This is a genomic window from Sphingomonas degradans (assembly GCF_053502645.1).
In genome coordinates this window covers 56,808-111,756 of sequence record NZ_CP177172.1, presented here as the reverse complement: position 1 = coordinate 111,756, position 54,949 = coordinate 56,808, and the positions used below count along the sequence as shown (strand labels likewise).

General features: G+C 67.6%; 58 protein-coding genes (2 of these 58 only partly in view). 23 read left to right on the top strand and 35 right to left on the bottom strand.

What is annotated here, in order from left to right; genetic code table 11:
• A protein-coding gene (locus ACG3SL_RS00550; protein WP_448663201.1) for an ABC-F family ATP-binding cassette domain-containing protein crosses the window boundary here: on the bottom strand, positions 1-268 show its beginning. It extends 1,517 nt beyond the left edge of the window; only the first 268 of its 1,785 coding nucleotides appear in the window; its start codon is at positions 266-268; its stop codon lies beyond the left edge, outside the window.
• A gap of 126 nt (positions 269-394) precedes the next feature.
• Between ACG3SL_RS00550 and ACG3SL_RS00545 the strand changes: the two genes are divergently transcribed.
• The 3 genes from ACG3SL_RS00545 to ACG3SL_RS00535 all read left to right on the top strand — a co-directional run bounded on the left by ACG3SL_RS00545 (position 395) and on the right by ACG3SL_RS00535 (position 2,978).
• The gene (locus tag ACG3SL_RS00545; RefSeq protein ID WP_448663200.1) at positions 395-763 is read left to right on the top strand and encodes a hypothetical protein; all 369 of its coding nucleotides are present in this window, start codon (positions 395-397) and stop codon (positions 761-763) included.
• Between the two features lie 36 nt (positions 764-799).
• Positions 800-1,471, top strand: coding sequence for a response regulator transcription factor (locus tag ACG3SL_RS00540; protein WP_448663199.1), 672 nt, complete (start codon positions 800-802; stop codon positions 1,469-1,471).
• Between the two features lie 160 nt (positions 1,472-1,631).
• Entirely contained in the window at positions 1,632-2,978 is a 1,347-nt protein-coding gene (locus ACG3SL_RS00535; RefSeq protein WP_448665203.1) for a sensor histidine kinase, read from the top strand.
• A gap of 102 nt (positions 2,979-3,080) precedes the next feature.
• On the opposite strand, the gene ACG3SL_RS00530 is transcribed toward ACG3SL_RS00535, so the two are convergent.
• The 5 genes from ACG3SL_RS00530 to ACG3SL_RS00510 form a co-directional block, all read right to left on the bottom strand.
• On the bottom strand, positions 3,081-3,842 hold the full coding sequence (locus tag ACG3SL_RS00530) for an exonuclease domain-containing protein (RefSeq protein ID WP_448663198.1): 762 nt from the start codon (positions 3,840-3,842) through the stop codon (positions 3,081-3,083).
• Between the two features lie 209 nt (positions 3,843-4,051).
• Entirely contained in the window at positions 4,052-4,489 is a 438-nt protein-coding gene (locus ACG3SL_RS00525) for a hypothetical protein (protein ID WP_448663197.1), read from the bottom strand.
• 167 nt (positions 4,490-4,656) lie between these two features.
• Entirely contained in the window at positions 4,657-6,045 is a 1,389-nt protein-coding gene (gene pgmG, locus ACG3SL_RS00520; RefSeq protein ID WP_448663196.1) for a phosphoglucomutase/phosphomannomutase PgmG, read from the bottom strand.
• 64 nt (positions 6,046-6,109) lie between these two features.
• Positions 6,110-6,385 carry a J domain-containing protein gene (locus tag ACG3SL_RS00515; RefSeq protein ID WP_448663195.1) on the bottom strand — a complete coding sequence of 92 codons (276 nt, stop codon included), beginning with the start codon at positions 6,383-6,385 and terminating at the stop codon, positions 6,110-6,112.
• Positions 6,385-7,179, bottom strand: a complete 795-nt coding sequence (locus ACG3SL_RS00510; protein WP_448663194.1) for a division plane positioning ATPase MipZ — start codon at positions 7,177-7,179, stop codon at positions 6,385-6,387. The genes ACG3SL_RS00515 and ACG3SL_RS00510 overlap by 1 nt, the downstream gene beginning before the upstream one ends.
• Positions 7,180-7,258: 79 nt before the next feature.
• Between ACG3SL_RS00510 and panC the strand changes: the two genes are divergently transcribed.
• Together panC and ACG3SL_RS00500 are read left to right on the top strand one after the other, a co-directional pair.
• Positions 7,259-8,107 carry a pantoate--beta-alanine ligase gene (gene panC / locus ACG3SL_RS00505; protein ID WP_448663193.1) on the top strand — a complete coding sequence of 283 codons (849 nt, stop codon included), beginning with the start codon at positions 7,259-7,261 and terminating at the stop codon, positions 8,105-8,107.
• A 72-nt stretch (positions 8,108-8,179) separates the two neighbouring features.
• On the top strand, positions 8,180-8,476 hold the full coding sequence (locus ACG3SL_RS00500) for a hypothetical protein (protein WP_448663192.1): 297 nt from the start codon (positions 8,180-8,182) through the stop codon (positions 8,474-8,476).
• A 192-nt stretch (positions 8,477-8,668) separates the two neighbouring features.
• Here the strand turns inward: ACG3SL_RS00500 and topA are convergent, their stop codons facing one another.
• The 4 genes from topA to ACG3SL_RS00480 form a co-directional block, all read right to left on the bottom strand.
• Complete coding sequence (topA, locus tag ACG3SL_RS00495) at positions 8,669-11,248, bottom strand: type I DNA topoisomerase (RefSeq protein ID WP_448663191.1); 2,580 nt, start codon at positions 11,246-11,248, stop codon at positions 8,669-8,671.
• A 102-nt stretch (positions 11,249-11,350) separates the two neighbouring features.
• Positions 11,351-12,250 carry a glutathione-dependent disulfide-bond oxidoreductase gene (gene yghU, locus ACG3SL_RS00490; protein ID WP_448663190.1) on the bottom strand — a complete coding sequence of 300 codons (900 nt, stop codon included), beginning with the start codon at positions 12,248-12,250 and terminating at the stop codon, positions 11,351-11,353.
• Positions 12,251-12,425: 175 nt separating this feature from the next.
• Complete coding sequence (locus ACG3SL_RS00485) at positions 12,426-13,082, bottom strand: hypothetical protein (protein ID WP_448663189.1); 657 nt, start codon at positions 13,080-13,082, stop codon at positions 12,426-12,428.
• A gap of 16 nt (positions 13,083-13,098) precedes the next feature.
• Entirely contained in the window at positions 13,099-13,290 is a 192-nt protein-coding gene (locus ACG3SL_RS00480; RefSeq protein WP_448663188.1) for a hypothetical protein, read from the bottom strand.
• Between the two features lie 78 nt (positions 13,291-13,368).
• Between ACG3SL_RS00480 and ACG3SL_RS00475 the strand changes: the two genes are divergently transcribed.
• Positions 13,369-13,995, top strand: a complete 627-nt coding sequence (locus tag ACG3SL_RS00475; RefSeq protein WP_448663187.1) for a TMEM175 family protein — start codon at positions 13,369-13,371, stop codon at positions 13,993-13,995.
• On the opposite strand, the gene dprA is transcribed toward ACG3SL_RS00475, so the two are convergent.
• Both dprA and plsY read right to left on the bottom strand, forming a co-directional pair.
• Positions 13,982-15,061 (bottom strand): DNA-processing protein DprA, encoded by a 1,080-nt coding sequence (dprA, locus tag ACG3SL_RS00470; RefSeq protein WP_448663186.1) that lies wholly within the window; start codon positions 15,059-15,061, stop codon positions 13,982-13,984. The two genes, ACG3SL_RS00475 and dprA, sit on opposite strands and share 14 nt — an antisense overlap.
• Positions 15,054-15,638 (bottom strand): glycerol-3-phosphate 1-O-acyltransferase PlsY, encoded by a 585-nt coding sequence (gene plsY, locus ACG3SL_RS00465; protein ID WP_448665202.1) that lies wholly within the window; start codon positions 15,636-15,638, stop codon positions 15,054-15,056. Before plsY ends, dprA begins: the two co-directional genes overlap by 8 nt.
• Positions 15,639-15,731: 93 nt before the next feature.
• Here plsY and murI point away from each other — a divergent pair, with 93 nt between their 5' ends.
• Positions 15,732-16,532 (top strand): glutamate racemase, encoded by an 801-nt coding sequence (gene murI, locus ACG3SL_RS00460; protein ID WP_448665201.1) that lies wholly within the window; start codon positions 15,732-15,734, stop codon positions 16,530-16,532.
• On the opposite strand, the gene ACG3SL_RS00455 is transcribed toward murI, so the two are convergent.
• The gene (locus ACG3SL_RS00455; protein WP_448663185.1) at positions 16,529-16,696 is read right to left on the bottom strand and encodes a hypothetical protein; all 168 of its coding nucleotides are present in this window, start codon (positions 16,694-16,696) and stop codon (positions 16,529-16,531) included. The genes murI and ACG3SL_RS00455 overlap by 4 nt on opposite strands.
• Positions 16,697-17,016: 320 nt before the next feature.
• Between ACG3SL_RS00455 and hemA the strand changes: the two genes are divergently transcribed.
• Complete coding sequence (gene hemA / locus ACG3SL_RS00450) at positions 17,017-18,267, top strand: 5-aminolevulinate synthase (protein ID WP_448663184.1); 1,251 nt, start codon at positions 17,017-17,019, stop codon at positions 18,265-18,267.
• Between the two features lie 12 nt (positions 18,268-18,279).
• Here hemA and ACG3SL_RS00445 read toward each other — a convergent pair whose 3' ends face one another.
• From ACG3SL_RS00445 to ACG3SL_RS00430, 4 genes are all read right to left on the bottom strand, one after another.
• Positions 18,280-18,840 carry a Uma2 family endonuclease gene (locus ACG3SL_RS00445; protein WP_448663183.1) on the bottom strand — a complete coding sequence of 187 codons (561 nt, stop codon included), beginning with the start codon at positions 18,838-18,840 and terminating at the stop codon, positions 18,280-18,282.
• A 39-nt stretch (positions 18,841-18,879) separates the two neighbouring features.
• Complete coding sequence (locus ACG3SL_RS00440) at positions 18,880-19,545, bottom strand: class I SAM-dependent methyltransferase (RefSeq protein ID WP_448663182.1); 666 nt, start codon at positions 19,543-19,545, stop codon at positions 18,880-18,882.
• The gene (locus tag ACG3SL_RS00435) at positions 19,542-20,786 is read right to left on the bottom strand and encodes a DUF3419 family protein (RefSeq protein WP_448663181.1); all 1,245 of its coding nucleotides are present in this window, start codon (positions 20,784-20,786) and stop codon (positions 19,542-19,544) included. Before ACG3SL_RS00435 ends, ACG3SL_RS00440 begins: the two co-directional genes overlap by 4 nt.
• A gap of 150 nt (positions 20,787-20,936) precedes the next feature.
• Positions 20,937-21,206 (bottom strand): hypothetical protein, encoded by a 270-nt coding sequence (locus ACG3SL_RS00430; protein WP_448663180.1) that lies wholly within the window; start codon positions 21,204-21,206, stop codon positions 20,937-20,939.
• A 66-nt stretch (positions 21,207-21,272) separates the two neighbouring features.
• Between ACG3SL_RS00430 and rpiB the strand changes: the two genes are divergently transcribed.
• From rpiB to ACG3SL_RS00405, 5 genes are all read left to right on the top strand, one after another.
• Positions 21,273-21,725: a ribose 5-phosphate isomerase B gene (rpiB, locus tag ACG3SL_RS00425; protein ID WP_448663179.1), complete on the top strand. Its 453-nt coding sequence runs from the start codon at positions 21,273-21,275 to the stop codon at positions 21,723-21,725.
• Positions 21,722-23,032, top strand: coding sequence for a serine hydroxymethyltransferase (gene glyA, locus ACG3SL_RS00420; protein ID WP_448663178.1), 1,311 nt, complete (start codon positions 21,722-21,724; stop codon positions 23,030-23,032). Before rpiB ends, glyA begins: the two co-directional genes overlap by 4 nt.
• Before the next feature lie 35 nt (positions 23,033-23,067).
• Entirely contained in the window at positions 23,068-23,529 is a 462-nt protein-coding gene (gene nrdR / locus ACG3SL_RS00415; RefSeq protein WP_448663177.1) for a transcriptional regulator NrdR, read from the top strand.
• Entirely contained in the window at positions 23,526-24,245 is a 720-nt protein-coding gene (locus ACG3SL_RS00410) for an RNA methyltransferase (protein WP_448663176.1), read from the top strand. The genes nrdR and ACG3SL_RS00410 overlap by 4 nt, the downstream gene beginning before the upstream one ends.
• 84 nt (positions 24,246-24,329) lie before the next feature.
• On the top strand, positions 24,330-24,578 hold the full coding sequence (locus ACG3SL_RS00405; protein WP_448663175.1) for a hypothetical protein: 249 nt from the start codon (positions 24,330-24,332) through the stop codon (positions 24,576-24,578).
• Between the two features lie 6 nt (positions 24,579-24,584).
• Here the strand turns inward: ACG3SL_RS00405 and ACG3SL_RS00400 are convergent, their stop codons facing one another.
• A complete protein-coding gene (locus tag ACG3SL_RS00400) occupies positions 24,585-24,887 on the bottom strand; it encodes a chorismate mutase (protein ID WP_448663174.1) in 303 nt (100 codons plus the stop codon).
• 192 nt (positions 24,888-25,079) lie between these two features.
• On the opposite strand from ACG3SL_RS00400, the gene rpsD reads away from it, so the two are divergent.
• Positions 25,080-25,694, top strand: a complete 615-nt coding sequence (gene rpsD, locus ACG3SL_RS00395; RefSeq protein WP_448663173.1) for a 30S ribosomal protein S4 — start codon at positions 25,080-25,082, stop codon at positions 25,692-25,694.
• Positions 25,695-25,753: 59 nt separating this feature from the next.
• Here the strand turns inward: rpsD and ACG3SL_RS00390 are convergent, their stop codons facing one another.
• On the bottom strand, positions 25,754-27,712 hold the full coding sequence (locus ACG3SL_RS00390) for an alpha/beta hydrolase family protein (protein WP_448663172.1): 1,959 nt from the start codon (positions 27,710-27,712) through the stop codon (positions 25,754-25,756).
• Between the two features lie 160 nt (positions 27,713-27,872).
• Here ACG3SL_RS00390 and ACG3SL_RS00385 point away from each other — a divergent pair, with 160 nt between their 5' ends.
• A complete protein-coding gene (locus ACG3SL_RS00385) occupies positions 27,873-29,510 on the top strand; it encodes a M28 family metallopeptidase (RefSeq protein ID WP_448663171.1) in 1,638 nt (545 codons plus the stop codon).
• Positions 29,511-29,520: 10 nt separating this feature from the next.
• Positions 29,521-30,495, top strand: a complete 975-nt coding sequence (locus tag ACG3SL_RS00380) for an agmatine deiminase family protein (protein ID WP_448663170.1) — start codon at positions 29,521-29,523, stop codon at positions 30,493-30,495.
• 98 nt (positions 30,496-30,593) lie between these two features.
• Here the strand turns inward: ACG3SL_RS00380 and ACG3SL_RS00375 are convergent, their stop codons facing one another.
• From ACG3SL_RS00375 to ACG3SL_RS00355, 5 genes are all read right to left on the bottom strand, one after another.
• Positions 30,594-32,183: an ATP-binding protein gene (locus ACG3SL_RS00375; protein ID WP_448663169.1), complete on the bottom strand. Its 1,590-nt coding sequence runs from the start codon at positions 32,181-32,183 to the stop codon at positions 30,594-30,596.
• Positions 32,180-32,899 carry a response regulator transcription factor gene (locus ACG3SL_RS00370; RefSeq protein WP_448663168.1) on the bottom strand — a complete coding sequence of 240 codons (720 nt, stop codon included), beginning with the start codon at positions 32,897-32,899 and terminating at the stop codon, positions 32,180-32,182. The genes ACG3SL_RS00375 and ACG3SL_RS00370 overlap by 4 nt, the downstream gene beginning before the upstream one ends.
• A complete protein-coding gene (locus ACG3SL_RS00365; protein WP_448663167.1) occupies positions 32,896-34,440 on the bottom strand; it encodes a DUF4153 domain-containing protein in 1,545 nt (514 codons plus the stop codon). Before ACG3SL_RS00365 ends, ACG3SL_RS00370 begins: the two co-directional genes overlap by 4 nt.
• 120 nt (positions 34,441-34,560) lie before the next feature.
• On the bottom strand, positions 34,561-35,832 hold the full coding sequence (locus tag ACG3SL_RS00360) for a sigma-54-dependent transcriptional regulator (protein WP_448663166.1): 1,272 nt from the start codon (positions 35,830-35,832) through the stop codon (positions 34,561-34,563).
• A complete protein-coding gene (locus ACG3SL_RS00355) occupies positions 35,829-37,511 on the bottom strand; it encodes a sensor histidine kinase (protein ID WP_448663165.1) in 1,683 nt (560 codons plus the stop codon). The genes ACG3SL_RS00360 and ACG3SL_RS00355 overlap by 4 nt, the downstream gene beginning before the upstream one ends.
• Before the next feature lie 223 nt (positions 37,512-37,734).
• Between ACG3SL_RS00355 and ACG3SL_RS00350 the strand changes: the two genes are divergently transcribed.
• From ACG3SL_RS00350 to ACG3SL_RS00330, 5 genes are all read left to right on the top strand, one after another.
• Complete coding sequence (locus ACG3SL_RS00350; RefSeq protein ID WP_448663164.1) at positions 37,735-39,087, top strand: dicarboxylate/amino acid:cation symporter; 1,353 nt, start codon at positions 37,735-37,737, stop codon at positions 39,085-39,087.
• A 12-nt stretch (positions 39,088-39,099) separates the two neighbouring features.
• Complete coding sequence (locus ACG3SL_RS00345; RefSeq protein ID WP_448663163.1) at positions 39,100-40,545, top strand: alginate export family protein; 1,446 nt, start codon at positions 39,100-39,102, stop codon at positions 40,543-40,545.
• Entirely contained in the window at positions 40,542-40,757 is a 216-nt protein-coding gene (locus tag ACG3SL_RS00340) for a hypothetical protein (RefSeq protein WP_448663162.1), read from the top strand. The genes ACG3SL_RS00345 and ACG3SL_RS00340 overlap by 4 nt, the downstream gene beginning before the upstream one ends.
• Positions 40,758-40,869: 112 nt before the next feature.
• The gene (locus ACG3SL_RS00335) at positions 40,870-43,800 is read left to right on the top strand and encodes a TonB-dependent receptor domain-containing protein (RefSeq protein ID WP_448663161.1); all 2,931 of its coding nucleotides are present in this window, start codon (positions 40,870-40,872) and stop codon (positions 43,798-43,800) included.
• 121 nt (positions 43,801-43,921) lie between these two features.
• On the top strand, positions 43,922-45,019 hold the full coding sequence (locus ACG3SL_RS00330; protein WP_448663160.1) for a membrane dipeptidase: 1,098 nt from the start codon (positions 43,922-43,924) through the stop codon (positions 45,017-45,019).
• Here ACG3SL_RS00330 and ACG3SL_RS00325 read toward each other — a convergent pair.
• The 5 genes from ACG3SL_RS00325 to ACG3SL_RS00305 are packed head-to-tail and all read right to left on the bottom strand — an operon-like array spanning position 45,016 to position 48,331.
• A complete protein-coding gene (locus tag ACG3SL_RS00325) occupies positions 45,016-45,468 on the bottom strand; it encodes a c-type cytochrome (protein ID WP_448663159.1) in 453 nt (150 codons plus the stop codon). The genes ACG3SL_RS00330 and ACG3SL_RS00325 overlap by 4 nt on opposite strands.
• Position 45,469: 1 nt before the next feature.
• The gene (locus ACG3SL_RS00320) at positions 45,470-46,006 is read right to left on the bottom strand and encodes a methylamine dehydrogenase light chain (protein WP_448663158.1); all 537 of its coding nucleotides are present in this window, start codon (positions 46,004-46,006) and stop codon (positions 45,470-45,472) included.
• The gene (locus tag ACG3SL_RS00315; protein ID WP_448663157.1) at positions 46,003-46,608 is read right to left on the bottom strand and encodes a methylamine utilization protein MauD; all 606 of its coding nucleotides are present in this window, start codon (positions 46,606-46,608) and stop codon (positions 46,003-46,005) included. The genes ACG3SL_RS00320 and ACG3SL_RS00315 overlap by 4 nt, the downstream gene beginning before the upstream one ends.
• Complete coding sequence (locus ACG3SL_RS00310; protein WP_448663156.1) at positions 46,605-47,165, bottom strand: MauE/DoxX family redox-associated membrane protein; 561 nt, start codon at positions 47,163-47,165, stop codon at positions 46,605-46,607. The genes ACG3SL_RS00315 and ACG3SL_RS00310 overlap by 4 nt, the downstream gene beginning before the upstream one ends.
• Positions 47,162-48,331, bottom strand: a complete 1,170-nt coding sequence (locus ACG3SL_RS00305; protein WP_448663155.1) for an amine dehydrogenase large subunit — start codon at positions 48,329-48,331, stop codon at positions 47,162-47,164. Before ACG3SL_RS00305 ends, ACG3SL_RS00310 begins: the two co-directional genes overlap by 4 nt.
• Before the next feature lie 86 nt (positions 48,332-48,417).
• On the opposite strand from ACG3SL_RS00305, the gene pncB reads away from it, so the two are divergent.
• Together pncB and dinB are read left to right on the top strand one after the other, a co-directional pair.
• The gene (pncB, locus tag ACG3SL_RS00300; RefSeq protein ID WP_448665200.1) at positions 48,418-49,722 is read left to right on the top strand and encodes a nicotinate phosphoribosyltransferase; all 1,305 of its coding nucleotides are present in this window, start codon (positions 48,418-48,420) and stop codon (positions 49,720-49,722) included.
• Between the two features lie 44 nt (positions 49,723-49,766).
• Complete coding sequence (gene dinB, locus ACG3SL_RS00295) at positions 49,767-50,846, top strand: DNA polymerase IV (RefSeq protein ID WP_448663154.1); 1,080 nt, start codon at positions 49,767-49,769, stop codon at positions 50,844-50,846.
• Between the two features lies 1 nt (position 50,847).
• On the opposite strand, the gene ACG3SL_RS00290 is transcribed toward dinB, so the two are convergent.
• The 6 genes from ACG3SL_RS00290 to ACG3SL_RS00265 all read right to left on the bottom strand — a co-directional run.
• A complete protein-coding gene (locus ACG3SL_RS00290; protein ID WP_448663153.1) occupies positions 50,848-51,315 on the bottom strand; it encodes a GreA/GreB family elongation factor in 468 nt (155 codons plus the stop codon).
• The gene (mgrA, locus tag ACG3SL_RS00285) at positions 51,312-52,373 is read right to left on the bottom strand and encodes an L-glyceraldehyde 3-phosphate reductase (protein WP_448663152.1); all 1,062 of its coding nucleotides are present in this window, start codon (positions 52,371-52,373) and stop codon (positions 51,312-51,314) included. The genes ACG3SL_RS00290 and mgrA overlap by 4 nt, the downstream gene beginning before the upstream one ends.
• 116 nt (positions 52,374-52,489) lie before the next feature.
• On the bottom strand, positions 52,490-52,849 hold the full coding sequence (locus tag ACG3SL_RS00280) for a HesB/IscA family protein (protein ID WP_448663151.1): 360 nt from the start codon (positions 52,847-52,849) through the stop codon (positions 52,490-52,492).
• A gap of 138 nt (positions 52,850-52,987) precedes the next feature.
• Positions 52,988-53,455, bottom strand: a complete 468-nt coding sequence (locus ACG3SL_RS00275; RefSeq protein WP_448663150.1) for an SUF system Fe-S cluster assembly protein — start codon at positions 53,453-53,455, stop codon at positions 52,988-52,990.
• Positions 53,452-54,630 (bottom strand): cysteine desulfurase, encoded by a 1,179-nt coding sequence (locus ACG3SL_RS00270; protein ID WP_448665199.1) that lies wholly within the window; start codon positions 54,628-54,630, stop codon positions 53,452-53,454. Before ACG3SL_RS00270 ends, ACG3SL_RS00275 begins: the two co-directional genes overlap by 4 nt.
• Before the next feature lie 167 nt (positions 54,631-54,797).
• Positions 54,798-54,949, bottom strand: the final stretch of a protein-coding gene (locus ACG3SL_RS00265; protein WP_448663149.1) for a SufD family Fe-S cluster assembly protein. Its footprint extends 931 nt past the window's final position; only the last 152 of its 1,083 coding nucleotides appear in the window; its start codon lies beyond the right edge, outside the window — the gene reads right to left on this strand; the stop codon is at positions 54,798-54,800.

Genomic DNA, 54,949 nt, shown 5'->3' with positions numbered 1-54,949 from the left:
GCGCGAAATCGAGCAGCGTCGCAAAGCCCGTCACCTGCGGGTCCTGTTCCAGCAGCACGACATGCGTACCCGGCTGGATCGTCCGCCGCCCCTCGTCCGAATCGATCTGTCCGGCCAGCAGGCGGAGCAGCGTGGACTTGCCCGCGCCGTTGCGCCCGATCAGCGCCAGCCGGTCGCGCTCGCCGATAAACAGGCTCAGCCCGCGAAACAGCCAGCCGGAGCCCTGGACCAGGCCCAGATTTTCATACGCAAGAATTGGTGCTGCCATAGTGGAGCCGCCTAGGGTCCGCAGCCGCCGGGGGCAAGCGCGGGCACACCGATATTTGCGCGCGATGGACCCCGGCTGTTGCTCGCAGGTTACGCTGTCCTGACAAGCGTGTTCAGGGGCTATTCAATGCCGACCCCCTATGCAATGCGGATGACGATGGTGGCTCGACGGGTAATGTGCGCGTGGCTGGCGGCGATTTCGCCCGCCGGCGCCGCTGTGGCGCACCCGGTCGCCCCCTCTTTCGACGCGCGCATCGAACTCGTCCAGAACTATGGCCAGGACACGGCGCGCGAGCGTCGGATGAAGGGCGAGCTGCTGCCGGTCCGCGAAATCGAGCGCCGCGTCATCCCCCGTATGCCGGGGGCGCAATATCTGGGATTTGATTATGATCCCGCAACGGACATTTACACGCTCAAATTCCTGCGCAATGGATCGGTGATCTGGGTCGATGTCGATGGCCATACCGGCCAGATACTTCGCCGCACGGGAAGTTGAGCGCAGCCTCATGATGCGCGGAACGGGAACCACAACATGCGTCTATTGATCGTCGAGGATGAGCCCAATCTGGGCCAGCAGCTGCGCAATGCACTGGAAGGTGCCGGCTATGCCGTGGACCTCGCCACCGATGGCGAGGAAGGGCATTTCCTTGGCTCGACCGAGCAATATGACGCGATCCTGCTCGACCTGGGCCTGCCCGAGATCGACGGGCTGACCGTGCTCGATCGCTGGCGGCGCGAGGGCAAGACTACGCCGGTGCTGGTGCTGACCGCGCGCGACAGCTGGTCCGACAAGGTGGCGGGCCTCGATGCCGGCGCCGACGATTATGTCGCCAAGCCGTTCCAGACCGAGGAACTGATCGCCCGCCTGCGCGCGCTGATCCGCCGCGCATCGGGCAATGCCTCGGCCGAGCTGAACGTCGGCGACATCCGCCTCGACACCCGCTCGGGCAAGGTCACCAAGGATGGCGAGCCGATCAAGCTGACCGCGCAGGAATACAAGCTGCTGTCCTACCTGCTCCACCACAAGGGCAAGGTCGTCAGCCGTACCGAGCTGATCGAACATATCTACGACCAGGATTTCGATCGCGATTCGAACACGATCGAAGTGTTCGTGACGCGCATCCGCAAGAAGCTGGGCGCCGATGTCATCACCACCATCCGGGGCCTGGGCTACAGCCTCGAGGAGCCGGCCGGGGCCGCGTGACCGCATGGGCCTGTTCGGACTGACGCTGCCCGGTCGACCGGGGCGGCCCGATCGCCGTAACGGGGGCGATGTGCCCGGCACCGAAGCGGCAGTCGAGTTCGATCCCTCGGCGCCGCTGCCGCGCCATTATGTCCGCGCCACCGGATCGGTGAGCCGGCGCATGATCCTGATCGCGACGGCGTGGATCATGGTGCTGCTGCTGGGCGGCGGCATCGCGCTGGACCGGGTGCTTACAAGTGCGATCACGCGCAATTTCGACGAACAGCTCGAATATCTGATCAACGCGATGATCGTCTCGGCCGAACTGGGCCCCAATGGCGAAGTCGTGAACAACCGCGAGCTTGCCGACCAGCGGTTCCTCGAACCCGGCTCGGGCGCCTATTGGCAGATCAGCGGCAAGGGGTTCGAAACCTATCCCTCGCGCTCGCTATGGGACCGCAAGCTGCGCGTCGATCGCGTCCATGGCGACATGGACCTGCACATTTACGACAGCGACGAGTTCGTCGACAAAAACCCCCGCAGCGAGCACGAATCCGGCGAGACCGACCAGCGGCTGCGCATCGCCGAGCGCGACGTGAAGTTGCCGGGATCGCCCGTGCTGTGGCGGTTCCAGGTCGCGCAGAGCCGCGAAGGGCTGGACGGCCAGATCGCCGTGCTCCGCCGCACGCTGGTGCGCAGCTTCCTGCTGCTCGGGCTCGGGCTGATCGTGATGGTGGGCCTGCAGACCTGGTACGGGCTGCTCCCCTTGCGCAAGGTCCGCTCGGAAATCGCCCGGCTGCGCGCGGGCAAGTCCAAGCGGATCGAGGACCGGATGCCCGCCGAGATCGCGCCGATGGTCGAGGAGCTCAACGCGCTGGTCGAACATAATGATCGCCAGGCAGAGGAAGCGCGCCGCCACGCCGGCAACCTCGCCCATGCGCTGAAAACGCCGCTCAGCGTCATCATGAACGCCGCGGCGGCGGGGCAGGACGATCTCGCCCCCACCGTGCTGCGCGAGGCGCGGACGATGCGCCGCCAGATCGACCACCACCTCGCCCGCGCCCGCGCCGTGGGCCGCCGGGGCAGCGCGCACAGCCGCGCGCCGGTCTGGCCCTCGATCGAGGCAGTCGAGCGCGCCGTCGCGCGGCTCTATCCCGCCGTGCGCATCGATATCGACGGCGCCAAGACGCTGACCGCGCATATCGAGCGGCAGGATCTGGACGAGATCCTCGGCAACCTGGTCGAAAACGCCGCCAAATATGGCGGGGGCAGCGTGTTCATCACCGCCAGCGCGCAGGCCGGGTTCGTCGAGATCATGGTCGAGGACGACGGCCGCGGCATCCCCGAGGCGGACCGCATCCGCATCTTCGACCGCGGCGTCCGCCTCGACAGCGGCAAGCCCGGCACCGGCCTTGGCCTCGCGATCGTGCGCGACGTCGCCGAAATCTATGACGGCACCGTCAGCCTTGAGGAAAGCGAAGACCTGGGCGGCCTGCTCGTCCGCCTGCGCCTGCCCGCTGCGGGCTGAACCGCCTCGGCATGGCGTGGCCGCCTTCCCACCGGCAACGCGTACACAAGCCCACGCGGCACAACACGAAATAGGGGAACGGGAACCGCCGTCCGCAAAGGCCTAAAGCAGCACATCCTGCGCCGAACTGCGCCCCACCGCGCCGCCGCCCTGTCGCCGGGCATATTCGGTCTGCGCGGTGTGGCGGATGTCGGGATCGCGGTCGCCCAGGAAGCCGGCGAGCGAATCGTCGTCGATCTCGCTCCATTCCTTGCCGCGATCGGGACCATAGCGGACGCGCGGCTCCAGCGCCGGCTCTTTGGACCAAGCGATGAGCTGCCCGACGCTGGCTTCGTTGAGCATGTCGCGCAGGTGGAACGCGGTGACATAGGCATCGGGAAAGGCGCGGTGCGCGGGCAGGCCGCGTTCATGCTCCATCCCGACAGGATTGCGCCAGTATCGCAGGAACTGGTTGGAGAAGCCCGGCGTGCCCGGCCACAGCCGCAGCGCGCATTTATAGGTGCAGATCCAGTCCGCCCCGCGCGTGAGCGACGGCGTGCAGAACTGTTCCTCGAAGCTCGCCCGATGCGCCGCCAGCGCGACGCGGCGCGGCCAGGGGTCCAGGATCGGGCGGGCGACGTCGTGCCACAGCGGCGCCTCTGCCACATCCTCGTCGCGGATATGGTGGATCGCCATAGTCAGCGGCGGAATCTGCCGCCCCGGATGGACCAGCCGGCTCCCCCCCTCGCCCTCCAGTTCCCAGCGGCCATCGCTCTGGAGCGCGACATCCTGCCACCCGATCTCGCACACGCCATGCACCGGCGGAGCCTGCCCGGTGGTTTCAAGGTCGATGACACGGATGATGGAGCGGGAGGGCGGAGCCATGCCGCGCGATGTGGCGGTTCGGCGAGGGGATTGCGAGTCGAAACTGGGGGGCGGGGGCTGGGCCGGGACGCGCCTTCCCCCCGGCGCCCACGCCCAGCGGATGCATCGGAATTGTGCATCGGGGACAGCGGCGGATCTGCGGGCTTTTCGCGCCGATGCTAAACTTGTGAATTTTGCATCAGAACCGGTTCAATGACGGGTTGCGGTTATCAGACCTGATGAAAAGACACCGCAAAATCTTCGCCGTCATCAATCACGAACGCCGAGAATGTCCTGTCTGGAAACCGGGTCGTGAGCTTTGCGGTGAGCATCTCCACCATGTTCTGGGCGAGGCGCGCCAATTGCGCCTCCTTCAACTCTGGTTGAGCAACGTCACCGGGGAATATATTGTCAAGAAAATAGGCGTTCATCGCAGTTTCAATTTGCGTTCGATCGCGGCCCGCATTTTCCCATCCTCGCAGATGTTCTACGTTGATTGGCTCACGCAAAACGTAGCGTTCAAAAATGCTGACCTCGGGCCATAACATGGCACAAAATCCAAGAGCGTGATCTGCGCGACCCTCACCATATATCCAGTCCGAGGGAGAAATCCCCTTGCAGAAGTTCCACAGGTCCAGCTCGGGTATGAGTTTTGCGGTAATGGCCATAGCGACGGTTTAGCACAGCATGCCATGTCCGCAATTGGACGTGCCAACCCGTTCAAATGGCCGCAGCCTGATCCAAAACTTTTAAGTTTTGCATCTAAAGCAAGGCGTCTCTCACCCCTGCACCCCGCAAAAAGGGCCCCTCCACACGGAGAGGCCCCCTCAGCACCTCAATGCGCCGCCTGCGGTCCGCGCTCCAGCCCGCTCGCCGCGAGCTGGGCGTCGATCATCGCCATCAGGCGATCGAGGCCCTCCTGCGTCTTGGCCTCGGCGCGGGCGACCAGCACGTCCTGGGTGTTGGACGCGCGCAGCAGCCACCAGCCGTCGGGCGTGTTCACCCGCGCGCCGTCGGTGCGGTTGACGTCGGCGCCCTCGGCTTCCAGCCGCGCCAGGATCTCGTCGATCACGGCGAACTTGCGCGTGTCGGATACCTGGAAGCGCATTTCCGGCGTGTTGATCATCGCCGGCATCTCGTCCTTGATCTGGGTGAGCGACTTGCCGATCACATGCACCGCCTGGATCAGGCGCACCGCCGCATACTGGGCGTCGTCGAAGCCATAGTAATTGTGCGCGAAGAAGATGTGGCCGCTCATCTCGCCGGCCAGCGGGGCGCCGGTTTCCTTCATCTTGGTCTTGATGAGGCTGTGGCCGGTCTTCCACATCAGCGGCACGCCGCCCAGCTCGGCAATGCGGTCGTAGAGCGCCTGGCTGGCCTTGACGTCCGCGATGATCGTCGATCCCGGCAGTTCGCGCAGCACAGGTTCGGCCAGAATGGCGAGAAGCTGGTCGCCCCACACCACGCGGCCCTGCCCGTCGATCGCGCCCAGCCGGTCGCCGTCACCGTCGAATGCCAGTCCGAAATCGAGGTTCTTCTCCGCGACAAGACGCTTGAGGTCGGCGAGGTTCTTTTCCTCGGTAGGATCGGGATGATGATTGGGGAAATTACCGTCCACGTCGGTGAAGATCGTATGGTGCTCACCCGGCAACAGCTTGACCAGCTTCTCGACCACCGGGCCGGCGGCGCCGTTGCCCGTGTCCCAGCCGATACGGAACGATCCGCCGGCATAGCCCGCCATCAGCCGCCCGACATAGGCGTCGAGGATTTCGTAATCGCTGACCGTGCCCGGCGTCTCGGCGTCGTCCCAGTCGCCCGCCTCGGCCATCTTGCCCAGCGTCTGGATGTCCTCGCCAAAGAACGAACGATGCTGGAACACCATCTTGAAGCCATTGTAATGGCCGGGATTATGGCTGCCGGTTATCTGGATGCCGCCATCCACTTCCAGCGTGGCTTCGGCATAATATAGCATCGGCGTGGGGCCCATGCCGATCCGCACGACATCGACGCCCGACGCGGTCAGCCCCGCGACCAGCGCTTCCTCCAGCATCGGCGAAGACAGCCGCCCGTCACGGCCCACCGCGACGCGGGTGCCGCCCGCGCGGCGCAGCAGCGTGGCGAAGCCGCGACCGATCGCGCGCGCGTCGTCGGGGCCCAGCGCCTCGCCGACGATGCCGCGGATGTCATACTCGCGGAGCGAAGTGGGGTCGAAACGATGCGTCATGATGCCTCCCGAAGAGATGCCCGGATAGATGATGCGCGCCTAATCCCCCAGCGCGGGGTAAAGTTCAATCGCGCGCGCGCAGCAACGTGTCGCGCGCCGCATTTATCCGGCGAGTCAGCTCTTCCGACCCGCCCTTGTCGGGGTGCAGCGCCGTCACCAGCCGGCGATGTGCGGCGCGGACCTCGTCGGCACCGGCGCCCGCGCCCACGCCCAGGATCGCCCGCGCCTCGTCCTCGGCCAGCGCCGGGGCGGGTTTCGGGCGGGCGGGCTTGTGCCGGGGCTTGCCCCAATAGATCCAGGCCGCGCCGAACAGCAAAGCCGCCAGAAGGAACTGGAACATCAGGCGAAAAGCGGCATCGCGGGCTCGGGCAGCGCCAGCCCCGCCATCATCTCGCGCAGTTCCTGGCGCGCGGCGACATGGCTGAGGCCCATCTCGCCGAATTCGCGCGCGTCGAGCATCGTCAGCCCCTGGGGGAACAGCTCGCGATAGATCACCCGCTCGGACAAGCCGGAAATCACGCGGAAGCCGACCCGCTTCGAAAGCTGGTCGATCGCGTCCGATACGCGGCGCATGTTGCGCGCTTCGATATGCTGCATCCGGTTGCGCAGCACGACCCAGTCGATCGTCTCGCCATCGGCCTTGGCGCGGCGCTTGCGCGATTCCCAGATCAGCTCGGAATAGAAGCTGGGGCGCAGCACGCGGAACGTCTCCGGGTCCACCTGGCCGATCAGGTCGAAATCGACGAAGCTGTCGTTCATCGGCGTGACCAGCGTGTCGGCGTTGGTGACGGCGATGCGCGCGAACTTGTCGTCGCGCCCCGGCGTGTCGATCACCAGGAAATCGGCCTCGGCGCCCAGCCGCTCGAGCGTGTCGGAGAAAAACGCCATGCTCTCGCCGTCATGCGTCTCGAACACCGGCATCGGCAACGGCTTGCCCTTGCGCCGCATCGTCTCTGCGCGATTGTCGAGATAGCGGCCCATGGTCCGCTGGCGATGGTCCAGGTCGAAGCACGCGACCTTGCTGCCCCGCGACGCCAGCGCGATCGCGGCGTGCACCGCCGTGGTCGATTTTCCCGTCCCGCCCTTCTCGTTGGCAAACACCAGGACGTGCAGACGTTTCGATCCGTCGCTCACGCTACAAACTTCCTTTATTGATCGTACCGCCCGCCCCCCATAGAAGGCCGCGCTTCTGTCTTATCGAAAGAGCCCCAGCGTGCAAACCGTCCGTAGCCTCGAAGACCTCCGCGACGCCCTCTCGGCGCTGCGCGCGGGTGGCCAGCGTATCGCGCTCGTGCCGACCATGGGTGCGCTGCACGCAGGGCACATGGCGCTGGTCGATGCGGCGAAGCGCGCGGCGGACAAGGTCGTGGTGTCGATCTTCGTCAACCCGCGCCAGTTCGCCCCGAACGAGGATTTCGCCCAGTATCCGCGCAAGGAGCTGCAGGATTCGCGGATGCTGGCCACCGCCGGCGTCGACCTGCTCTGGCTGCCCCCGGTCGAGGTGATGTACCCCGCCGGGTTCGCCACCACCGTGTCGGTCGCCGATGTCAGCGAAGTGCTGGACGGCGTGGCGCGCCCGACCCATTTCGATGGCGTGGCGACGGTGGTGCTGAAGCTGTTCAACCAGGTCCGCCCCGATGTCGCGCTGTTCGGCGAAAAGGACTGGCAGCAGCTCGCCGTCATCCGCCGCATGGCGAGCGATCTGGATCTCGGCATCGATATCCAGGGCGTGCTGACCCAGCGCGAGGATGACGGGCTCGCGCTGTCGTCGCGCAATGCCTATCTGGTGCCCGAGGACCGCGCCCGCGCCGTCGCGCTGCCCCGCGCGCTGGGGGTGGCCGAACGCACCATCGCCAAGGGCGGCGATGCGCAAGCCGCGCTGGCGCAGGCGCGCGACTCGCTGGCCGCCGCCGGGTTCGACGTGGATTATGTCGCGCTGGTCGACGCCGAGACGCTGCGCGACCCCCAGCCGGGCCGGGCGATGCGCCTGCTCGCCGCTGCGCGGATCGGCGGCACGCGGCTGATCGACAACATCCCGGTCGTGCTGAACGAAGAAGGTTAACGCGTTAACCCTTTATTTTCCCCTTGCCTGCCATGGTGCAGGCACGAGGAGACTCAAAAGGGGGTAACGACAATGAGCGTAAGCCTGAAGAGTGCGCGTTTTCTGGTCGAAAGCCGGTTGCAGGCCGCCGCGCGCGGCGATGCGACTGCGTGTTTCGACCTCGGCATCGTCTATTCCAGCGGCGCCGAAGGGATCGGCGTGGACCTGGTCGAGGCGCATAAATGGTTCAACATCGCCGCCGCATCGGGCAGCGACCGCGCCCACGAATGCCGCGCCGAAATCGCCGAGGACATGAGCGCCCGCGACATCATCAACGCACAGAAAGCCGCACGTGCGTGGCTGCGCGGGTGCGAAGCCCGCGCGGCTTGAGGGGTTTTATCTCTCCCCTCCCGCTTGCGGGAGGGGTCGGGGGAGGGCCTGAAGTGAAAGAAGCGCCGCGCAAGCGCGGCCCCTCCCCTAACCCCTCCCGCAAGCGGGAGGGGAATTAAAACCAAGCGGGAGGGGCATAATTAGCCGCAAGCCCCGCCCCAGTGCATCCGCAGGTGCAATGCGGTGGCGGCGCTACTCCGCCTCCGCCTTCTTCGCAGCAGCCTTCTTGGGTGCAGCCTTCTTCGGCGCGGCTTTCTTCGCCGGGGCCTTTTTCGCCGCCGCTTTCTTTGGCGCGGCCTTTTTCTTGCCCTTGCCCTTCGCGGGCGCCGCCGCTGCGCGGGCGTCGATCAGCTGGGCGGCTTCCTCCAGCGTCAGCTGATCCTTCTCGATCGACTTGGGCAGCGTCGCGTTGGTCTCGCCATCGGTGACATAGGGGCCATAGCGCCCCTCCATCAGCTTGATCTCGGCCTCGGTGCGCGGATGCTTGCCCAGCACCTTGAGCGGCTCGCGCGCAGCGCCGCGCGCCGGGCGCCCGCCGCCTGCTGCCGCCTCGGCCAGCTTGACGACGGCTGCGTTCATGCCGGTCTCGAACACTTCCATGGTCGACTGGAGCCGGGCGTACTTCCCGTCATGCGCCAGATAGGGGCCATAGCGGCCGATCGACGCCGTGATCGGCTTGCCCGTTTCCGGGTGGTCGCCCACGGTGCGCGGCAGCTTGAGCAGCTTGAGCGCCAGTTCCAGGTCCAGCTCGACGTCCTTCGGGATCGACGCGCGCGCGGCCTCCTTGCCCTCGCCCAGCTGGATATAGGGGCCGAACCGCCCCGATTTGCGCTCCACCGGCAGGCCCGTGTCGGGATCGGTGCCGAGCACTTCGGGGCCGCTGCTGTCATCGCCCTCGCCGCCCGGCTGCGCGAAGCGGCGGGTGAACTTGCACTCGGGATAGTTGGAGCACGCCACAAACGCGCCGAACCGCCCGCCGCGCAGCGCCAGCCGCCCGGTGCCGCAATTGGGACATAGCCGCGGATCGGTGCCGTCCGCCTTGGCGGGGAACAGGTAGGATTCGAGGAAAGTGTCGAGCGCGGCGGTGATGTCCGACGGCTTCTGCTCCATCACTTCGGACGTGCGCGGCTTGAAATCGCGCCAGAACGCCTCGAGCACCGCCTGCCACGCGGCGCGCCCGCCGGACACGTCGTCCAGCTCTTCCTCAAGGCCCGCCGTGAAGTCGTAGCTGACGTACTTTTCAAAGAAGCGTTCGAGGAACGCCGTCAGCAGCCGCCCGCTTTCCTCGGCGAAGAAGCGGTTCTTCTCGACGCGCACATAGGCGCGGTCCTTGAGCACCTGGATGATCGAGGCATAGGTCGACGGGCGCCCGATCCCCAGCTCCTCCAGCCGCTTGACCAGCGATGCTTCGGAGAAGCGGGGCGGCGGCTGGGTGAAATGCTGCTCGGCATGGACCGCCTTCTTGGCGGGCGCATCGCCGGACGACATGCGCGGCAGGCGGCGGGAATCCTCGTCGCCCTCGTCATCCTTGCCCTCTTCGTAGAGCGCGAGATAGCCAGGGAAGAGCACGACCTGCCCCGTGGCGCGCAGCCCGTGCTGGCCGGTGCCGTCCTCCAGATCGACGGTGGTGCGCTCCATCCGCGCCGACGCCATCTGGCTCGCCAGCGCGCGCTTCCAGATCAGCTCGTACAGCCGGCCATGATCGCCCGAGCCTGCGCGGTCCTTCGAGAAATCGGTCGGCCGGATCGCCTCGTGCGCTTCCTGCGCATTCTTCGCCTTGGTGGTGTAGATGCGCGGCTTGTCCGGCACATAGCTGCCGTCATAGCGCGTCGCGACGGCCTTGCGCGCTTCCTGGATCGCCCCCGGGTCCATCTGGACGCCGTCGGTACGCATATAGGTGATTGCGCCGTCCTCGTAGAGCCCCTGCGCGATTCGCATCGTGTGGCTGGCCGAGAAGCCGAGCTTGCGCGCCGCTTCCTGTTGCAGGGTCGAGGTAGTGAAGGGCGGCGGCGGGTTGCGCATCGCCGGCTTGGTCTCGACCGAGGCGACCGAGAATCGGCCTTCCTCGACGGCCTGTTTCGCCGCCTCTGCGGTCTTGCCGTCGCCGATCGTCAGGCGATCGATCTTGTCGCCCTTGTACTTGACCAGCCGCGCCTGGAAGCCGGTGCCGTCCTGCTCCATGTCGGCGGTGACCGACCAATATTCCTGCGGGCGAAAGCTCTCGATCTCGCGCTCGCGATCGACGATGATCCGCAGCGCGACCGACTGGACGCGCCCCGCCGACTTGGCGCCCGGCAGCTTGCGCCACAGCACCGGCGAGAGCGTGAAGCCCACCAGATAATCCAGCGCGCGACGGGCGCGATAGGCGTCGATCAGGTCGGTATCGAGCTCGCGCGGGTTCGCCATCGCGGTGAGTACCGCCGGCTTGGTGATCGCGTTGAAGGTGACGCGCTCGACTTCCCTGGGCAGCGCCTTCTTGTTGCGCAGCACTTCCTGCACGTGCCAGCTGATCGCCTCGCCTTCGCGATCAGGGTCGGTCGCGAGGATCAGTCGGTCGGCGGTCTTGGCGAGATCGGTGATCGCCTTGAGCTGCTTCGACTTGTCGGCATAGGTTTCCCATTCCATCGCGAACCCCTCGTCGGGGTCCACCGATCCGTCCTTCGCCGGCAAGTCGCGGACATGGCCATAGGACGCCAGGACGCGATAGTCCGAGCCCAGATATTTCTCGATGGTCTTCGCCTTGGCGGGCGATTCGACGATGACTAGCTGCATGGAAGTAAGGGGGTCCTTCACGTGTACGCGTACGAGGATGGGTAAACCCGCCGCCCGCCGTCAAGCGGGAGGCGAGATGACAGCGATGGACCGCGAAGGCAATCAGGCGCCGGCGCGCATCCGCGCCCGCACCGCATCGATATCGGATGCGTCGTGCCGTTCGGGCACGCGCTGGTCCTCCGGCCCCATGCCGCGATTGACCAGCCGCCCGCGCTGGACGGGCTCGCGATCCCCCACCTGCGCGACCCAGCGCTGGAAATGCGGATAGTCGTGCACGCTGAGGAACTCGGCCGAGCCGGCATAGGCCTCGCCCCGCGCAATCGCGCCATACCAGGGCCAGATCGCGATGTCGGCGATCGTATAGGCGCCACCCGCCATATAGGTGTTCTTGGCGAGATGCGTGTCGAGCACGTGCAGCTGGCGCTTCACTTCCATCGCATAGCGATCGATCGCATATTGGATCTTGATCGGGGCATAGGCAAAGAAATGGCCGAAGCCGCCGCCCAGGAACGGGGCGGAGCCCATCTGCCACATCAGCCAGCTCATCGTCGCGGCCCGCGCGCGCGGCTCGGTGGCGAGGAATGCGCCGAACTTCTCGGCGAGATAGATCAGGATCGCGCCGCTCTCGAACACATGCGTCGCCGGATCGGTGCTGTGGTCGGCCAGCGCCGGGATTTTCGAGTTGGGATTGATCTCGACAAAGCCGCTGCCGAACTGGTCGCCTTCGCCGATATTGATCTTCCACGCATCATATTCGGCGCCCGCATGCCCGGCGGCGAGCAGCTCTTCGAGCAGGATGGTGACCTTCACCCCATTGGGCGTGCCCAGCGAATAGAGCTGGAGCGGATGCCGGCCCACCGGCAGCACCTTTTCATGCGTCGCGCCCGAGGTCGGGCGATTGATATTGGCGAACTGCCCGCCATTGCCCGGCGCCCATTCCCACACCCTGGGCGGGACATAGCCCGCAGGCTGGTTGTTCGCGGGATCGGGGGCGTCGGCCATGGAAGTCTCCTGGGAAAGCTGTCGGCGCGATGTAGGGCGCGGCGGGCGCGTTGCCAGAGGGGCGTGACAAATGGGGGACGCCGCCGAAGAAGCTGGGCCCCGGGTCAAGCCCGGGGTGACGGAAGAAGTCAGCTCCCCCCTCGTCACCCCGGGCTCGACCCGGGGCCCAGCTTCTTCATGCGGCCTGCAATTCGGGGACCGGCTCCGGCAGATCCGCCGAAACCATCAGATAGACAGCGACAGCCAGATACCATTGGGCGACATTGCTGCCGAACAGCAGCAGATTCGCGGCCACCGCCAGCGCAAGCGGGACCGGACCATATTCGGGATAGAGCGCCACCTGCAGACCCAGCCCGACCGCCGCTGGCGCCAGCAGCGCGACCAGCGCAAGAAGGATGGGGACCGTATGCGGCCTGGTTAGCCGCCAGCTCTCTCTCAGGGCGAATGCCATCGACGCGCCGCGCCCGACGACGAGCGGCGTCACCAGCAGCCAGCGCGCGAACAGAAACAGGCCCGGAAGAACAAACACCAGCAGGCCTGCACCGATCGCGAGGGTGGACACGGTCGAGACGCCGACAAACGATGCCGCGCGACCAGGCACACCCCATGCATGATGGGCGTCCTCGTCCCGCAGGAGCGCGCTGGTCACCATAAACTGCGCGAACAGGCTCGCGACGGAGAAAATATACCCGCCGCGCTGATCGAATCCCGCCCAGTCTATCGCGATCCAGGGCAGACTGAGGATCGCGACGCAAAGCAGCGCAGGACCGGGGCGCGAAGCCAAGAGCGCACCCGTTCGCGCTATAAAACCACGCGCATGCATCTTCGCCATTTCAATCCTCCCCCCATCACGATCCCGCGACAGGCAAGTCGATCTTCACCGCATGGGTCTGGATCGGCGTCAGCAACAGGGCCAACGCACTGACGAGCCCAACGGCGCCCCACAGGTACTTACCGGCCCGAAAATCGATGACCGCTCTGGCGATGCAGTAGATGCACGCGCCGAGCACAGCGAAGCTCCAGAGGGAATATGGCAGCATGGGCGCAGGCTATCCGGGTCGCGGCAGCTGGACAATGCCCCCTTGCCCTTGCCCCCTCTGCCCAGCATGGTCGCCGGCATGAAAGCAAACCGTGAATCGACGCTGCTCGAGCGGCTGACCTTCTTTTCAGACGCGGTGTTCGCGATTGCGATCACGCTGCTTGTCATCGAAATCCGGCCGCCGGTGCTGCACGGCGCCGATGACGCGGCGCTTCGGGCGGGGCTGCTGGCGCTGGCACCGAACTATATCGGCTTCATCGTCAGCTTCTTCGTGATCGGTCGGTTCTGGCTGGGGCATCATCGCCTGTTCGGGCAGCTGGCGCGCGCCGACGACCGGCTGGTGTTCGCCAATCTGGTGCTGTTGCTCGGCATCGCCTTCCTGCCGTTCCCGACGGCGGTTTTCAGCGAATATGCCAATCTGCGGACCGCCACGCTGTTCTATGCGGGCTGGCTGGTCGTGCTGGGGCTGTTCAACGCCAATGTCGTACGCCTCGCGCTGCGGCCCTCGGTGCTCGCGCCCGATCACGACCCGCTGGTCGTGCGCCGCATCCGTTATGGCGTGTGGCTGCCCATTCTCATCGGGCTGGGAGCGGCGGCGGGAGCCTATGTCGCGCCGGTGTGGGTGCTGTCGGTGCTCGTGCTGGGGCCCGTGCTGGGCGCCGCACTCCTCCGCTGGATCGTCCGCGCGCCGCCTAGCGAAGGCTGACCCGCCCGCCCGCGTGGCGCTCCAGCCGGCCGCCCAGTTCCAGCTCCAGCAGTACCGTCTGCACCACCGCCGGCGCCAGTCGCGACTGGCGGATCAGTTCGTCCACGCTCACCGGCACGGGCCCCAGCAGGCCGGTCACCGCGCGGCGATCGGCGTCGCTCGCATCCTCGGGCGGGGGGCCGCTCCAGCCCATGCCCGGCGCGCGCACCGCACGGGGGTCGAGCGGGCGAAGCATTTCCAGCACGTCCTGCGCGTTCTGCACCAGCGTCGCGCCTTCGCGGATCAGCAGATTGCACCCCTGCGCGCGCGGATCGAGCGGCGAGCCGGGGACCGCCATCACGTCGCGCCCCGCCTCCGCCGCGATGCGCGCGGTGATCAGGCTGCCCGATCGCGGCGCCGCCTCGACCACCACGGTCCCCTGCGCCAGCCCGGCGATGATGCGGTTGCGCGAGGGAAAGAAGCGCGCCAGCGGCTCGGTCCCCGGCGGCTGTTCGGCGACCAGCAGCCCTTCGCGCGCCACGCGCTCCTGCAGGTCGGCATTCTCGGGCGGGAAGGCGATGTCGATCCCGCTGGCGATCACGCCCACCGTGCCGCTGCCCAGCGATCCCATATGCGCCGCCGTGTCGATCCCGCGCGCCAGCCCCGACACCACCGTCGCCCCCGCCGCGCCCAGATCGAGCGCGAGCTGGCGGGCGAAGCGGCACGCGGCGGCAGAAGCATTGCGCGCGCCCACGATCGCGACGATCGTCCGGTCGAGCAACCCCATCTCCCCCCGCACGATCAGCGCAGGCGGCGCGCTTTCGGTCTCGCCCAGCAGCGCGGGATAGGCGGCATCGTCCAGAAACACATAGCGCGCGCCCAGCCGCTCGACGATCGCGATTTCGCGCCGTACCGCCCCGGCATCGGCGATGCGCGGCGCCCGGCCGCCACCGCGCGCCGCCAGCATCGGCAGCGCCTCCAGCGCCGCGTCCGCCGATCCATAGCGCCCGATCAGCTGGCGATAGCTGACGGGTCCGATATTCGCCGAGCGCAACAGCCGAAGCCGTGCCTCGCGCGGATCAGCCACGCTTGCTGCCGATGCGCGGCTCGGTTCCGCTCAGCAGCCGCTCGATATTCTCGCGGTGCTTCCACAGCACGATCAGCGCCAGCGCGAGCAGCAGCGGCACCAGGTCCTGCCGCCCGAAATACGCCGCGCTGACAGGCGCGCTGATCGCCGCGACCATGCCGGCCACCGACGAAATGCGCAGCCCGCCAAGCAGCCCCAGCCAGACCACGGCGTACACCAGCCCGCACGGCCAATGCAGCGCGACGACGATGCCCATCAGCGTGGCGACGCCCTTGCCCCCGCGAAACTTCAGCCAGACCGGATAGCAATGCCCCAGGAACGCGCCGAGCCCGGCCAGAACCGCCGTACCGGGGAACAGCGCCTCGGCGAGCAGCACGGCGGCGGCGCCCTTCGCCATGTCCAGAAGCAGCGTGGCGGCGGCCAGCCCCTTGCGCCCGGTACGCAGCACGTTGGTGGCGCCGATATTGCCCGAGCCGATCTGGCGCAGGTCGCCCGCGCCCGCGATGCGCGTCAGGATCACCCCGAACGGGATCGAGCCCAGCAGATAGCCGAGCGCGATCGCCAGTGCCGGCCCCATCCAGATTGCGTCGCCCAAATCCAATACCCCCTGTTGCATCCTAGCTAGGCGGTCGATTAGGCGGGCGCAACAATCCCAACCCGGACGCACGCCATCTTTCCTGACCAGCGCCCCATTCTGTTCTTCGATTCGGGCGTCGGCGGCCTTTCCGTGCTGGCGCCCACCGCGCGGCTGCTGCCGCAAGCGCCCCTGGTCTATGTCGCCGACTCGGCCGGCTTCCCCTATGGCACCCGCAGCGAGGGCGAGATCGCGGCGCGTGTACCGGCATTGCTCGGGCGGCTGGCGGAGCGATTCGATCCGCGGCTGATCGTCATCGCGTGCAACACTGCCTCGACGATCGCGCTGCAGCACGTGCGCGCCGCGCTCGACGTGCCGATCGTCGGAACCGTGCCCGCGATCAAACCCGCCGCGCTGCTGAGCAAGACTCGGGTAATCGGCGTGCTGGGGACGCAGGCGACGGTGCGCCAGCCCTATGTCGATGATCTGGCGGCGCGCTTTGCCGGGGATTGTACGGTGCTGCGCCACGGCTCCGCCGAGCTGGTCGAGATGGCGGAGGCTTCGCTGGCGGGCACGGCGCCCGATGCGGCGCGGCTGGCGGCGGTGCTGGCGGGGCTGTTCGACCAGCCGGGCGGCGAGCGGCTCGACGTGATCGTCAACGCCTGCACGCATTTCCCCCTGCTGGAGGCCGAACTGGCGGCGGCGGCGCCGCATGCGGTATCATTCGTCGATGGGGGGGCGGGGATCGCCCGCCGTGTCGCCTATCTGACCCAGGGTCAGGGCTGGCCGGACCAGCCGGTGCCGGGCCGCGCGGTCTTCACGGCCTATGACGCGCGCGCAGCCGCCCTCGCGCCGGCATTGGCAAGGTTCGGGCTCACGCGCATCGACTCGCTTTAGGCGCGCACTTCGGGCGGGCGCGCGCTCATTTCGCGCAGCTTCGCCAAATAGCGTTCGGCCATTTCCTGGTGCACGCGCCGCGCCGTCCTGTCGTCGGCCCGTTCCGCATAGGAACGCTCCTGTTCTTCGCGACGCCGGTAATATTCCAGATCGAGGCTCATCATGTTGGCGGCTCCGTTCGCAAGCGGGAGAACCCGGTCTCCCAATCGCGGACCTGCTTGAAAATCGACTCGCCCGCGACCGATCGACTATACCACATCGCACCGATAACCGACTAACACGGATCATCTTTTTGCCGGATAGCCTCCGATTTCCGGCGGAGGACGATAGCGTCACGGGGCATCCTTGGGCGATGCGACGCGACTCTTGCCGGCATCTGCGCGGCTATTTTGGGCCCGACCTGCCTCCTACCTGCGTATATTGGGATAATTGCTTAGACCCAAGCGCTGGAATTGCGCGGATTTTGGGGTTAGTGAAGGCCCCCATGTACACGAAGGACACCTCGTCTCCCGCGGTGGATTACTCGCGGGTCTTCAACCAGGCGATCGACCGGCTGCACGCCGAAGGTCGATATCGCGTGTTCATCGACGTGCTGCGCAACAAGGGTGCCTATCCCAATGCGCGCTGTTTCGCGGGGCATAACGGGCCGAAGCCGATCACGGTGTGGTGCTCCAACGACTATCTGGCGATGGGCCAGCATCCGGACGTGATCGCCGCGATGGAAGCCGCGCTGCACGATGTCGGCGCGGGCTCTGGCGGCACCCGCAACATCGGCGGCAACACCCATTATCATATCGAGCTGGAGCGCGAGCTGGCCGACCTGCACGGCAAGCAGGGCGCACTGCTCTTCACTTCGGGCTATGTCTCGAACGAGGCGACGCTGGCGACGCTCGCGAAGATCATGCCGGGCTGCATCGTCTATTCGGACGAGCTGAACCACGCATCGATGATCGCCGGCATCCGCAATTCGGGCTGTGAAAAGCGCGTGTTCCGCCACAACGACCTCGCGCATCTTGAGGAACTGCTGGCCGCCGACGATCCCTCGCTGCCCAAGCTGATCGCGTTCGAGAGCGTCTATTCGATGGACGCCGACATCGCGCCGATCGCCGAAATCTGCGACCTGGCCGACAAGTACAATGCGCTGACCTATCTCGACGAAGTCCATGCCGTGGGCATGTACGGCGCGCGCGGCGGCGGCATTTCCGAGCGCGACGGCGTGGCCGATCGGCTGAACATCATCGAAGGCACGCTGGGCAAGGCGTTCGGCGTGATGGGCGGCTATATCGCGGCGGACCAGGTCATCATCGATGTGATCCGCAGCTATGCGCCCGGCTTCATCTTCACCACCAGCCTGTCGCCCGTGCTCGTCGCCGGCGCGCTGGCGTCGGTCAAGCACCTCAAGGCATCGAGCGCAGAGCGCGAGGGCCAGCAGGCCGCCGCCGCGAAGCTCAAGGAACTGATGGCCGCCGCCGGGCTGCCCGTGCTGCCTTCGACGACGCACATCGTGCCCCTGATGGTCGGCGATCCGGTAAAGGCCAAGAAGATCAGCGACACTTTGCTCGCCGAGTACGGCGTGTACGTCCAGCCGATCAATTATCCCACCGTCCCGCGCGGCACCGAACGCCTGCGCTTCACCCCCGGCCCCGCGCATACCGAGGCGATGATGGAAGAACTCGTGGACGCACTGGTCGAAATCTGGGGCCGTCTGGAACTGGAACTGCGCCTGGCGGCGTAAGGCGGCAAGGCGTCAGTCGATGGTGACGCAGGCATCCGACCAGGGAACCGGTAGCGGGTCGCCAAAGCGAATCACCCGGCGATCCGCATAGCCATCCGGGCCGGGGTTTGCCATGACGTGCACAACCCCCGCCGCCGCATCGACCACCCAGTAATGGGGTACACCGGCGCGCGCATAATCGACCAGCTTCTCCCCCAGATCGCGAGCAAGTGTGGTGTCGGCGATTTCCACCGCCAGCACGATGTCCCGGCCCTCCGGAATGCGATTTGCGGTAATGCCGTGTGGATAGACGGCTATATCCGCACCGCGAACCGTGACCTCGTCGATCCGGATCGCAATGTCCGAGCCGATCGAAAGGGGCGCCGCCGCCATCGTCTCGTGAAGCCGGACTGCGAGCGTTACATTGCGCTCGCCATGGCCTGGCAAAGCCGGCATCATCTTTTCGAGCACTCCCCCGGACAGCTCCGCACGCATATCGGCAAAGGCGCCCAGATTGAGCATCCGCTCAAAGTCGGCAGCGGTAAAGGCTGCTCGCGGGTCAATCGCCGCGCCCAGGCGGAACGGGTGGTTCATGGGCAAAAGCCTATCACGGCGCCGGTAACCAGGCTACCCTCACCCCCGCTGCAATCCCCCGCTCCACGCATAGCCGCGCCACAGCGGCGTGAACGCCATCCCCAGCCCCTGCTCCTCGGCGATCCGCTTGAGCACCGCAGGCAGTTCGCGACGGGGATAGACGTGGAAGTCGTTGAGCGACTTGAAGTGCAGCCGCTTAGCCAGCGCGGGCAGCCGCTCATATTGACCGAAATCGACGATGTGCAGGCTGCCGCCCGGCGCCAGCGCCTGTGCGCCGCGCTCGATCGCGTCGATCCAGGGCGGGATCATCGACAGGGTATAGCTCATGAACACGCGGTCGACCTGCGCCAGCCCGAACAGCGCCTGCACGTCGAAGCTGCCCGCATCGCCCTGTGCCAGCGTGATCCGGTCGCTCAGCCCCGCCTTCGCCACCGATTTGCGCGCGGTCTCCAGCATCGCCTCGCTGATGTCGAAGCCATAGAAGCGCGCCTGCGGCCAAATCCGGGCCGCGACGATCAGGTTGCGCGCCGTGCCGCAGCCGACTTCCAGCACCGTCCCGCCCGGCGGCGGCGCGAGCTGGCGGATCAGCCGGTCGCGGCCGAGCAGATAGAATTTGCGCGTGAAGTCATAGAAATGCCGATGGAGCGCATACACATCGTCCATCAGCGATTTCTGGTCGCCGGTTCCGGCGCTGGCGCCGCTCATGCGTGGGGCTTCAGCGTCCAGACGTGCGTGGCGCCGTACACCGCCGAGCGATCGCGGCGAGTCCAGTCGTCCAGCTTGTCCTGCGATTCATAGTCCCACTGGTCCATCAGCGTCTCGGGGATATGCCCCTTGACTACATCGGGCACTGCGGCGGTGCGATACAGCACGCGCGCGCCGGGTTTGGCGGTGCGGGTGATCTCGCTCCAGATGCGCGTGAGCTGCGCGTCGGTCATCCAGTCCTGCGCGTCGAGCAGGATATAGCGGTCGAGCGACTGGGCGGGCATGCTCTCCAGGTAATCGGCATAGTTGGTGTGGCGGATCTCCACCCGGTCGGCGCGCGCGCGCACTGCGTCATAGTTGCGCGCCTGGAGGTATGGCGGCAGCGGCGCATCCGCATGCTTGCCGTATCCGCGCCCAAACGCCTGCCACGCATAGTAATTGTCGCGGATATCGAAATCGCACGCCAGCTTGCGCAGCCGGCTGCGCAGCGCGCCGGTGATCCCGGCGCTGTCATCGACCTTGAGCAGATCATATTGCGCGGGCGGAATCCCGAAGCCGAAAAGCGCGGCGGGCTGGTCGACCAGCCAGCGCAGCAGCTTCTTGTCGAAAATGGGCGCGAACCGCGTCTCGAAGATCGCCCGCTGCTCCTCGATCGACTGCGCCTTCAGGATCTCGCGCGGGTCGATGCAATAGAAGCGCGCGAGCAGATGGACGAAGGCGATAAGGTTGCCGAGCAGCCCCTGGCGATAGAAGCCGCTGGCAAAGCCCGCGATGCGGCGGCGGCCCCGCAGGTCGCGGCTTTCCCAATAGGCGCGCGACGTCTCGTCCAGATGCGGGCGGATCCACGTCTTGTACGCCTCGATATTCGCCGGGCTGTCCGCGTCGGCGAAGAAGCGGCGGAAGGTCGCGTAATCGGGCAGGTGCAGCGCCGCCTGCCGCTTGAGGTTGTTAAGCGCGATATGGGCGGGATTCAGGTCCACTGCCGTGATCCGCGCCGGGTTCGCCGTCAGGTACGAAAATACGTTGCAGCCGCCCGACGCGATCGTGACGACATGGCTGTCCGGCGTTATCTGCAGCGCCTCCATGTCGATGTCCGGGTCTTCCCAGATCTGGGCATAGACGAGGCCGCGGAACGCAAACGTGAACGCGCGCTCGAGCAGGCCCTGCTTGCTCAGATGCTCATGCCGGTGCACCGCACCGCGCACCGCACCGTTCTTGGGCGTCTTGGCAATCGTACCCATTCGTCACTCCTGGAGCGCGCCTGTCGCATGCGGCTGTGTGGCGGACCTAGTACGCGCGTGTGACAGAATCTTGTCGATTTGTATTCGGCCCCGTGACGAATGCGATTCGGGCGCGCCCGGGAATGCGCAAACGCACCCCCGGGCGATTGTTCAGCGCGTGCGGTTGTCGATCGCATTGCCGGTCGCGTCGGCGCCATCGGCAAATGCCTCGCCCACATTGTCCGCCGTGTTGCCGATCGCGTCGCCGGCGCGGTCCAGCCCGCGCTCGATCCGCGTACCGGCATCGTCGGCGGCATTGGCAATCGAGTCGCCGGTGCGATCCACCGACTCGCTCACATTGTCCTGGGTGCTTTCGGAACAGGCGCCCAGCGTCATGCCGATGGCAAGGGCGGGCGCGAGAGCGAGAAGGGTTTTGCGCATTTCAGTCTCCAGAACAGTGTCTCAATGGTCTAGCCAGCACGGCCCGAGCGGCGTAGGGGACGCGCCATGTCGCGCCGTATCGCCATTGCCTCCGATCATGCCGCCTTCGCCATGAAGGCCGAACTCGCCGAATGGTTGCGTGAAGCGGGCCATGTCGTGTCCGATTTGGGCACGCACGGCCCCGAAAGCGTCGATTATCCGGATTATGGCTATCGCCTGGGCGCGGCCATCGAAGCCGGCGAGGCCGAATTCGGCGTCGCGCTATGCGGATCGGGCATCGGCATCTCGATCGCCGTCAACCGCATCCCGGCCGCGCGCTGCGCGCTCGTGTCCGAGCCGCTGTCGGCCAGCCTGGCGCGGCAGCACAACGATGCCAACGTCATCGCACTTGGTGCGCGCCTGATCGGCCCCGAAATGGCCCGCGCGTGCATCACTGCCTTTCTGGAAACCCCCTTCCTCGGCGATCGCCACGCCCGGCGTGTCGACAAGCTGAGCCAACCGACGAGGACTCCCGCATGAGCACCAACCCGCAAACGGCAGGGCTGCAGCCCGACGGTTTCTTCACCAAGTCGCTGGCCGAAGTCGATCCCGCCGTGTTCGCCGGCGTCCGCCACGAACTGGCGCGCGAGCAGAACCAGATCGAGCTGATCGCCAGCGAGAACATCGTGTCCAAGGCGGTGCTCGAGGCACAGGGTTCGGTGTTCACCAACAAATATGCCGAGGGCTATCCCGGCAAGCGCTATTACCAGGGCTGCGCGCCCTCCGACGAAGTCGAGAGCCTGGCGATCGATCGCGCCAAGCAGCTGTTCGGCTGTGGCTTCGCCAACGTCCAGCCGCATTCGGGCGCCCAGGCGAACGGAGCGGTGATGCTGGCGCTGACCAAGCCCGGCGACACGATCATGGGGCTCAGCCTCGACGCCGGCGGCCATCTGACGCACGGCGCCAAGGCGGCGATGAGCGGCAAATGGTACAACGCGGTGCAATATGGCGTCGACCCGACCAGCCATCTGATCGATTTCGACCAGGTCCGCGCGCTGGCCAAGGCGAACAGCCCCCGCCTCATCATTGCCGGCGGATCGGCCTATCCGCGTATCATCGATTTCGCCAAGTTCCGCGAGATCGCGGACGAAGTCGGCGCGATCTTCATGGTCGACATGGCGCATTTCGCAGGGCTGGTCGCCGGCGGCGCGCACCCCTCGCCGTTCGAGCATGCGCATGTCGTCACCACCACCACACACAAGACGTTGCGCGGGCCCCGCGGCGGCATGGTGATGACCAATGACGAAGCCATCGCCAAGAAGATCAACAGCGCAGTGTTCCCGGGGCTCCAGGGCGGGCCGCTGATGCACGTCATCGCCGCCAAGGCCGTAGCGTTCGGCGAAGCGCTCCAGCCCGATTACAAGCGCTATGTCGCCGCCGTGGTCGAAAACGCCAAGGTGCTGGCCGCGACGCTGAACGAGCGCGGCGCGAACCTGGTCTCGGGCGGCACCGACACGCACCTCGCGCTGGTCGACCTGACCCCGCTGGGCGTCACCGGCAAGGACGCGGACGAGGCGCTGGAGCGCGCCGGCATCACCTGCAACAAGAACGGCATTCCCAACGATCCGCTGCCGCCGATGAAGACCAGCGGAATCCGCGTGGGTTCGCCCGCCGGCACGACGCGCGGCTTCGGCCCCGGCGAGTTCCGCGAGATCGGCAACATGATCGCCGATGTGCTCGAAGGGCTGCGCGAAAAGGGCGAGCATGGCGATGCCCAGGTCGAGGCGGCCGTGGGCGAGCGCGTTCGCGCGCTGTGCGCCCGCTTCCCGATCTATCCGGGGGCGTGATGGGCGCCAGTGCGCTTCGCAGGCAGGCGCGATAAATGCGCTGTCCGTTCTGCGGGAATGAAGACAGCCAGGTAAAGGACAGCCGCCCCACCGAAGACGGGGCGGCGATCCGGCGGCGGCGCCAGTGCGAAGCGTGCGCGGCGCGGTTCACGACGTTTGAGCGCATCCAGCTGCGCGACCTGACGGTGGTGAAGAGCCACGACCGGCGCGAGCCGTTCGAGCGCGACAAGCTGGTCCGCTCGATCACGCTCGCCGCGCGCAAGCGGCCGGTGACCGCTGCCCAGATCGAACGGCTGGTTTCGGGCATCCAGCGCCAGCTGGAAACGCAGGGCGACAGCGACATTCCCTCGCAGCGGATCGGCGAAATGGTGATGGACGGGCTGAAGGGCCTGGATTCGGTCGCCTATATCCGCTTCGCCAGCGTGTATAAGGACTTCCGCGAGGCCAAGGACTTCGAGGAATTCGCCGGCAACGTCAGCGAGGTCGGCAAGGCGTGAACCCCGTCATCGTCCTGGTCCGCCCGCAATTGGGCGAGAATATCGGCAAGGCCGCGCGCGCGATGCTCAATTTCGGGCTGACCGAAATGCGGCTGGTCGCGCCGCGTGACGGCTGGCCCAATCCCAGCGCCGGCCCCGCCGCGAGCGGCGCCGACCTGGTGCTGGAGCGCGCGCAACTGTTCGATAGCGTGGCCGATGCCGTAGCGGACTGCACCACCGTCTATGCGACGACCGTGCGCAAGCGCGGCGTGACCAAGCCCGTCGTGACCCCCGTCGAGGCCGCCGCCGAAGTGCGCGCCAGCACGGAACGCTCGGCATTCCTGTTCGGACCGGAGCGCTCAGGGCTGGACAGCGAGGATGTCGCGCTGGCCCGCAAGATCGTCACGGTGCCGATCAACCCCGAATTCGGCTCGCTCAACCTCGCGCAGGCCGTGATCCTGGTGGCGTATGAATGGTCGAAGGGCGAGGCGCTGGCCAGCCCGCCAACCACCGACCTGGGCGTGCCCGCGCCGCAGGAGGAGCTGGAGGGCATGATCGGCCAGCTTGAAGGGATGCTGGAGGAAGCAGGCTATTTCTTCCCCCCCGCGCGCACCCCCACTACCCGGCGGACGCTGCGCACGCTGCTGACCAAGCCGGGCTGGACCTCGCAGGAAGTCCGCACGATGCGCGGCGTGCTATCGGCGCTGGCCGGGCGCAAGCAGCATCGGCGCAGCTGACACACATTTACCCGTTTAGGGGGTTTCGCGTTTGCGAAACGGCGGTAACATAAAGATACAGAAAGATCTTTTGGGGGATTCTCGATGCGTCTTGCCGTGATGTTCGTTGCACTCGCTTTCGTCGCACCTGCGCTCGCGCACGCGGATGACGGGCAGGAAAAGGAGCGCAAAATCTGCCGGAGCGACGCGCAAAAGACCGGATCGATCATGCCGCCGAAAAAGGTGTGCCACACCAAGGCCGAATGGGCCGCCATTGATCGCGCCAACGGCCTTCAGCACGAAAACCGCCAGCGCACCGATGGCGGCACGCCGCTCCGTCCGGACGCCGGCTGATCGGCTTCAGCGCCGGTCGAACTGCTCCAGTTCATACGCGATCGAGGCCTCGACCAGCCGTTCCCACAGATCGGCGATCGGGGCCTCCGGTATGCCAGCGGCGCGCGCGGCGGCGACGGCGTTGGCGATCACCTGCGCCTTGCGCGCCTCATCACGGACATGGCCGCGCTCGGGCTTGATGCGGGCGGCGGCGTCCATATAGCCGAAGCGGCGCGCGAGCAGCGCGATCAGCGCGCGGTCGACGGCGTCGACTCCCGCGCGGACTTCGGTCATGGTCTGGCAGGCAGTCGGGTCGATCGTGTCTTGCATGCCCCTCCCTTGCCGGGGCGCTCGCGCGCTGTCCAGCGCGACGCCCGACCTTGACTCAGGCGCGCCGCGCCGCTAACCGCCCGCCTTCGCAATGGCCCCGCACCCCGGTGAAGCGGTGGCCCTGACTCTTCTTTTCTGGATTGGCAGGCGGATACCGGGAACAACGTTATTGGCAATTGCAAGGAATTAGGAATGTCGAAGCGCTCCAGCGCCAAGCACAAGCTCGATCGCCGCATGGGCGAGAACATCTGGGGTCGTCCGAAGTCCCCGGTGAACAAGCGCGAATACGGCCCGGGCCAGCACGGCCAGCGCCGCAAGGGCAAGATGTCGGACTTCGGCATCCAGCTGCGCGCCAAGCAGAAGCTCAAGGGCTATTACGGCGACATCACCGAGAAGCAGTTCAAGAAGTCGTACGAAGACGCGTCGCGCATGAAGGGCGACACCGGCCAGAACCTGATCGGCCTGCTGGAACAGCGCCTCGACATGATCGTCTATCGCGCCAAGTTCGCGCCGACGATCTTCGCGGCACGCCAGCTGGTCAACCACGGCCATGTCCGCGTCAACGGCGAGAAGTGCAACATCGGTTCGCGTCGCATCAAGGTGGGCGAAGAAGTGTCGCTGTCGTCCAAGGCGCAGGAAATGGCGCTGGTGATGGAAGCGCAGAGCCTGTCCGAGCGTGACATCCCCGACTATGTCGTGCCGGAAGGCGCATCGAAGATCACCTTCACGCGCATCCCCCAGCTGGACGAAGTGCCGTATCCGGTGAAGATGGAACCGAATCTGGTCGTCGAATTCTATTCGCGCTGATCGGCGGGTCCTTCGGGAAACAGAAAAGGGCGGCCCCGGCGGGGCCGCCCTTTTTCGTGTCAGGGCTGGAGGCCGAGTGTGGCACGCAGGAACGCGTCGGACTTGGCGAGCAGCGTGGTACGTGCAGACACGCTATCGAGCTGGTGGTCGAGCTGCTTGAACTCGACATACTCCACCTTCCCGCCTGCATCCTTTATCGCGTCCGCCATCATGCGCGATTCACCGACGCCGACATTCTCGTCGCGATCGCCATGGAACAGCAGCACAGGCGCCTTGATCCTGGCGGCATTGCGTGCCGGTGAGCCCTCGCGGACGTGCGGCCCGTTGCCGATATAGGCGTCGACCAGCGAGAAGTTGACGAACCCTCGCGCTTCAGTGCGCAGCGTCTCAAGATCAGTGACCGGCGCCACCGCGATGATCGCCTTGAACAAGCCGGGATCCAGCGCCGAGGATTGCAGCGCCGCATAGCCGCCATAGGACCAGCCGAACACCGCCAGCTTGCCCGGTGCGGCAATGCCTTCGCGCTCCAGCCAGCGCCCGCCGTCGTTGACGTCGCCGATCGCAGTGCGCCACGATTGGAACCCGTTTTTCTTGAACCAGGCGTCACCATAGCCGGTGGAGCCGCGGAAATTGGGCTGGAGCACCGCATAGCCCCGCGCGGCGAAAAACTGGGGCAGCCAGTCGAATCCCCATTCGTCCCGCGCACCGGGGCCACCATGCGGCATCACTATCGCAGGCAGGTTTTTGCCGTCGCTGCCGGGGGGAAGCGTGAGGTAACCGGGAATGCGCGTCCCATCGGCGGCGGGGAACTCCACCGCCTTGACGGTGGCCAGGGTCATGCCCTGCAATGCGGCGCGGACGGGCATCACTTCCTCCAGCGCCCTGCTCGCCTTGGTATAGAGGTAGAAGGTACCCGGATTCGTATCGCTCCCGGCCCATAGGAGAAGCTTGCCCTCGTCCGCGCTTGCATCCACGAATTCGACCAGCGGCGCGGCGGGAAGCGCCTTGCCCAGCGCCACGCGGAGCTTGCGCAGTTGAGGATCAAAGAACTCGGCCTGGCGTCGGTCAGTCGCATAGCTGACGCCAACCACGCGGCGCTGCCGGCCCAGCCGGATTAGCGAATCGACATCCACCTGCGGGTTCGCCAGCACCAGCGTACGGGTCAGCGTGCCGTCCAGCGTGATGCTGTACAGGGCGCGCCGGCCATCCTTGTCGTCGAAGCCATAGACCACATTCGCGGTGGAATCGACCGCATAGGGATCGAATCCCGCGCTACGTCCGCCCGATAAGTCAAGCGTGCTCAACGGTTTCCAGTTCCGGTCGTCGGGCAGGCGATAGTAATACTGAATCTTGGATTTCAGATAGCCGGCGCCGTCGGTGCTGTGGATGCCATAGATGCGTACCTTGCCATGGCCGTCGCTGATATACTCGCTCGCGCCCTGGCGCGGCTGCTCGACGATCGAGCGCTTCAGCGTGGTGGCATCGACCAGTTCGACCCCCATGCCTTCGCGCTGTTCGGCCAGCCGGGTGCCCGTCGAATATTCGGGCACGAACTGGCGCGTCATCAGCACCGACCCGATTGACCCGTCCGGCCCGAAATCGATCACGCTGCCACCCTGCTGCATCGGCCCCAGCGCCGTTGACCCGGCCGAGCCGGTAAGCATCTGGAGCTTGGAGCCATCGCTGTTCAGCGCCAGCAGGCGGGTGAAGGCGAGCATGCCCGGTTGCGCCCCGTTAACATAGACGCCGCACACGATCCGGGTATCGCTCGCCCATCGGCAATATTGGATGTCCTCCGGATAGCCAGCAGACGAAAGGATGACGCGCGGCTCGCCGCCCATCGCCAGATCGCCCACAACGACCACCGACCCCCTGTCCCCCGCCGGACGCAAAATCGCCACTTTGGTCCCGTCCGGCGAAAGGCTGGCCGCCCGCACGGTCTCTCGCGCGCCGAACTTTGCGACAATATCGGTCGACGATTGTGCGAACGCCGACGTGGTCCAAGTCAATGCGGACACCGCAAAGACGCAGCAAGTAAATCGCGACATATTCCCCCCGATCTGGTCGTCCAATTTGACCGGCCCTTGCCGTCGGAGCAAGGGCCGACACAGGCTATGGACCTTCAGCTCGGCTGCCGTAGAGTTATGCAATCGGCCTTACCCGGAGCACCGTCAGCCCATGCGCATTTTCTGGTCCGTCGCCCTCGCGGCGATCCTACCATTTCCCGCCGCCGCGCAGACCGCGCCTACCCCCGCAATCTCAGTCGATACGCTCAAGGACGTCACCCGCACGCTATCCTCCGACGGGTTCGAGGGCCGCGCGCCCGCTACCCCCGCCGAGACCAGGACGCTCGACTATCTCGTCCAGAGGATGGCGGCGGCCGGGCTGAAGCCGGGGAACAAGGGCAGCTGGTATCAGGACGTGCCGATGGTCGAACTGACCGCCACCAACGTCGCGCCGATGACGATCACCGGGGGCAAGACGCCGCTCGCGCTCGAATATCGCAAGGACATGGTGGTCCAGAGCTACCGCGTCGTGCCGCGCACGGAAATCCGCGACAGCGACATCGTGTTCGTCGGCTATGGCATCAACGCGCCCGAGCGCGGCTGGAACGACTATGCGGGCGTCGATGTGAAGGGCAAGACGGTCCTGATCCTCGTCAACGATCCCGATTGGCAGACGATGACGCCCGACGGCCCGTTCGGCGGCCGGGCGATGACCTATTACGGGCGCTGGACCTACAAATATGAGGAAGCGGCGCGGCAGGGCGCGGCTGCGGCGATCGTGATCCACGATACCGAACCCGCCGCCTATGGCTGGGGCGTCGTCCAGTCCTCCTGGACCGGGCCGCTGCTCGAACAGGACACGCCGGGCGACCATATGGACCAGTCCCAGGCGGTCGGCTGGGTCCAGCAGGCGGCGGCGCAGGCGATCTTTGCCAGCGCGGGCAAGGATTTTGCCGCGCTGGTAGAGGCCGCGAAGCACAAGGGCTTTCGCGCATTGCCGCTGGGGCTCAAGGCATCGGTCGCGTGGGACAGCACTATCCGGCGCCAGGCATCGAAGAACGTCGTCGGCATCCTGCCCGGCACCCAGCGCCCCGACGAGGTCGTGCTCTATTCCGCGCATTGGGACCATCTGGGCCGGTGCGATGCGGTGAACGGCGACGACATCTGCAACGGCGCGCTCGACAACGCCAGCGGCACCGCAGGGCTGATCGCCCTCGCCGAAGCCTTTGCCAAGGCCGGGCCGGCCCGGCGCAGCACGGTGTTCCTGGCAGTGACCGGCGAGGAATCGGGGCTGCTCGGTTCCAAATTCTATGCCGAGAACCCGGTCTATCCGCTCGGCAAGACCGTGGGCGGCGTCAATATGGACGGGCTCAACGTCATCGGCCGTGCGCGCGATTTCATGCTGGTCGGCGCGGGCAAATCCGAGCTGGAGGACCTGGTCAGGCCGCTGGTCGCCGCGCAGGGCCGCGTGATCGCGCCCGAGCCGAGCCCGGAAAAGGGCGGCTATTACCGGTCCGACCATTTCAGCTTCGCCAAGCTGGGCGTACCGATGCTGTACGGCGAGAGCGGCCAGGACCTCGTCGTCGGCGGCCCGGCGGCGGGCAAGAAGGCGGCGGACGATTACACCGCCAATCGCTATCACAAGCCGCAGGACGAATATGACCCCCGCTGGAACTGGGACGGCGCGGTCGAGGACCTGACGCTCTATTACCAGCTCGGCCGCGCGCTCGCCGACGGCGATTCCTGGCCCAATTGGTACAAGGACGCGGAATTCCGCACGGTTAGAGACAAGAGCCGCGCGGGACAGTAAAGGGCCGCGCATGACTACGCCTCCCCCGCCCGAATGGGCCAAGCATGACGCCGTCTGGATCGGCTTTCCCAGCCACCCCGAACTGTGGCTCGAGGATCTGGAGCCCGCGCGCGCCGAAGTCGCCGCCTTCGCCCTTGCCGTCCATGCGGGCGGGCGCGGCGAACAGGTGATCCTGGTCGCCGCCGATGCCGACTCGGCGGATGCCGCGCGCGCGCTGGTGGGCGATGCCGCGCGCATCGTGATCGAGCCGTTTGGCGACATCTGGCTGCGCGATACCGCCGCGATCCTCGACGGCGACGGCGCGGCGCATGATTTCGGCTTCAATGGCTGGGGCGGGAAATACGACCTGCCCGGCGACGACGATGTCGGCCTGCGCCTGGCGCGCGGCGCGGGGCTGAGCGTCGGCAGCCATGATTGGATTCTGGAAGGCGGCGCGATCGACGGCGACGGCACCGGGCGGCTGGTGACGACCGAGCAGTGCCTGCTCAACCCCAATCGCAACCCGACGCTGGACAAGGCGGCGATCGAGGCGCGGCTGCGCGCGGACCTGGGCTATACGTCGTTCCTGTGGCTCGGCGACGGGCTGGCCAACGACCATACCGACGGCCATGTCGACAACCTCGCCCGCTTCATCGGCGAAAACCGGCTGCTGGTGCCCGAGGCGACCGACAACGACCCCAATTGGCGCGTCTATCAGGACGCAGCCGATCGCGCCGCCGCGTTCGGGCTGGACGTGGTGCGCTTCCCCTCGCCCGGCCGCGTGCTGGACGAAGAGGGAGAGATCATCCCGGCGAGCTACATGAACTTCTATATCGGCAATGCCGCCGTGGTGGTGCCGCTCTATGGCCAGCCCAATGACGAGGCCGCCGTCGCGGCGCTGGCGGCGCTGTTCCCGGATCGCGAAATCGTCGGCCAGCGCGCCGACCATATCCTGACCGGCGGCGGCAGCTTCCACTGCATCAGCCAGCAGATCCCGGCGCGATAAAGGCAGGACGTCAGCCCATACCCCGTTCGTGCTGAGCTTGTCGAAGTACGGTGAGTCTCACTGCCCTTCGACAAGCGCAGGGCGAACGGCGAAGGGGATCAGCCCGCCACGATCATGGTGCAGGCCGCCCCCGGCAGCGTGACGACGAAGGCGCTGCCGGCGGGTCCGCTCTCCCGCAGCGCGATCGTCCCCCCGCCGGCGCGCAGCAGCGATGCGGCGATGGCAAGGCCCAGCCCGGTGCCGCCGCCCGCACGCCGCGTCGTGAAAAAGGGCTCGAAAATCCGCACCTGATCGGCAGGCGAAATGCCGCCGCCATTGTCGGTGACCGACAGTTCCACGACATCGCCGGTGCGACTCCACGCGATGTCGACGCGGCTGGCGCCCGCCTGACGCGCATTGGTCACCAGCGTGACCAGCACTGCGTCGATCGTCGATGCCGCGATGCCCACGCGCAGCGCCGCTGCGTCGGGCGCGATTGCCACGCGGAAATCGGGCGCGTCGAAGGCATCGGCGATCGGGCGCGCCACTGCCGCGATGTCGACGGCGGCATCGGGATCGGGCTGCGCCATGTCCGCCCGCGCCAAATCGAGCAGCCGCGTGACCAGTTGCGACAGCCGCCCCGCATCGGCCTTCATATTGCCCAGGAAGCGGCTGCGCTCCGCCTCGGTCATCCGCGCGCCATGGTCCTCGAACAGCTCGATCGTGCCCGCAATCCCCGCCAGCGGCGTCTTGAACTCGTGGCTCACCGAAGCGGCGAAGTCGCGCAGATAGCGGGACCGGCGGTCGATCGCCTCGGCCATCGCGCGGAAATTCTCGAACAGCCCGCGAATCTCGACGGCGGCCGTCACTGGGGTTTCCGGCACCGTCCCGGTCCCCGCCGCCACCCCGCGCGTGGCGCGCGCCAGCGCCTCGATCGGCCGGGCGATGCCGCGCGACAACAGCCCCGTCAGCCCCAGCAGCGTGACGAAGATCAGCCCGATGCCCAGCAGGATCTTGCCGCGATCCTCGTACAACCCGCGAAACAGCGCGCGAGGCGAGCGCGAAAGCAGGAACACCCCCACCACCCGGCCGTTGACGATCACGGGCCGCGCCTGGTGGATGCGCAGCGACGACGCCCGGCTCAGCCATTCGAATGCGTAGCGCTGGCTATAGGCGCCGTTGCGCCGCAACACCGTGCCTACCCGCCCCCGCAGCGCGGCGGCGACTTCGGGGAGTGCCGCCTGCGACGTGCCGGGTTCGTAGCCCAACGCCACCACCCCCTTGCCATCGAGCAGCTGGATCGAGGCGAGGGTGGTCCGCCGGGTCGTGGCAAGGATCGGGGCCAGCCGCGCCGCCGCCGCAACGGCATCGGCATCCGGCGCGGTGGCGCTTGGCACGCCGGGCGGGCGCTCGGGCAACACTGGCGTGGCGCGCAAGTCGATCGTCGAGCCTTCGGGGCGATAGGCTGGCGGCGCGGGCGGCGGCGCCACGCTGCCCGGCCACAGCGCCTGCGCCGTCGCCGCCAGGGCCGCGCCCTGCGCGACCAGCTCCGCCTCGGTCTGGCGGACGAGCGTATTCTCGTACACCCGCAGGAACAGCGCGCCGACGCCCGGCAGCGCGGCGGTGAACAACAGCGTCCCAAACAGGATCGTGCGCAGCCGCAGCGACGGCCAGTGGCGCTTGAGCAGAGCCTTCAGCCCAGCGATCACGCCGCCACGCCGGCGCAATTCCCCAGCCGATAGCCGATGCCCGCCCGCGTCTCGACCACATCGGTGCCGCCGGCCTGCGCGAACTTGGCGCGCAGGTTGCGGACATGGCTGTCGATCGTCCGGTCGGTCACGGCAAAGCCCGGGCCATGCAGCCGGTCGATGATCGCGTCGCGGCTGAACACCTTGCCCGGCATCGCCGCCAGCGTGCGCAGGATCGAGAATTCGGTGACGGTCAGCGCGACGTCATGCCCCGCCCAGCTCGCCCGCCATCCGTCCAGGTCGATGCCCAGCCGGCCATGGTCGATCCGCCGGCCCGCATCCACCGCCGGAGGCCGCGCGCTGGTCCGCCGCAGGATCGCCATCGATCGCGCCACCACTTCGCGCGGCGAAAAGGGCTTCACGACATAATCGTCGCCCCCCAGCTCGATCCCCAGCACGCGATCGATCTCGTCGTCGCGCGAGGACAGGAACAGGATCGGCACGTCGCCCGCCGCGCGCAGACGGCGGCACGTCTCCAGCCCGTCCATGCGCGGCATGTTGATGTCGAGCACGACCAGGTCGATCCGCTGCGCATCGACGCGGGCCAGCGCCGCCTCGCCATCCTCGGCCTCGACGGTGTCGAGCCCCGCCTTGGCAAAGGCGAACGCGAGCAATTGGCGGATATGCGGGTCGTCGTCGGCGATCAGGATGGTGCGCGGCATGGGACATAGGATCATTGCGGCACCCCTCCCGTCAATGCCGCGTCGGCGGTGGGCGCCGGCCGGGGGCTGCCGTAGCAGTCGCGGCCATGCGGCCCGGTGTTCGCCGCCGGCAGCGGGACGCCGCCGGTCAGGGCATGGACCTGCGCCAGCCGCCGGGCATCGCGCCAGATCCAGTCGCCGTCCTGCTGCCCCGCCTCGGTGCGTTGCACGATCTCGTGCCGCACCCAGCGCAGCCGCTCGGTAAAGGCCGGCGTGAAGCCGCCGCGCTGCTCGAGCTGGACGATCGGCACCAGCGCCGACGATCCGAGCTGGTTGAGGTAGCACAGGTCCAGTTCCGCGCCCTTGCCGCCGACTTCGCGCGCATGGCGGACATTCCACGTCGCTGCGATCGACCCCAGGTCGATCGTGCTGCATCCCGTCAGCACCAGCAGCGCCGCGCCCGCATTGGCGTTGATCAGCCACGCCGCACTCTTGCCGCGCAGCATCCGCCACAGGATCAGCACCAGCCCGACGGCGACCAGCCCCATCCACAGCAGGGCGGCGATGCGCAGCCGGGTGAGCGAATAGACCTCCACATAGTCCAGCGTGCGCAGCATCGTGGAAGCGACCAGCAACAGGTTCTGCGCGATCCACAGCACCACCAGCCGCCGGATCGCCGGCACCGCCGCCGTGGCGGAACCGGGCCGCAGCGCGACCAGCACGAAGGCACCGGCCAGCAACGCCGTTAGGATCAGCGGATAGGCACCCCGATGCGCATAGTCGGCCAGCGTGACGCCCTCCGGCAACGGCGCCCCGCTCCACAGATAGGCGAGGTCGAGCCCGTTCTGCATCGCGAACAGCAGGTTGAAGGTCAGCAGCGCCAGCGCCACCGATGCCGTCGATACGCCGGGCAGCTCGAACACGCGGCTCGCGCTCGCGCGCGCCAGGGCGATCCGGTTGCGGCGCGGGCGCAGCGCGGCCCAGACCAGCGTCAGCACGACGGCCCAGAATATGCCGCGCGCGATGTCGATGTGCGGCATCCCGATCCGCGCCAGCACCGACCCGATCACCGGATTGGCGCTGGCGAACAGCGCCAGGAACAGCGCCCCGCCGACCAGCGGCAAGGGCAGCAGGGCGAGCGCCGTCCGCGCCTGTGCCCGGCCCCATCCGCGCTTGTGCCGGCGCGCGCGCCACAGGTCCTGCCACGGCCCGATCACGCTGGTCACGCCGTGCAGCACCAGCCGCAGCGCCCAGCGCCCGGCATGGTCGAACCCGCCCACGCGCGGCACCAGCAGGGCCAGCGCCAGCGCATTCCAGAACAGCACCTGCCCCAGCGGCCCCGGATCGTCGCACAACAGCGCGGCGAGCAGCAGCGCGAATCCCGCCGCCACCGTGCTCGCCCGGTGCCGCCACACCGCCCGCGTCAGCACCAGCGCCACCACCGCCCAGGCGAGCGCGAACAGCCCAAGGTTCGAGCCGATCCCGCCCCCGGCCCAGAACAGCCGGTCGGCCAGCGCGACCAGCCCCGCTGCCGCCACTAGCTTCGTCACCAGTCGCGACGTAATTCCGATGCGCATAGGCGCTCCCTCCAGGTTCCAGCGAGCGCGACAATGCCGATGGGATATGCGGACGCGCCGCCGCACGCCGTCCGGGCTTGATCCTGATCCTGTGCAGAAACCGTGCAGGCGCCCCTGCCGCTAGTCCGCTCGCCCCCGTGCTCGGCGCAGGTCGATGCCCAGCCGCTTCACGCGATAATAGAAGGTCTTGCGCGGCAGCCCCAGCGCAGTGATCGCGGCATTGATCTCGCCCCCCGCGCCGGCGATGGCATCGAGGATCGCGGCCCGCTCGAACGCATCCAGCCGCTCGGCCAGCGACTGCCCCTCGGGACCCTGCGCAACGGCGGGCGGCTCAAGCCCCAGTACGAATCGTTCGGCGCTGCGCTCCAGCTCGCGGACATTCCCCGGCCAGTCGCGTCGGGCGGCGGCGTGCGCGGCTTCGGACAGCGGCGGCGCGGGGCGGCGATGCGCCTCCGCAGCGCGCAGCGCGAAATGCGCGAACAGCAGCGGCACGTCCTCGCGCCGCTCGGCCAGCGGCGGCATCCGCAGCGGCACCCCGGCCAGCCGGTGGTACAGTCCCGGCGGCAGGGCCCCGGCGCTCCCCTCCGCGATCGTCGCGACGATGCGGACATCGACCGGATCGGGATCGCGCTGGTCAAGCGCGACGGTGCGTGCCTCGGCAAACTGGCTCAGCCGGTGGTGCAACGCCGCGTCGGCAAGGTGAAGGTTGTCGAGGAACAGCGTGCCGCGATCCGCCCGCGCGATCACCCCGCCCCGCGCGAACAGCTCGCGCTCGACGATGGCGGCCGGCAGCGTCGCGCAATCGAGCGTCTGGAACCGGTGCCGCCCGCGCGCCCCGGCACGGTGGACCAGCCGGGCATAGAGTTCCTTGCCCGTCCCCGTCTCTCCCTCCACCACCAGATCGAGCGCCGTATCCGCCAGCACGGGCACCATCTCGCGCAGCCGCCGGATCGCCGGCGCCTCGCCCAGCAGCGTCGCATCGGCCTCGCTCGCCGCCGCGCGCAGCCGGCGATTCTCCATCACCAGCGCCCGCGCCGTGCCCGCGCGCTGCAGCGCCGCCGCCAGCGCTTCGCCGGCAAAGGGCTTGGTCAGGAAATCCCAGGCACCCGCCTTGATCGCCTCCACCGCCATCGCGACGTCGCCATGCCCCGTCATCAGGATCACCGGCAGCTCCGGATCGATGCCGCGCAGCCGGTGAAAGAAATCGACTCCCGACATGCCCGGCATCCGCACGTCGCTCACCACCACGCCCGGAAAGTCGCGGTCGATCTTCTGCAGCGCTGAGGCGGCGTCGACGAACGGCTGGACGCTGTGCCCCGCCAGCACCAGCAGCTGCGTCAGCGCCGCGCGCAGATCGGCATCATCATCGACCAGCGCCACCGTCACGCTCATGCCCGGCGCAGCTCCAGCGCGAAACAGGTGCCGGGTTCGTCGGATAGCCAGCGCAGGCTGCCGCCCAGATCGGTCATGATGTCGCTCGCGATCACCAGCCCCAGCCCCAGCCCGGTGCTGCGACTGGTGGCGAAGGGCGTGAAGAGCCGCGCGGCGATCTCGGGCGCGATGCCGGGGCCGTTGTCGCGGATGCGCACCTGCACCTGTGCCGCGTCGGATTCTACTTCGATCGTGATCGTCGCGCCGGGACGGTCGGCCAGCGCCTCGACGGCGTTCTGGAGCAAATTGACGAACACCTGCTCCAACCGCACGCGCCCGCCCATCACGAGCAGCGCGGGGGAAATCTCGGGGCGCTCCAGCCGCACGCTGCGCAACTGCTCCTTCAGGATCAGCAATGCCCCGTCCAGCGCCTCGGCCAGCGGCAGCGCGCGTACCGCGCCCGCCTGCCGCCGCGAAAAGCCGCGCAATTGCGCCGTCACGGCGCCGATCCTGTCGCTCAGCCGGCGGATCGCCTCCAGATTGTCGCGCACCATGTCGAGCGCGCCGCGCTGGAGCAGTTCCACGCTGGTCTCGGCATAGGTGCGGATCGCCGCCACCGGCTGCGCCGTCTCATGCGCCACGCTCGCGGTCACTTGCCCCAGCGTCGCCAGCCGATTGGCCTGGCGCAGCCCTTCGCGCAGTTCGGCGGCGCGCGCCTCGATCGTCGCGCGTTCCTCGATCTCGCGGCGCAGCGCGGCGGTGCGCTCGGCAACGGCGGCTTCCAGTTCGGACGTGCGGCGCCGGGCGAGCGTGGCGCGCTGGCGCAGTCCCCACAGCAAGGCGGCGAGCGCAAGCACCGCCATCAGCGCGCCGAGCCCCGCGGTGCGCTGTGCGGCACCCACCGCCGGGCCCGCCGCGCGGCGCAGCGCCAGCACCCAGCCCGGCTGCCCCGTCGGCACGCGCGCCTCGACCAGGTCGCCGCTGGCGGGGGGCAGCAGCACCGGCGCGGTTGCCGGCAGCGCCGCGTCGCGCCGCAGCGCAGCCAGCGTCGCCGCGTCGATCGGGCGCGCGACCGCAAAGCGCCAGCCGGGGTTGCTCGTCACCAGCACCAGCCCGGCGGCGTCCTGCACATAGGTGTCGCCGCCGGCGCGCTGCCACGCCGCCTCGATCCCGTCGAACTCCAGCTTGACGACGATCACGCCGCCTGCCGCCGTGCGCCGCGCCAGATAAAGCCCCGAATGGCGGCTGACCGTGCCCAGCGCGAACTGGCTCGCCTCCCCGCGCGCGCTCGCTTCGCGGAAATAGCGGCGGAAGCGATAGTCCGATCCGACAAAGCTCTGCGGCGAGCGCCAGTTGCTCGCGGCCACGGTGCGGCCATTGGGCGCGATCAGATAAATGGCGGCGGCCCCGGTGGTGCGCGCCAGCGCCTCCAGCTTGGCGTCGAGCGGGCCGGCGGGCGCCCCCGCCAGCGTCGCGGCAACGTCGCGGTCGTCGGCCAGCGCCAGCGGCAACAGGCGGAATCGCGCGATCTCGCTGTCGAGCAGCGCCGCGCGCAGCTGGGCGCCGGTGGCGACGGTCGCGGCCAGCGTCTCTCGCGCGCGGTTCCCGCTCACCCACCCGGCCAGCACCGCCGCCGCCACGCCCAGCAACGCAGCCAGTGCCCAGTATCGCCAGCCCGAGATCGAGTCGCGTTCGCTCACCCCCCGGCTATCCGCCAGCGCCGGACAATGTGCAAGTAGTTGCACATTACCCCATGGCACCTGTGCCGATTTCGGCCCACGCACCGCGTCGGGTCAGTGCTATCCTATTGATTAAAAGCCATATTGCTCCGTACCAACTTCCCCTTCCTCCGCAACGGGCCGTAGGTCAGAATCGCGTCGTCCAGTGCTACCGGCAATCCACCGGGGCTGAAGGAGAGGAATTATGGTCCGTATCGCCGTCGACCCCGCCGTTGCCCCGCTCGCCCCCCGCCCGCCCAAGCCGCGACGCTGGTATGCGCATCTCTATGTCCAGGTGCTGGTCGCGATTATCGCGGGTGTGCTGATCGGCCATTATGCGCCTGCCACCGGCGAGGCACTCAAGCCGATCGGCGACGGCTTCATCAAGCTGGTGAAGATGATCATCGCGCCGGTGATCTTCCTCACCATCGTCACCGGCATCGCCGGGATGCGCGACCTGAAGGCAGTCGGGCGCGTTGCGGCCAAGGCGTTCGGCTATTTCCTGTTCTTCTCCACGCTGGCGCTGGTGGTCGGCATGGTGGTGGCCAATGTGGTGCAACCGGGCGCGGGCCTCGACATCAACCCCGCGACGCTCGACGCCAGCAAGGTGGCCGATTACGCCGCCAAGGCGCATGAGACGACGCTGACCGGATTCCTGCTCGGCATCATCCCCGATACGTTTCTGTCCGCGATCACGGGCGGCAACATCCTTCAGACTTTGTTCGTCGCGATCCTGTTCGGCATCGGGCTGGCACTGGTCGGCGATCGCGGCGAGCGAGTCGTGTCCGCGCTCGACGACGTTTCGCTGGCGATGTTCAAGGTCGTCGCGATCCTGATGAAGGCGGCGCCGGTCGGCGCATTCGGCGCGATGGCGTTCACCGTCGGCAAATATGGCGTCGGCACGCTCGCCAATCTCGCGATGCTGGTCGGCACCTTCTACTTCACCTCCGCGCTGTTCGTGATCGTCGTGCTGGGCGCGGTATCGTGGATGGCGGGCTTATCGATCTTCCGGCTGATCGCGTATCTCAAGGCCGAGCTGCTGCTCGTACTCGGCACATCCTCGTCCGAAAGCGCGCTGCCCTCGCTCATCGAGAAGATGGAGCGCGCCGGCTGCCCCAAGTCGATCGTCGGGCTGGTCGTGCCGACCGGCTATTCGTTCAACCTCGACGGCACCAACATCTACATGACGCTGGCGGCATTGTTCATCGCCCAGGCGACCAATGTGCACCTCTCGATCGAGCAGCAATTGCTGTTGCTCGGCGTGGCGATGCTGTCGTCGAAGGGCGCGGCGGGCGTGACCGGCGCGGGGTTCATCACGCTGGCGGCGACGCTGTCGATCGTGCCGAGCGTGCCGGTGGCGGGCATGGCGCTGATCCTGGGCGTCGATCGCTTCATGTCCGAATGCCGCAGCCTCACCAACTTCATCGGCAATGCCGTGGCGACGGTGGTGGTCTCGCGCTGGGAAGGCAGGCTCGATCATGACGCGCTGGCACTGGCGCTGAGCGGCAAGGCGCCGAGCATCGACCAGCTTCCCGCCGACGCCGTCCCGGCCGAATAAGGGGCGCTTATCATGCAGATGCTGCTCCGCGCCCTGGGCGCCACCCCCGCGCTCGTCCTGGCGCTGCCCGCTGTCGCGCAGGGCGTCCAGACGGCCGGCTACCCCAGCGCCGCTGCCGGTGACGGCGCCACCACCGGCGGCTACAACCTGTCGCGCTGGGCCGAGGACTGGCGCGCGCTGTGCGACCCGGCGAAGCGCGACGACCCGATCGATGCGCTGAAATGCCTGCCCCTCACCCCCAGCGGCGACGTGTATGTCACGCTGTCGGGCGAGGCGCGGTTGCGGGTCAACCACACCACCAACCCCAATCTGCGCGACTCCCGCGCGCAGCGGCAGGACATTTTCCGCCTGGTCGGCGGCGCCGATCTGCACATCGGCGAACATCTGCGCGTCTATGGCGAAGTCGCGCATGGCGGAATCACCGGCGTCGAACTGGCCGCCCCCGCCGCGACGCTGCGCAACGACGTGGCGGTGCAGCAGTTGTTCGCCGAGGCCAAGGCGACGATCGCCGGCATCGATATCGGCGCGCGCTATGGCCGGCAGGAATTCACCGACGGCCCCAACCTGCTGGTGTCGCAGCGTGACAACAATACCATCCGCTATACGCTCAACGGCGTGCGCGTCTGGGCGCGGGGCAAGGCGGTACGAATCGATGCGTTCGATCTGAAGCCGACGCAATATGGCGACCTGGGCACCGAAGACGATGTGATCGACCCCGCCCGCCGCTTTTCCGGCGTCAGCCTAGGCTTCGTGGTGCCAAAGGCGTGGGTCGGCGGCGCGACGCTGTATTTCGATCCCTTCTTCTGGCGCCGCCGTAACAAGGTGGGCACCTGGGGCGGGCGCGTGGGGCCGGCGACGCGCTATTATCTGGGCACGCACCTGTGGGGTGAAGCGGGGCCGGTGACGATCGACTGGTCGGTCAATCGCCAATGGGGACATTTCCGCGACCAGCAGATCGACGCCTGGCAAGGGTTCTTCGCGCAGAACCTCCGGCTGGGCGCGGACAAGCGGGCGCCGCGCATCGGCTTCCACGCGGACTACGCCAGCGGCGGCGGTGGCTATGGCAACGGCGCGCTGCGCAACGCCTATGCGCCGTTCGGCAACAACATCTATTACAGCTACGGCCTGTTCCTGACGCCCAGCAATCTGGTGGCGGTGGCGCCGACGCTGAGTCTGTCGCCCACCGCGAAGCTGCGCGTCACGGCGGAATATCAGCGCGCATGGCGCGCCAACACGCGGGACGCGGTCTATCGCGCCAATGGCCAGCCCTTTGCCGGAACCCAGAATGTCGCCGACTCGCGGATCGGCGACGTGGCGCGACTCCAGGCGGTGTGGACGCTCACGCCGCGGCTGTCGCTGACCGGCCGGTACGAGCATCTGGCGGCGGGCCCTTCGCTGACCAAGGCAGGCTATACCAGCTCCGATTTCCTTGCGGGGTGGATCAGCTTCCGCTTTTGAGCAACACGCTTTTGCTGCCCATGTTGCGCCGCAACGGCGCGGCAATTTGCCACGTCTTATCGACGAAAACCTTCGCTGCGGCGCGGCAGAACGCCGCCAATGCGCCAGGTTCAGCGCGTGTTCAGAAATACGAAATGTCTCACGAAAGCCACATGTTGGACATGTTTCGTGTCAAATTTACAACAGCGCGCGAGCGATTGCGCAACAACTGAACTTTGCATGTTGCAGCGCACCGCCGGGCGGTCGTACCCGAGCCTTCCGTGAGCCGTCCGCCAAGGACGCCACCCAAAACCAACACCGCACAACCGGTCAGAGGGAACATATATGAACGCTGCAGTCCGCAACCGCCTCTTGGCATCGACGCTGCTGGTCAGCCTCGGCGCCGCCGCGCTTCCCGCGGCAGCCCAGACGGCGCAGGCCCCGGTCGACACCCAGGACGACACCGGCGGCGAAATCATCGTCACCGGCTCGCGCATCGCCAGCACCGACCTGCAGGCATCGGTCCCCGTCTCGGTCGTGAACGCTGAGCGTATCCAGGCAACCGGCGCGGCGAACGTCCAGGACGTGCTCGCGACGCTGCCGTCGGTCGGCCAGAACGTCAGCCGCACCAGCTCGAACTTCTCGAACACCGGCAACGGCACCGCGACGGTGAACCTGCGCAATCTCGGCTCGTCGCGCACGCTGGTCCTGATCAACGGCCGCCGCAGCCTCGGCATCGCCGGCACCTCGGCCGTCGACGTCAACAACATCCCGACCGACCTGCTCCAGCGCGTCGAAGTCCTGACCGGCGGCGCATCGTCGATCTATGGTTCGGAAGCGATCGCCGGCGTGGTGAACTTCATCCTGAACGACAAGTTCGAGGGCGTTCGCGTGCGCGGCCAGGGCACCGTTTCGGACAAGGGCGACGCAGCGCGCCAGTACGCATCGGTCACCGCCGGCACCGGCTTCAGCGACGGTCGCGGCCACATCGCCGCGAACTTCAGCTATGACAACGACCATGGCCTGCGCTCGCGCAATCGCAGCTTCTCGGCCACCGACGTGCCGAACCGCAGCTCCTATGCCGCACAGGGCCTGTTCGACGTCAGCAACCCCGCCACCCAGTCGACCTTCTCGCCGACCTCGGGCCGCACCTTCACGTTCGATGGCAACAACAACCTGAAGGGCTATCAGGGCGCCAACATCGACGGCTACAACCGTAACGGCGACCGCTACCTGTCGGTGCCGGTTGAACGCTACATGGGCACCGTGCTGGCCAGCTACGACTTCTCGGATTCGTTCAAGGTCTATGCCGAGGGCCAGTACGCGAAGACCAAGTCGCGCGCCTCGCTCGAAGCGTCGGCGATCGACAACAGCTCGGCCAGCCCGGTCGTGAACTTCGATGGCTCGGCCTATGCCGGCATCCCGATCACCAGCCCCTACGTTCCCGCCGCGATCCGCGCCGCGGCGATCGCTAACGGCACCGACGTGATCCAGTTCCGCCGTCGTTCGAACGACATCTTCGATCGCAGCAACCGCAACGACCGCGACTTCTATCGCGGCGTGATCGGTGCCAAGGGTTCGCTGCCCTTCGGCAGCAACTGGTCGTACGACATCTATTACGAGCACTCGCAGAGCCGCGACCACACCACGGCGCAGAGCATCTACATGCCGAACTACGGCGCGGCGCTCAGCAACGAAATCGGCCCCGACGGCCAGGTTCGCTGCTCTGACGCGGCGGCGCGCGCGGCGGGCTGCGCTCCGATCAATATCTTCGGCTTCAACACCGCCTCTGCGGCGGCATCGAAGTTCCTCCAGACCTACACCGGTCCGACGCGCACCGTGACGCTGATCGACGGCAACACCGTCCAGCTCGTCAACGGCACGAACGTGACCTATGACTATCTGGCGAAGGTGAACCAGAACGTCGTCTCCGGCAGCATGAGCGGCGACCTGTTCTCGCTGTGGGGCGGCCCGGTGTCGCTCGCGTTCGGCGGCGAATATCGCCACGAGAAGAGCTCGGAAGTGTTCGATCCGTTCACCCAGGCCGGCCTCGCCTCGGGCAACCAGCTGACCAACACCAAGGGTTCGTTCAACACCAAGGAAGCGTTCGCCGAAGTCGTCGCGCCGATCGTCGAGGACCGTCCGTTCCTCCACTATCTCGGCCTGGAAGGCGCAGTCCGCTACGCCGACTATTCGACCGTGGGCGGCGTGTGGAGCTTCAAGGGCGGCGCAACCTTCGCACCGACCCCGGACATCCGCTTCCGCGCAGTCTATTCGCGTGCAACCCGCGCGCCGAATATCGGTGAGCTCTACAATTCGCTGAGCCAGACCTTCCCGTCGATCACCGATCCCTGCGACCAGGGCCAGGGCAATGGCGACGGCGCGACCCCGGTTGCGCTGCCGGCGGGCTGTGCGGCGATCCCGGGCATCGCAGCCACGGTCGCCTCGCGCGGTTCGTTCACGTACAACACGGCCCAGATCCAGACGATCGACGGCCTGCTGGGCGGCAATCCGAACCTGAAGGAAGAAACCGCCAACACGATCACGGTCGGTGCGGTGTTCACGCCGACCTTCCTGAAGCGCTTCAGCCTGACGGTCGATTATTACCGGATCAAGGTGAAGAATGCGATCGGCATCATCGGCCAGCAGGTTTCGGCTGACGAATGCCTCGCGACGGGTGCGGCGCAGTTCTGCAACAACGTGATCCGCAATGCGCAGGGCTTCATCACCCGCGTCAACGCGATCAACCTGAACACCGGCTCCTACCTGGTTTCGGGTATCGATCTCGAAGGCCGTTACTCGGTGCCGATCGCGGGCCTGACGCTCGACATCGACGTGCTGTACAACCACCGCTTCAAGCAGCAGCAGACCCCGTTCGCGGGTGGCAAGGTCCAGAACGAGCTGGGCCAGGCCGATTGCTACAGCTGCGGCCGCCTGGGTTCGGGCTTCAAGGATCGCGTGGTCGGCAACTTCACGATCGGCAACGATCAGTTCCAGTTCTACTATCGTCCGGAATATCTGGGCCCGCTGGTAGACACGCTGGGTGACGGCGCGACCAAGATCAAGGCGTACCTGTACCACAACATCCAGGGCAAGATCATGGTCGGCGACAACAAGAACATGGAGCTGTACTTCGGCGTCAACAACCTGTTCGACAAGAAGCCGCCGAAGTTCGGTGACACGAACCCGGTGACGTGGCCGGGCGCGCAGACGATCGCCAACACCTATGACCTGTACGGCCGCATGCTGTACGCAGGTGCGACGGTTAAGTTCTGATCCGTTCACAGGACTGAAAAGATGGGGCGGCCTCGCAAGAGGTCGCCCCTTTTTTTGCCCCGCTCGGGCGCGCATGGCATGGCGACGCGTCGGCAGGGCGCACAGGATAGGGAAGCAGACAATGTTGACACGGCGGGCAGCAATCGGGGCTATGACAGCGGCGGCGGCGGTGCCCGCCTGGGCCGGGACCATCACGAAGAAGCCCCCCTTCTTCTTCGATTCGCTCAGCTTCCTGCCCGATGACCTCCGCGACATCGCCGCCGCCGGGCTGGGCGGGATGATCGCCGACGTATCCGACCTGATCGAAGTGCGCGGCGCGGACGGCGTGCCGCGCTACAGCCGCAACTTCGCGGCCAACGATCCGGCGATCGACCGCGCCGTCGCGCGGCTGGCCGACTCGGCCTATGCCTATGTCGCGCTGAAGGGCAGCGACATCGGCAAGAAGCCGGGTTGTGCCGTGTTCCTGCAATTCCAGTCGACCGAGATGCTGGAAGGCGATCTGTCGCGCATCGGCTATTTCCACGCGAAGGGGCTGCGCGTCCTCCAGTTCACCCACCACAACAACACGCTGATGGCGGGCGGCGCGATCATGCCCGTCCAGACCGGACTGACCCCGCTGGGGATCGAGGCGCTGGCCGAGATGAACCGGCTGCGCATCCTGCCCGATGTGTCGCACGGGTCCGACCTCACGATGCTGGAGGCCGCGCGCCGCTCGACCACGCCGATCGCGCTGTCGCACGGCGCGGCGCGCGCGATCGTCAACCATCCGCGCTGCGCCCCCGACACTGTGATCCGCGCGATCGCCGAGCGGGGCGGCGTGTTCGGCATCTTCATGATGAGCTTCTGGCTGACGCGAAAGGCGCGGCCCACGGTCGAGGACTATATCGCCCAGATCCGCCACGTCGTCCGCGTCGGCGGGATCGAGGCGGTGGGCGTGGCGAACGACTTCCCGATGGCGGGGCAGGCCAATCTGGTGAAGCTGAACAACGACAATGCCAAGGGCGTGCAGGAATATATGGAATGGTGGCTGGCGCTGCGCCGTCAGGGCATTCCCGGCTTCGACTGGACGCCCGAGCATGTCGTCATCCCCGAACTCAACCGGATCGACCGGATGCAGCGGATCGCCGACGCGCTCCCCCGCGCCGGTTTCCGCGCGCGCGAAGTCGATGCGATCATGGGCGGCAACTGGCGCCGACTGCTGACGGACGTGCTGGGTTAGGAACCCGCCGGGCACGCCCGCGCGACATCGCGCACCAGCCGCGCGCGCAACTGTTTGAGCCCGGTGCCGGGGACGAGGGGAGTCTGGCGCAGCCGCTCGACTTCCGCCGCCTCGAAGGGCCGGGCGTCGGCAGGCGCGCTCGTGCCCCCCAGCCGGAACGCGACGAAGTTCATCAGCGCGGCCAGGTCGGCAGGATCGCGCAGCGGGGCGTGCGCGACATTGGGCAGGCGGATCAGATAGTCGCGCCCCTCCGGCGTGCACAGGAACCGCCCCACCTGCCCCCGCAGCGCGGGGATGGCGGGGGTCGTCGCATCGCCCTGGATGCCGTGGCAGCCGGCGCAATACTCGATATAGTCGGACTGCGCCGATCGCCCCGGCGCCGCCCCGTGCGCCATCGCCGCCAGCCCCAGCGCCGTCACGGCCCCGGCGAGAATCGCCACGCTGCGCACGTCAGTCTGCCGATCCGACCATCACCGCAGTCGAACAGTGATATTCCATGCTGCTCGTGCCGAAGCACCAGATGATGTCGTTATTGCCCCCTGGCCGATAGGTCTGGGTCTCGCGATCGGTATTGTCGCACGCGCATTGCCCGCAATCGGCGGTGCCGCAGCAATCGCGATAGGCGATCAGATACGCCTTGCCGTCCGCCGGATTGATGCACGTCCCCACCCAGGCCGTCGGCGACGCCTCGGTCCCCGGCGGACAGGTGTGCAGCCCGCCGCCGCAACAGGTGCACAACGACCCGTCGATCGCGCAATAGCGCCAGTAATCGCACGCCGTCGCGTCATTGGTCTGGGCATGGCGGGCAAATTCGGTGCGCGCGTCGAGCGATCGGTCCTGCGCCCGCGCCACCGGCAGCACCGGCAGCAGCGGCGCCGACACCACCAATGCGCCCAGCCGCGACAACAGCCCCCGCCGCGACGTGCCCCGCGCCGCGCCGCGCACCAGCCGCTGGGTCCAGCGATCGAGCATCCCCTCGTCCTTCATTCCGCCGCCTGCGTGCGCGTATCGCGCAGATAGTCCTGCACCGATCCGACCCCCAGTTCGCGCGCCACCACCAGGCTCTCCAGATGCTCGCGGCTGTTGACCAGCCCCTGCGCCACGATCCGCCCCGCGCCGTCGATCAGCACGGCATGCGGCAGCTTGGCGACGGCAAAGGCACGCCCGAGTTCGGCGCTGTTGAGGAACGGAAAGCCGCCCATGTCCTGCGCGTCGACCAGCGCGCGCTGCTCGGCGGGGTCGGCGTCGCCGGCGAAGACCAGTTCCAGCCCCTCGTCGCGCGCCACGCGCTTCGCCACCGGGATCAGCGTCTTGCAAATGGGGCATTGCGCCGAGACGAACAGGAGCATCTGCGCCCGCGCATCGCCGCGCGGGCTCCCGATCGCCACGTCGCCGCCCGCCAGCGCGGGCACGACCAGCCGGGGCGCCATCGCCCCCGCCTGCGGCCCCGCGCCCTGGATCAGCGCACCCACCGGCGCCACCCGCTCGAACAACACGCCCACCTGTCGCGCCACGGCGAGCACCACCAGCGCGAGCGCCAGCACCACCACCCACAGCAGCACCTGCGATACCAGCAGCGCCGTCGTCATCGCACACTCCAGACCGGCTGCGCCGTACCGCGCGCCATGCGGCGCATATCGCCGAGCAGCGCCACAAGGTTGAACAGAAGGAACAGCACGAACCCGGCCGCATAGCCGTTCGCCACCGCAAGGCCCGGCAGCGTGGCCGCCGGCACCGCCGCAGCCAGCGCCGCCCCGGCCAGCGCGACATTCGCCAGCGCCAGCCCGCGCGAAATCGGTCGCCGCGCGCTGCCCATCGCACAGCCGCAGTCGATATAGGCCCGCCCCCGGCGCAGATTGATCGCGATCGCGCCAGCAAAGCACAGCAGCAGCCCCGCCGTGCCGGCCAGCGCAGCCTGACGCGCCACGCCAGCGAGCAGTGCGACGCCCAGCCCCGCCTCCGCCCCCAGTATCGCCAGCGCCAGCGGCGCCCGCAACGCATCCGGCGCGATGCGATACGCCCCCACCGCCGCCACGAACGCCCCCGGCGCGCGCAGCTTGCCCGTCAGCGCCTGGAGCAGCACCAGCCCCAGCAGCACCCGCGCAGCCACCGCCAGCGCCGCCGCGCTCGCCGCGACCAGGCTCATGGTGCGCCCCCCGGCACGGTGGTCATCACCCCCAGCCCGACATTGTCGATCCGACCCCGTGGCTCCAGCGTGGCGCCGTCCAGCACCAACAGGCTCTCACCATGGTTGAGGAACAGCAGCGGAGCGGCATCCGGGCTGACCGCCAGATTCTCCGCCGCGACGGTCAGCGGCCTGCGCCGCAGCACCTTGCGCGTCGCGACATCGACTTCCCACAATTCCTCGCCCGGCACCTTGTGGCTCCAGAACGCGCCCTTGTGCATCAGCACATAGAGCCGCCCCGACGCGGCGTGATAGGCCATCAGCTGCCGCCCGCCGGGGCGCCACGCCACTTCCTGCGGCGCGGTGGTGGCCGGCGCCATGCCGGCGGCGGCGTTGAGCGACCACGCCACGGGCTGCGCCCCGCTGCCGATCACGGTTTCGTGGACCATGCCCGAATAGGTGAGGAAAAACGCCCGGCCGGTGCGCGGATCGACCGCCGCATTGTCGAACACCGGGTCGGCGTCCGCATCGAAAAAGGGCTGGGTCGCGGCGATCTGCCCCTTGCCCCGCGCATCGAGCGTGAGCGTGGACAGCGTGCCGTCTCCGCACAGCGACGCCACCTGGCGCGGCCCGGCGGCGAACGCCAGCCCGCACCCGGCAACCTCCACCACCTGCGCCACGCGGCGCTTGGCGAGGTCGACCACCACCACCGCCGATGCCGGTGACAGGTCATAGACATAGGCCCATTTGCCGTCGGTCGAGACATCGAACCCCGCCTGGCGATAGCCGGTCAGCAACCGCCCCGGCAGCGGGATTTCGGTCAGCAACTTGAGCGTGCGTGCGTCATAGACCGTCACCATGTCCTGCCGCGTGCCGCGATTGCCCTTGGTCCAGATCGTCTCGGCGACATAGACGAAGCGCCCTGCGGGGTCGAAGCGCACGTTCGACATCTGCGCGATATGGATCGACGCGACGATCTTCGCCGTATCCCCGTCCACGATCCGCGCCGCCGCCGCGCCGAAGCTCTGCATCGTGACCACCCAGTGCGGCGAGAGCGCGGGCAGCACGGCGACGTCGCTTTCTTCCACTTCGGGCACGGTCACAGGCGCGGTCTGCGCGTGCAATGGCATGGCGACAGCCAGCCCCAGAGCCGCCAGCGCGCCCGCGATCCTCTCCCCCAACGTCATGATAGCCCCCATAGCCGTGCCGCTATGCCATGGTTAACGCGCGCGACAAGCCTTGGCGTCACGCGACGCGGCTGGCACAACGCGGCATGACCGTCACCGACATCGCCACGCGCACCTATAATCACGGCTGGCGGCTCGATCCGATCGTGCGCAGCCTGCTCGATACCGATTTCTACAAGCTGCTGATGTTGCAGATGATCCGGCATCTCTACCCGGACGTCCGCGCCACCTTTTCGCTCATCAACCGCAGCACCGACGTACGGCTGGCCGAGATCATCGACGAAGCCGCGCTGCGCGAACAGCTCGATCATGCGCGCAGCGTGCGGCTGTCGAAAAAGGAGCGGATATGGCTCGCGGGCAACAGTTTCTACGGCGAACGGCGCATGTTCGCGCCCGATTTCCTCGACTGGCTCGCCGATTTCCAGCTGCCCGATTATGACCTGCGCGTCCGCGACGGCCAGTTCGAGCTGACCTTCGACGGCCCCTGGACGCATACCAGCATGTGGGAAATCCCCGCGCTGGCGATAGTCAACGAACTCCGCTCGCGCGCCGCGCTCAAGGACAAGGGCCGCTTCGCGCTCGACGTGGTCTATGCCCGCGCCAAGGCCAAGCTGTGGGAAAAGGTCGAGCGGCTTCAGGCGCTGCCCGATCTGGTGCTCAGCGATTTCGGCACGCGCCGCCGCCATGGCTTCCTGTGGCAGCGCTGGTGCGTCGAGGCGCTGAAGGAGGGGCTGGGCAGCCGTTTCATCGGCACGTCAAACGTGCTGCTGGCGATGGACAACGACCTGGAGGCGATCGGCACCAACGCGCACGAACTGCCGATGGTGCTCGCCGCGCTGGCCGAGGACGACGCCGGAGTCGCCGCCGCCCCCTATCGCGTGCTCCAGGACTGGCAGGCACATTATGCCGGCAATCTGCGCGTGGTGCTCCCCGACGCCTTCGGCACCGCCGCGTTCCTGCGCGATGCACCCGACTGGGTTGCCGACTGGACCGGCTTCCGCCCGGACAGCGCGCCGCCGATCGAGGGCGGCGACCAGATCATCGACTGGTGGCGGGCAAAGGGCCGCGACCCGCGCGACAAGCTGCTGATCTTTTCCGACGGCATGGACGTGGAATCGATCACCGCCGCCTATCGCCATTTCCACGGGCGCGTGCGGACCAGCTTTGGCTGGGGGACGAACCTGACCAACGATTTCCGCGGCTGCGACCCTGCGGGCGGCACCGCGCTGGAGCCCATTTCGCTGGTGGCCAAGGTCGTTCGCGCCAATGGCCGGCCCGCCGTCAAACTGTCCGACAATCCGCGCAAGGCGACCGGCGATCCGGCCGAAATCGCGCGCTATCTGCGCATCTTCGGCGACGCCGGGCGCGCCACGCGCGCGGTCGAGGTCTGAAGGTTTTTGTTCCCCATCCGTTCGCCACGCGCTAAAGGCAGCGCATGGCTGCGCCGGTCCGCAAGATCATCCATGTCGACATGGACGCCTTTTATGCGTCGGTCGAACAGCGCGACGATCCCGCATTGCGCGGGCGACCCGTGGCGGTCGGCCATGCCGCCGCACGCGGCGTGGTGGCGGCGGCCAGCTATGAGGCGCGGACCTTCGGCGTGCGCAGCGCCCTCCCCTCGGTCACGGCGCTGCGGCGCTGCCCCGAACTGGTGTTCGTGCGCCCGCGCTTCGACGTCTATCGCGCAGTGTCCAAACAGATCCACGCGATCTTCGCCGACTATACCGAGCTGATCCAGCCGCTGTCGCTCGACGAGGCCTATCTCGACGTGACGGCCAACCGGCGCGGGATCGACACTGCCTGGGCAACCGCCAAGGAAATCCGCGCGCGCATCCTGGCGGAGACCGGCCTGACCGCGTCCGCCGGGATTTCGTACAATAAGTTCCTCGCCAAGCTCGCGTCCGATCATCGCAAGCCCAACGGCCAGTTCGCAGTGACGCCCGACATGGGCGCCGCCTGGGTCGAGACGCTGCCGGTGTCGCGCTTTCACGGCGTCGGCCCCGTCACGGCGCGCAAGATGGAGCGGTTGGGCATCCGCACCGGCGCCGATCTGCGCGCCAAGTCGTTCGATTTCCTGCGCGAGCATTTCGGCAGTTCGGCGGGCTGGTATTACGCCATCGCGCGCGGCGAGGACGAACGCCCCGTCGAGCCCGACCGCATCCGCAAATCCTCTGGCTCGGAGACCACCTTCAACCGCGACCTGACCGAGCCTGCGGAAATCGAGGCCGGGGTGCTGCGCATGGCGGAGGATGTGTGGGGTTGGTGCGACAAGGCCCAGGCCTTTGGCCGCACGGTGACCGTGAAGGTCAAGTACGCCGATTTCCAGCAGATCACCCGCAGCCGCAGCCAGACGGGCCCGGTGCGCGACTGGGAAACGCTGCGCGACGCCAGCCTGGCGCTGATCCGCTCGGTATTGCCGACGCCCAAGGGCATAAGGCTGGTCGGCGTCACCGTTTCCAATTTCGAGGGGCCGGAGAGCGATGCCGGCGCCGAACCGGCATTGCCCTTCGCGTGAGCTAAGCCGGAATCGCCGTCACCTCGACCAGTTCGATCGCGTCGGCACGGCCGTTGAATGCCACGCTCTCCCCCGCCTCGGCCCCCAGCAGCGCATGGGCCAGCGGGGCGGAAAAGGCGAGGCGATCGGCCGCGGGATCGGCCTCGTCATGGCCGACAATGTCGATCGTGCGCGCCTTGCCCGCCAGCCGGATTCGCACGCGCGATCCGATGCCCGCCACGCCTTCTTCGGGCGCCGGGGCCAACTGCGCCGTGGTGCGCCGCGTGTTCCAGTAGCGCAGCTCGCGGCGCAACGCTTCGCGGGGCTCATCCTCGCCCTCGGCGGCGATGGCGGCTTCCAGTGCCACCACCTTCGCCTCGATCGCGGCCAGCCCACGCGCGGTGACCAGGTTCGGACCCGACGGCAGCGGGATCTCGAACTTGGGTTCCTTATGCTCCTCGTCGCTCTCGCGCCGGAACGCGACGCTCATTGCTGCGGCAGCTCTTCGAGCGTGGACGAGACCTTCCACAGATCGATCTTGCCCTCGGTCGCATGGCTGTCGATCTCGGCCAGCTCGGCCTCGGAAAATGCCAGGTTGTTCACCGCATCGAGCGAATCGTCGAGCTGCTCGACGGTGCGCGCGCCGACCAGCGCGGAGGTGACGCGCGGATCGCGCAGCACCCAGGCGATCGCCATCTGCGCCAGCGTCTGCCCGCGCCGCTGCGCGATTTCGTTCAGCCCGCGAATCCGCGCGAGATTGTCGTCGGAGAGCAGATGCTGGCCCAGCGACCCGCCCTTGGCCGCGCGCGCATCCTGCGGCACGCCGTTCAGATATTTGCTGGTCAGCATCCCCTGCGCCAGCGGCGAAAACGCGATGCAGCCCGTGCCCAGCTCGCCCAGCGTGTCGAGCAGCGATTCCTCGACCCAGCGATTGAGCATCGAATAGCTCGGCTGGTGGATCAGCAACGGCACCTTGTATTCCCCCAGGATCGCCGCCGCCTGGCGAGTCAGCTCGGGCGAATAGCTGGAAATGCCGATATACAGCGCCTTGCCCTGCTGGTGCAGGTGCGCCAGCGCGCCCATCGTTTCCTCCAGCGGCGTCTTGGGATCGACGCGGTGCGAATAGAAGATGTCGACATAGTCGAGCCCCATCCGCTTCAGGCTCTGGTCGCACGACGCGATCAGGTATTTGCGGCTGCCGCCGACGTCACCATAGGGCCCCGGCCACATGTCCCACCCGGCCTTGGTCGAGACGACCAGCTCGTCGCGGTGCGCGGCGAAATCGGCGGCCATCACGCGGCCGAAATTCTCCTCCGCCGAGCCATAGGGCGGGCCGTAATTGTTCGCGAGATCGAAATGGGTGACGCCCCGGTCGAACGCACGGCGCAGCATTGCGCGGCCGGTCTCGAACACGTCGGCGCCCCCGAAATTCTGCCACAGCCCCAGGCTGATCGCCGGCAGGTCGAGCCCGCTGCGCCCGGTGCGGCGATAGGGCATCCGCCCGTCATAACGCTGCGGATCGGCGGCATAGGGCTGGGGATAGGGCATGGGCTTCCTCTCGGTTCGACGGGCCTACCTTCTATCGCGCGCCCGCAAGGCTGCGAAGCGCGATCCGGAAGCGGCCAAGAAATTGGGCGCACGCCGCAAAGGCGCGGCGCGGGGGGTCAGACGGTGAAACTCTCGCCGCAGCCGCACGATCCCTTGGCATTGGGATTCTGGAAAGTGAAGCCGGCGGTAAAATCGTCCTCCACCCAGTCCATCGTCGATCCGATCAGGTACAGCACCGATGCGCCATCGACGAAGAAGGTGCCGCCCGGCGTCTCGATCCGCTCGTCGAACGGCTTGGCCTCGGCGACATAATCGACCGAATAGGCCAGCCCCGAACAGCCACGCCGGGGAGTCGACAGCTTGACCCCCACCGTGCCCTCGGGCGCCTTGGCCATCAGATCGGCGATGCGCGCCTCCGCACGCTTCGTCAGCGTCAGCGCGGCGGGGCGAGTGCGGGAGGTGGTCGCGGTGGTCATCGTCTATTCCTGCCTGCTTCCCCTCCCGCGTGCGGGAGAGGACCGAAGGGTGGGCGCCCGCTGTCCGCGAGCGCTTCGGATATTGGGTGCCGGGGGCCCGGCCCCAACCCCCTCCCGCACGCAGGAGGGGGCCGGACGTCACAGCATCCCCAGTTCCAGCTTGGCTTCGTCGCTCATCTTCTGCGGGTCCCAGGGCGGGTCCCAGATCAGGTTGACGTCCGCCGTCGAAATCCCCGGCACCGCACTGACGCGCAGTTCGACTTCGCCCGGCATCGATTCCGCAACCGGGCAGTGCGGCGTGGTGAGCGTCATCGTCACCGCCGCATGGCCGTTCGCGGTCACTTCGACGCCATAGATCAGCCCCAGGTCATAGATGTTGACCGGGATTTCGGGGTCATAGATTTCCTTGAGCGCGTCGACCACTGCCTCGTACAGCGCGCCGCCGGGCTCGCCCGCCGGGTGCGCCTCGGGCTTTTGCGCCAGGAAGCCCGACAGATAGTCGCGCTTGCGCTCGGCCGGGCCCTCGACCGCATCGTCCACGCGCGCCTTGGGCGGCGGCGCGACGGCGTCGACTTCCTCGATCGCAATCCTGCGTTCCTCGTTCATCCGAAGATCCTCGTCACTCGCTGTATTCCTTCGACCAGCGCGGCGATGTCGCCTGCGCCGTTATACACTCCGAAGCTCGCCCGCGCCGTGGCCGGCACGCCCAGCAGGTCCATCAGCGGCTGTGCGCAGTGATGGCCCGCGCGGATCGCGACATTGGCTTCGTCCAGGATCGTGGCGACGTCGTGCGGGTGCACGCCCTCCACCGCGAAGCTGACAATGCCCGCGCTGTCCTCCGGTCCGAACAATCGCACGCTATTGATATGGGATAGCGCCTCGCGCGCGCTGCGAACGAGTGCGGTTTCGTGCGCATGGATGCGATCCAGCCCCAGCCCCTCGACATAGTCGATCGCGGCATGGAGCCCCAGCACGCCGACGATATGCGGCGTCCCCGCCTCGAACCGGCCCGGCGCGGGGGCATAAGTCGTCTTTTCGAACGTCACCCGATCGATCATCGATCCGCCCCCCTGCCACGGCGGCATCGCGTCGAGCAGGTCGTGGCGGCCCCACAGCACGCCGATCCCCGTCGGGCCATAGAGCTTGTGCCCGGAGAAGACGTAGAAGTCGCAGCCGATCGCCGCCACATCGACCGGCAGCCGCGCCACTGCCTGGCACCCGTCGATCAGGATCTTGGCACCGACGGCATGCGCGAGTTCGGTCGCCCGGCGCGCGTCGAGCACCGATCCCAGCACGTTGGAGACATGCGCCAGCGCCACCAGCTTGTGCGCCGGCGTCAGCATCGCCGCCATCGCGTCCAGGTCGATCCGGTGATCGGCAGTCAGCGGCACGACGTCGATCGCCGCGCCCACGCGCTCGGCCACCATCTGCCACGGCACGATGTTGGAATGATGCTCCAGCGCCGACAACAGGATGCGGTCGCCCGCCTTGAGCTGCGTCGCGGCCCAGCTGTGCGCGACCAGGTTGATCCCCTCGGTCGCGCCGCGCACGAACACGACTTCCTCGGGCCTGCCGCCAATGAACGCCGCCACGCGCGCCCGCGCGGCCTCGAACGCCAGCGTCATGTCGGCCGAGCGCTGATAGACGCCGCGATGGACGGTGGCATAGGTCTCGGCATAGCCGCGCGTGATCGCATCGATCACCGCACGCGGCTTCTGCGACGTCGCGGCGGTATCCAGATAGGCCCAGCCGGCGGGGATCGCGGGGAAGTCCGCCAGCACGTCGAGGGGGGTGGTGCCCAGATCCTCCCCGGAACGGGGAGGGGGACCATCCGCAGGATGGTGGAGGGGGCTCTCCACAGAGGAAACCGCCTGTGGCGCTCCCCCTCCACCACGCTCTTCGAGCGCGGTCCCCCTCCCCGTTCCGGGGAGGATCTTCGTGGCATCGGTCATGCCGCACCCTCCAGCCAGGCATCCGCCGCGTCCTCGAACGCCACGCGCACCGACTCTTCACCGATCCGCGCCATCGCGTCGGCCACGAACGCGCGCGTCAGCAGCGCCTTGGCGCGACTTTCCTCGACGCCCCGGCTCTGGAGGTAGA

What these genes read in the sequence shown, in the direction of transcription:
- ACG3SL_RS00545 (WP_448663200.1), top strand. Translation starts at nt 395, where the DNA reads ATGCCGACCCCCTATGCAATGCGGATGACGATGGTGGCTCGACGGGTA.
- ACG3SL_RS00540 (WP_448663199.1), top strand. Translation starts at nt 800, where the DNA reads ATGCGTCTATTGATCGTCGAGGATGAGCCCAATCTGGGCCAGCAGCTG.
- ACG3SL_RS00535 (WP_448665203.1), top strand. Translation starts at nt 1,632, where the DNA reads ATGATCCTGATCGCGACGGCGTGGATCATGGTGCTGCTGCTGGGCGGC.
- ACG3SL_RS00530 (WP_448663198.1), bottom strand. Translation starts at nt 3,842, where the DNA reads ATGGCTCCGCCCTCCCGCTCCATCATCCGTGTCATCGACCTTGAAACC.
- ACG3SL_RS00525 (WP_448663197.1), bottom strand. Translation starts at nt 4,489, where the DNA reads ATGGCCATTACCGCAAAACTCATACCCGAGCTGGACCTGTGGAACTTC.
- pgmG (WP_448663196.1), bottom strand. Translation starts at nt 6,045, where the DNA reads ATGACGCATCGTTTCGACCCCACTTCGCTCCGCGAGTATGACATCCGC.
- ACG3SL_RS00515 (WP_448663195.1), bottom strand. Translation starts at nt 6,385, where the DNA reads ATGTTCCAGTTCCTTCTGGCGGCTTTGCTGTTCGGCGCGGCCTGGATC.
- ACG3SL_RS00500 (WP_448663192.1), top strand. Translation starts at nt 8,180, where the DNA reads ATGAGCGTAAGCCTGAAGAGTGCGCGTTTTCTGGTCGAAAGCCGGTTG.
- topA (WP_448663191.1), bottom strand. Translation starts at nt 11,248, where the DNA reads ATGCAGCTAGTCATCGTCGAATCGCCCGCCAAGGCGAAGACCATCGAG.
- yghU (WP_448663190.1), bottom strand. Translation starts at nt 12,250, where the DNA reads ATGGCCGACGCCCCCGATCCCGCGAACAACCAGCCTGCGGGCTATGTC.
- ACG3SL_RS00485 (WP_448663189.1), bottom strand. Translation starts at nt 13,082, where the DNA reads ATGGCGAAGATGCATGCGCGTGGTTTTATAGCGCGAACGGGTGCGCTC.
- ACG3SL_RS00480 (WP_448663188.1), bottom strand. Translation starts at nt 13,290, where the DNA reads ATGCTGCCATATTCCCTCTGGAGCTTCGCTGTGCTCGGCGCGTGCATC.
- ACG3SL_RS00475 (WP_448663187.1), top strand. Translation starts at nt 13,369, where the DNA reads ATGAAAGCAAACCGTGAATCGACGCTGCTCGAGCGGCTGACCTTCTTT.
- plsY (WP_448665202.1), bottom strand. Translation starts at nt 15,638, where the DNA reads ATGGGGCCGGCACTGGCGATCGCGCTCGGCTATCTGCTGGGCTCGATC.
- ACG3SL_RS00455 (WP_448663185.1), bottom strand. Translation starts at nt 16,696, where the DNA reads ATGATGAGCCTCGATCTGGAATATTACCGGCGTCGCGAAGAACAGGAG.
- hemA (WP_448663184.1), top strand. Translation starts at nt 17,017, where the DNA reads ATGTACACGAAGGACACCTCGTCTCCCGCGGTGGATTACTCGCGGGTC.
- ACG3SL_RS00445 (WP_448663183.1), bottom strand. Translation starts at nt 18,840, where the DNA reads ATGAACCACCCGTTCCGCCTGGGCGCGGCGATTGACCCGCGAGCAGCC.
- ACG3SL_RS00440 (WP_448663182.1), bottom strand. Translation starts at nt 19,545, where the DNA reads ATGAGCGGCGCCAGCGCCGGAACCGGCGACCAGAAATCGCTGATGGAC.
- ACG3SL_RS00435 (WP_448663181.1), bottom strand. Translation starts at nt 20,786, where the DNA reads ATGGGTACGATTGCCAAGACGCCCAAGAACGGTGCGGTGCGCGGTGCG.
- ACG3SL_RS00430 (WP_448663180.1), bottom strand. Translation starts at nt 21,206, where the DNA reads ATGCGCAAAACCCTTCTCGCTCTCGCGCCCGCCCTTGCCATCGGCATG.
- rpiB (WP_448663179.1), top strand. Translation starts at nt 21,273, where the DNA reads ATGTCGCGCCGTATCGCCATTGCCTCCGATCATGCCGCCTTCGCCATG.
- glyA (WP_448663178.1), top strand. Translation starts at nt 21,722, where the DNA reads ATGAGCACCAACCCGCAAACGGCAGGGCTGCAGCCCGACGGTTTCTTC.
- nrdR (WP_448663177.1), top strand. Translation starts at nt 23,068, where the DNA reads ATGCGCTGTCCGTTCTGCGGGAATGAAGACAGCCAGGTAAAGGACAGC.
- ACG3SL_RS00405 (WP_448663175.1), top strand. Translation starts at nt 24,330, where the DNA reads ATGCGTCTTGCCGTGATGTTCGTTGCACTCGCTTTCGTCGCACCTGCG.
- ACG3SL_RS00400 (WP_448663174.1), bottom strand. Translation starts at nt 24,887, where the DNA reads ATGCAAGACACGATCGACCCGACTGCCTGCCAGACCATGACCGAAGTC.
- rpsD (WP_448663173.1), top strand. Translation starts at nt 25,080, where the DNA reads ATGTCGAAGCGCTCCAGCGCCAAGCACAAGCTCGATCGCCGCATGGGC.
- ACG3SL_RS00385 (WP_448663171.1), top strand. Translation starts at nt 27,873, where the DNA reads ATGCGCATTTTCTGGTCCGTCGCCCTCGCGGCGATCCTACCATTTCCC.
- ACG3SL_RS00380 (WP_448663170.1), top strand. Translation starts at nt 29,521, where the DNA reads ATGACTACGCCTCCCCCGCCCGAATGGGCCAAGCATGACGCCGTCTGG.
- ACG3SL_RS00370 (WP_448663168.1), bottom strand. Translation starts at nt 32,899, where the DNA reads ATGATCCTATGTCCCATGCCGCGCACCATCCTGATCGCCGACGACGAC.
- ACG3SL_RS00365 (WP_448663167.1), bottom strand. Translation starts at nt 34,440, where the DNA reads ATGCGCATCGGAATTACGTCGCGACTGGTGACGAAGCTAGTGGCGGCA.
- ACG3SL_RS00360 (WP_448663166.1), bottom strand. Translation starts at nt 35,832, where the DNA reads ATGAGCGTGACGGTGGCGCTGGTCGATGATGATGCCGATCTGCGCGCG.
- ACG3SL_RS00350 (WP_448663164.1), top strand. Translation starts at nt 37,735, where the DNA reads ATGGTCCGTATCGCCGTCGACCCCGCCGTTGCCCCGCTCGCCCCCCGC.
- ACG3SL_RS00345 (WP_448663163.1), top strand. Translation starts at nt 39,100, where the DNA reads ATGCAGATGCTGCTCCGCGCCCTGGGCGCCACCCCCGCGCTCGTCCTG.
- ACG3SL_RS00335 (WP_448663161.1), top strand. Translation starts at nt 40,870, where the DNA reads ATGAACGCTGCAGTCCGCAACCGCCTCTTGGCATCGACGCTGCTGGTC.
- ACG3SL_RS00330 (WP_448663160.1), top strand. Translation starts at nt 43,922, where the DNA reads ATGTTGACACGGCGGGCAGCAATCGGGGCTATGACAGCGGCGGCGGCG.
- ACG3SL_RS00320 (WP_448663158.1), bottom strand. Translation starts at nt 46,006, where the DNA reads ATGAAGGACGAGGGGATGCTCGATCGCTGGACCCAGCGGCTGGTGCGC.
- ACG3SL_RS00315 (WP_448663157.1), bottom strand. Translation starts at nt 46,608, where the DNA reads ATGACGACGGCGCTGCTGGTATCGCAGGTGCTGCTGTGGGTGGTGGTG.
- ACG3SL_RS00310 (WP_448663156.1), bottom strand. Translation starts at nt 47,165, where the DNA reads ATGAGCCTGGTCGCGGCGAGCGCGGCGGCGCTGGCGGTGGCTGCGCGG.
- ACG3SL_RS00305 (WP_448663155.1), bottom strand. Translation starts at nt 48,331, where the DNA reads ATGACGTTGGGGGAGAGGATCGCGGGCGCGCTGGCGGCTCTGGGGCTG.
- pncB (WP_448665200.1), top strand. Translation starts at nt 48,418, where the DNA reads ATGACCGTCACCGACATCGCCACGCGCACCTATAATCACGGCTGGCGG.
- dinB (WP_448663154.1), top strand. Translation starts at nt 49,767, where the DNA reads ATGGCTGCGCCGGTCCGCAAGATCATCCATGTCGACATGGACGCCTTT.
- ACG3SL_RS00290 (WP_448663153.1), bottom strand. Translation starts at nt 51,315, where the DNA reads ATGAGCGTCGCGTTCCGGCGCGAGAGCGACGAGGAGCATAAGGAACCC.
- mgrA (WP_448663152.1), bottom strand. Translation starts at nt 52,373, where the DNA reads ATGCCCTATCCCCAGCCCTATGCCGCCGATCCGCAGCGTTATGACGGG.
- ACG3SL_RS00280 (WP_448663151.1), bottom strand. Translation starts at nt 52,849, where the DNA reads ATGACCACCGCGACCACCTCCCGCACTCGCCCCGCCGCGCTGACGCTG.
- ACG3SL_RS00275 (WP_448663150.1), bottom strand. Translation starts at nt 53,455, where the DNA reads ATGAACGAGGAACGCAGGATTGCGATCGAGGAAGTCGACGCCGTCGCG.